Source organism: Nocardia pseudovaccinii (assembly GCF_050942345.1).
In the GTDB taxonomy this organism is placed as follows: domain Bacteria; phylum Actinomycetota; class Actinomycetes; order Mycobacteriales; family Mycobacteriaceae; genus Nocardia; species Nocardia pseudovaccinii.
In genome coordinates this window covers 3439027-3494718 of record NZ_CP192074.1, presented here as the reverse complement: position 1 = coordinate 3494718, position 55692 = coordinate 3439027, and the positions used below count along the sequence as shown (strand labels likewise).

The following is a 55692-nucleotide window of genomic DNA, read 5'->3' as shown; positions in this document are numbered from 1 at the left end:
GGCTGAAGGCGATCAGGGCCGAGGGCTGGTTGCCGCGAGACTCGGGAGCGCATCGACGATCTCCTGTCGGCGCAGGCGAGTCTGCTTGGGCATATTCCAGCCGAGGACTCCGGTGACGACACCCGCTTCGCGGTACCGCGCGACGAACCGTCCGGTCGCCGGGTCACCGTCCACGATGTCGACCTCGGCGCCGATGGGGAGCCTGCCGTGCACCTGGATCTTCACGTCGAATTGATCGGTCCAGAAGTAGGGCACCGGCACATAGGGGTGGTCCTCCCCCATGATCACACCGGCGACGGCCGCGGCCTGCTCGGTGGCATTGGTCCGGTTCTCCAGGCGGATCAGCCCGCCCAACTGCTCGTGATGCCACCGGGCCAGATCGCCGACGGCGTAGATTCCCTCGGCGGCGCGGCAGCGGGAATCGCAGACCACACCGTTGTCGAGCTGCAGCCCACTGTCTTTCAGCCACTCGGTCGCCGGGGCCGCGCCGATCGCGACGACCACCACATCAGCGGGCAGCACCTCGCCGGTGCCGAGCCGCACGCCGGTAACCCGACCGTCCGCGCCGTCCAGGCCGACGACACCGGTGCCGAGTCGCAGCCGCACACCGCGCTCGGCGTGCAAGTCCGCCAACAGTTTCGACACCATCGGGCCGACCTGCAAAGCCATGGGGGCCGGCTGCGGACCGGTCATCGTCACGTCCAGCCCGAGCGTGGTTGCGGTGGCGGCGATTTCGGCACCGAGGACGCCCTCGCCGACGACGACCAACCGCGAGCTGATCAGCAGGTCCGCCCGTAGCGCCAACGCGTCGTCGAGGGTGCGCAATACGTGCACACCGATCAGGTCATCGTGTCCGGGCAATGTCCGCGCCCGCACCCCCGTGGCGAGCACGACCGCATCCGCCCGCAATTCGTGTCCGGCCGCAGTGCGCACGGTTCGGGTCGCCGGATCCAACCCCGTCGCCGCGGCCCCGAGTACGAAGTCGGCATCCAATGCCGCCAGCATCTCCTGCTTGCGCAGCGCGGCCCGATCCGGCTCCCACGCGCCCGAAAGCACCTGCTTGGACAGCGGCGGCCGATCGTAAGGCGCATGCGGCTCATCGCCGAGCACCGTGATCGGGCCTTGAAAGCCCTTGCGCCGCAGCGATTCCACCGTCGACAGTCCGGCCGCCGACGCACCGACCACCAGCACCTGTTCCGGCGCGGTCATGCGACTGCCTCGCGAACAAACCTCATCTGCGACTCCTGTTCGACTGCCTGGTGCCCGGCGACAATCGAATGTTAGACCTATCGGTCGGTACAATCAAGGTTAGCCGCCGGACCCGGGACAAAAGAGTGAACCTATTTCCCGGCCGCCACCTGCACGGCGGCATACGCGCCGCCATCGACGAGCAGGTCGATGCCATTGAGGAAACTCGCCTGATCCGACAGCGCGAAGGCGACCACGGCGGCAACCTCACCCGATTTGCCCATCCGCCGCAACGGCGTGCCCTCGACCAGCTTGCCCATGATCGGATGCGCTTCGGCTTCCTGTCTGCCCTGGGGCGTTGCGATGACGCCGGGCGATACCGAGCAGATGCGCGCGCCGGCCGGGCCGAGGCGCATTGCCTCATGCCGCACGAACCGGTGCACGCCGCGCTTGGCCCAGCTGTACGCGATGCCCGTGTTCTCGACGGATACGCCGAGCGTCTCGCGCATGCGCTCCAGGAACTTCTCGTCGAGCGGATCGTCCAGAATCGCCAACGCCGCCGGATCGGGCACTGAGGGATCGAGCATCGGCGACATCGATGCGAAGCACACCAGCGCCGTCCCCGTCGTGGCCAGCGGCCGCAGCGCCTCGGCCAGCCGAGCCGTACCGATCAGGTCGACCTCGAAGATCCGGCGCCAGTCCGCCATGGTCGGCGATATGCCCGCCGCATGCGCGACCGCGCGCAGTGTGCCGAGTTCGCCTGTGCGAGCAGCGAGTCGAGCCAACCCGTCGACATCGGTGATATCGAGGACGAACGGTTCGACGCTCGCGCGCCCGGCCTGGTCCAGTTCCTCGGCAGCCACGGTCACCGTCGCCTCGTCCCGGTCGACGAGCAGCAGCACGTCCACCGAATCGACCATGCGCTGCGCACACGAATTGCCCATGCCCCGGCCCGCGCCGGTCGCGATACCTACTGTCGTCATGCCATCCTCCTGTTGTCGGCTGCGGGACCCGGCCCGACAGCCCTCGAATTCCGAAGTTCGTCAACTCGACGATGCCGAGGACGACGCGCCGGGGCGAGGGAGCGCGGTCCCGGATGGACGGTGTACCTGGCTACACCATTACGGCGGTGACGGTCGCCAGATGCTGTTCGGTGCGCACGATGACGAATGCCAAAGCCGCACAGTGGGTATCGGCCGCACCATCGCACCGGCGCAACAGGATTCGTGGGCGGCGCCTTCGTGCTCGAATTCCTACGGCGCACCGAGGACGCGGTGGTATGCCTGCCGCACGACGCCGCCGGTGATCCGGCGGCGCGCTCATGAGCTCGCTGCGGCACGCCGCCAGCGCTTTACGGCATATCGGCGATTCCGGGCGGGCGGACGGGGGTGGCGCGACGGCCGTGTGAGCGAATCAGGCTGTACCGTCGCGCAATACGCGCTTGAGCACCTTTCCGGAAGGGGTTCTCGGCAAGGTGTCGATGCATTCGATCTCCGCGGGCACTTTGTATTTGGCCAAGCGGGTGCGACAGAAATCCTTCAGCGCCTCGGGGTCGAAGTGACTACCCGCACGCAGCACGACGAATGCCTTCGGCACCTCGCCCCAGCGCGGATGAGGCATGCCGACGACCGCCGCCTCGATGATGTCCGGGTTCTCGTACAGCACCCGCTCGACCTCCGGGGTGGCGATATTCTCCCCGCCCGAGACGATCATGTCCTTCTTGCGGTCCTCGATGTAGAGGTACCCGTCTTCGTCGAGACGGCCGATATCGCCGGTGTGGAACCACCCGTTGCGCAGGGCCGAGCGGGTCGCCGCCTCGTCCCGCCAGTAGCCGGAAGTCACCTTGGGCCCGCGGATGACGATCTCACCGAGTTGTCCGGCCGGAACATGGGTATCGCGCTCGTCGAAAATGGCGACCTCGACATCGGCCACCGGCCGCCCTACCGAGCCGACCTTCGATCGCATGTGCTCGGCGTCGTTGACGGTGTCGCCGGAGACGGTTTCGGTGAGCCCGTACGCGTCGGCGAACCAGACACCCGGGAAGGCATCGGCGATCCGGTCGAGCAGCGGAATGGGCATCTTCTCGCCACCGCCGGTGATGAAGCGGATCGACGAGGTGTCGCGATCGGCGATATCAGGCAGTTGCAGCAGGCCGTTCATCATCGACGGCGCCAGCCAGACATTGGTCGGGCGCAGTTGTTCGATCGCGTCCATCACCGCGGCGGCGTCGAACCGGCGGATCAGGCTCAGTCGGCCACCGGCGTGGAAGGTGGCCAGACCCGGCAGATCCATCCCGCCCACGTGGTAGAGGGGGCCGCACACCAGAGTGTTGTCCGCGGCGGTCAGCGAGAACTCGATGATGTGCGCGAGGTTCTTCCAGGTCAGATTCTGATGCGAGATCATCACGCCCTTCGGGCGCGAGGTCGTGCCCGAGGTGTACATAAGTCGTTGCAGCGCATCGGGTTCCACATCGACGACCTCGGTCGTGCGGCCGATATTCGGTCCGACCAGCGCGTCGTATTCCAGCCACGACGGATCCGGCGCGGCATCCAGCGTCACGCGGTGTCGCAACAGCGGCAGCGACGGCGCCAACGCATCGATCCCCGCCGTGAACTCCGACTCCGTCACGATGGCGCCGGCGTTCGAATGCTCGAGAATGTACTGCCATTCCGCCGGGGACAACCGATAGTTGAGCGGCATGATCGCGGCGCCGATGTGATTGGCCGCGAGCATGGTTTCCACGAATTCGACCCGGTTGTACAACAGCACGGCGACGATATCGCCCGCGTCGACACCCAGTTCACGCAGCACGAGGGCCAGCGCATGCACGCGGGTGCGCAGCTCGGCGTAGGTCAGGGCCCGATCGCCTTCGGACAATGCGATGTCGGCTGCGTATTGTTGCGCGTTCCGGTCGAACACGGCGGCGAAGTTGAACATTCACGGGCCTTCGCTGTGAAGAGGAAGCTGTAAGTTTTCTGTACCGGTCAGACTAATCAACCGTCGCGCGGCAGACAACCATCGACGACGGTTCCGCCACATCACGGCAATGAGTAGCCGCCGTCGACGACCAGGGAATGCCCGGTGACCCAACGGGATTCATCGCTGGCGAGATAGACGACCGCGCCGGTGATGTCGGCCGGTGCGCCGAATCCGAGCGGATGCTTGGCCTCGATCGCATTCATCGCCTCGGCGGGCAGGCCGTCGTGCACGGCCGTCGGAAAGGTGCCGGGACATACGGCATTGACCCGAATTCCCTCCTTGGCGTATTCGAGTGCGGCGACCCGGGTCAGGTGGATCACTCCGGCCTTCGACGCGCAATAGGGCGCGGCATACGCCCAAGCGGTCAGCCCGCTGACGGAGGCGATATTGACGATGGAGACATTCGCCTTCTTGCGCAGTGCGCGGGCGACGGCGCGGATGCCATGGAAGGTGCCGGTCAAGTTGACCGACATCGTGCGCTGCCAGTCCGCGGTGGACAGATGGTGGATACGGGCGTTCGGCGACACGATGCCCGCGGTATTCACCAGCACATCGACGGTGCCGCTGCGTTCGACGGCGGACCGGATGAGTGCGTCGAACTCGTCACCGTCGGCGACGTCCAGCCGTTCGGTCACCACGGCAATTCCCTTGTCGCGCAATGTATCCGCCAGCGATGCCATGGCATCGACAACGAGATCGGCGAGGACGAGATCACGAACCCCCTCCTCGGCGCAGCGCAGGGCGACCGCCGAGCCGAGCGCGCCACCCGCGCCGGTCACCACCGCGGTCTTGCCTTCGAGCCTCGAACCCATGTCGGCCTCCCATGTCGGGACAGTGAATTAATTAGAACACTCGGTATACAAAACCAAAACCACAAATCTGTCAAGGTCCGGCGTGCCGACCCCGGAAACGCCGAACGCCGCGTCCGACAGCACGTGGCTGTCGAACGCGGCGTTCCGATCGGTCAGGTACTAGGCGGTACTCGCTGCCGTCTGTGCCTCGACCTGCGCCTCCAGCGCCTCGAGATCACATTTGCCGTCGGCGAAGCCATTGAAGAGCGTGTGGCAGTAGGACTTCGACAGGAATTTCGCATCCCAGCGCTTATCCGGATCCAGCCACTGATAGGTGCGGTTGTGCATATTGAGGAACTGCAGCATGGCCAGGGTCGGATCGGCCTTGCGCAGCGATCCGTCGTCCATCGCGTCGACCAGCAGCGACCGCACGACATGCTCCACTTCTTTGCGCTTCTCGAGCATGCGGGACAGATTCTCGCCGGTCAGTTGGCGATAGTCGTGTTCGTACACCCAGATGTGATCCAAGCGCTCGAAGATGACGTTCAGCAATTCCTCGGACAACAACCGAAGTTTGACCAGTGGCCGCGCATCCAACTCCTGGATACGCGCGGCGACGACCAGCAACGGGTCGAGAACCCGGCCCTGGATTTCGACGAGCAGATTCTCCTTGGAGCCGATGTAGTAGTACAGCGCGCCCTTGGCCAAGCCGACCGTGTCACCGATCTCGATGATCCCGGTCGCCGCATAACCCTTTTTGGCGAACAGCGCCGCTGCCGTATCGATGATTTCCTGTCGCTTGACCTCGTAGGCGGGTCCGTGTCCTGGTGGTCGAGCCATCTCATCCCTCCCGCGGTCGCGTGCGAACCGAGTATACGCAGAGTGAACGGTCGGTAGAAACTACCGTGTCGGCGTCTGTCCCGGGTGGGCGTCCAGCGATTCGCGAATCGCGGCCTCGATGCGCGCCTCGTCGGGCAGCCAGATCTGCTCCAGCGCCGGAGTGTACGGCGCGGGTGTCGCTCCGGCGGTCACCCGGATCACCGGCGCGTCCAGGTACCAGAATCCCTCGCGGACAGCGCGAGCGGCCAGTTCGGCGCCGACACCGAATTCACCGACGGCCTGGTGGACGACCACCAGACGATTCGTCTTTTGCAGGGAGGTCAGGACAGTATCGAAGTCCAGGGGGCTGATGGTCCGCAGGTCGATGACCTCGACCTCGATGCCCTCGGCGGACAGGCGATCGGCGACGGCGAGGCAGTCGTACATCATCTTCGAGTACGACACCACGGTCGCATCCACGCCCGGACGCCGCACGATCGCCTTGCCGAGTGGCACAAGGTGATCCGCCGACGGCTCGGGCCCCTTCTTGCCGTACAGCAGGCGGTTCTCGATGAAGATCACCGGATTGGGATCCTGGATCGCGGCCCGCAGCAAGCCGTAGGTGTCGGCCGGAGTCGACGGCATCACCACCGTCAACCCGGGGATATGCGCGAGCAGACCCTCCAGGCTCTGGGAATGCTGACTGCCGGAGGATTTGCCCGCGCCGAATTGGGTGCGCACGACCAGGGGCATGGTCACCGCGCCGCCGGTCATGAAGCGCAATTTGGCCGCCTGGTTCATCAATTGATCCAGGCACACGCCGATGAAGTCGAAGTACATCAATTCGACGACCGGGCGGTAGCCCGCCATCGCCGCACCCACCGCGGTCCCCATGATCGCGCTCTCGGAAATCGGGGTGTCGCGGACGCGGCCCGGGAATTTCTCGGCAAGACCGCGAGTCAGACCGTAGACATTGCCGCCCTTTCCGACATCGATACCCGCCAGGAAGACGGTGGGATCGTCCTCGAGCTCGCGGGTCAGCGCATTGGTGATCGCATGCATGATCTTCAGCGTTCCGCCGGTCGGGGTCGCCGGTTCCGGTATTTCGGCACGCGGCGTGGTGACGAAATCGCCGACCGTCTCGGCGGCGGGATACGGTGCGGCGGTGGCCTGCTCGATCGCGTGCGCGATCACGGCATCGACCTCGCGCTCGACGACAGCCAGTTGCTCGGCCAGCCCGCGCCCGCGCAGGGTGTCGCCGAGCAGGATCAGCGGATCGCGCTTCTTCCATTCGGCGAGTTCTTCGGCATCCCGGTAGCTTTCGGGATCGCCCTCGTAGTGCCCGTGCCAGCGGTAGGTGGTGGCCTCGACGATCATCGGGCCCGCCCCGGCGCGCAGCCGCGCGACCAGCTCGCGCTGTAGCGCCGCGACCTGCACGACATCGTTGCCGTCCACCCCGTGGTATTCGACGCCGTAGCCCGCCGCGCGCTCGCGCAGGGTCGCCCGGTGCTGGTCGGCCGCCGCGGAGAATTCGGAGTAGCCGTTGTTCTCACAGAAGAAGATGACGGGCAGGTCCCACACCGCGGCCAAGTTGACCGATTCATGGAACACGCCCTGTGCGATGGCGCCGTCGCCGAAGAAGGCGACGACCACGCCGCCGCCTCGGCGCAGCTGGGCCGCGGTACCGGCACCCACCGCGATCGGGAGCCCCGCGCCCACAATGCCGTTCGCACCGAAGATCCCCTTGCGCGGATCCGCGATGTGCATGGATCCGCCGCGCCCCTTACAGGTTCCGGTCTCCTTGCCCATCAGCTCGGCGAACATGCCGTCGACATCGAGGCCCTTGGCGATGCAGTGGCCGTGGCCGCGATGGGTCGAGGTCACCACATCCCGGTCGTCCAGTGGCCAGCAGGCGCCGACCGCGGATGCCTCCTGACCGATGGAAAGGTGCAGGAATCCGGGTATCCGGCTGTCGCGGTAGAGCCGGGCGGCGTGCTCTTCGAACCGCCGAATCGTCAGCATTCTCCGGTAGATCTCGGTCAGCGTCGCCGCATTCCCCAAGTCCGTTGTCCGCAAGTTGGATTCAGTCATTGTCATGGATTTCTCACCGATCGCTCGACGGCCTCGCACTCGGTGCGACTGTTGACGTGCGGCACCGACAGTCAATATTATACCGAGTGTTCGAAAAAACAAGAGTCGCTGTTGGCGACCAGATGACAGGACGGACTCGCCATGGATCTAGACCTGCCCGCCGAGGCGATCGAGCTACAGAAGCTGTGCCGTGACTTCGCCGAACGGGAGATCGAGCCGCACGCCGAGTCCTGGTCGGAGCAGGAACGATTCCCGTCCGAGGTCTTCTTGAAAATGGGCGAGTTGGACCTCACCGGGCTGCTCGTCGCGCCGGAGTACGGCGGCACCGATGCCGGGTTCGTCTCCTACGTGGCCGCCATGGAAATGATCGGCGCGGCGGATCAGTCGCTGGCCGCCTGCTGGAACGCCCACTCCACCATCGCCTCACTCCCCCTGGCCACCTTCGGCACCGCGGAACAGAAGGCCAAATGGCTGACGCCGCTCGCGAGCGGAACCCATATCGGCGCCTTCGGGCTGACGGAACCGACCGCGGGCTCGGATGCGGCCGGTATCCGGACCACCGCAAAGTGTGACGGTGACGGATGGCTCATCAACGGCACCAAAATGTTCATCACCAATGCGGGCACCGAGATCAGTCTCGGTGTCACGATTCTCGCGGTGACCGGTACCGACGATGACGGAACCAGAAGGTACGGAACGTTTTTCGTGCCGACCGGCACACCGGGCTACACCGTTGGGCATCCGATGAAGAAGCTCGGCTGGCATGCGATGGATTCGCGGGAGCTGATCTTCGACGATTGCTGGATCCCGGGCGAGAACCTGATCGGCGACGAGGGCAACGGGCTGCGGCAGTTCCTCGATGTGCTCGACGGCGGCCGCATCAGCGTCGCCGCATTGGCACTGTCGCTGGCCCAAGAGGCGCTCGATCTCGCGGCCACCCACGCATCCCAGCGCGAGCAGTTCGGCAAGACGCTCTCGGCGTTCCAGGCGGTACAGCACAAGCTCGCCGATATGGCCACCGAGGTCGAAGCGGCCCGCGCCCTCGTCTATCGCGCCGCGTGGCTCGCCGACCAGGGCAGGCCGTTCGGCCAAGCGGCGGCCATGGCCAAGTTGTACGCCTCCGAGGTGGCCAATCGCGCGGCCAGCGCCAGCGTCCAGATCCACGGCGGGTACGGCTATATGCGCGAGTCGAAGATCTCGCGCTTCTATGCCGATGCCAAGATCCTCGAAATCGGCGAGGGCACCAACGAGATTCAGCGCAATGTGATCGCGCGATATGTGGCGCGCTCGGCCCGAGCCTGAAAGCGGCGGGTGGGCAGCCGACCACTGCCCACCCACCCGGTCAGAAAGTCGGCAGCTGGGGGCGCTTCTTGACATAACCTCCCGCGTCGACGCGCATCTGCATGCCGGTGACCCAGCGGGATTCCTCGGAAATCAGAAACAGCACGGCGTCGGCGATGTCCTCCGGCTCGACGTAGGGGTTACCCATGCCGGTGGTCGCGGGGAAGGAAACCAAGGCGTCCTCGCGCGTCGGATTCTCCAGATCGGGCCGGAACGAGCGGTACATCAGCTCGTTGTTGAGCATGTCGGTGTTGACGTTCGTCGGGTGCACCGCATTGGCTCTGATCTGCCGGGATGCCAGCACGGTCGCGAGATCGTGGATGAAGGCGGCGACGGTGCGCTTGGCGAAGGAGTAACCGAGACCCCCGGGACCGTTGGCCGGGTTGTCGACGCTCGCGGGAATCAGTGCCGCGATCGATCCGGTCGCGACGATCGAGGCACCGGCCTTCAGATGCGGCAGGGCCGCCTCGACGGCATGGACCACTCCGTTGAAGTCGACGGTGATGGCATCGATGAAGGCCAGCGCACTGTCCTGCGGCCCCAGCGGAGCGATACCGGCTTGTGCGACCACGCCGTCGAGCCGACCGAACTCGGCCACGCCCTCGGCCACTACCGCCTTCAACGCGGCCGGGTCGCGCACATCGGCCTTGCGGGCGACGATGCGCCGCCCGAGCTTGTCCACCAGGCGGGCGGTTTCATCGAGATCGTCCTGAGTCGCCAATGCATAGCCGTTGGTGGCGATGTTCTCGCACAGATCCACGGCGATGATGTCGGCGCCCTCTTCCGCAAGCCGCAGCGCGTGTGCGCGCCCCTGGCCGCGGGCGGCTCCGGTAATGAAGACGACTTTGTCCTGTACTCGACCCATCGTGGGTTTTCCTTCCATCGACTCTCGCGGCGCGGCGGGACTCCTCGAGTGCGGGCGCGGCTCTACTCCGGCGCTGGGCGTGGACACAGCGCGGCCGCACGATCCCAGCGAGCCGGTGCCATGAGCATAGTGAGTGCAGCTGGAAATGGGTAGACTGAATATTGGCTGATTAGTTGACGAAGGCACAGTTTCCGCTGAGTGAGAAGTAATCAGGTGTACACAATAAACCGAGTGATATAGAGTTTGTGGGCCAGCACACAGCTGGCTTTCGGCTCTGCACTGCGTGTGTCGAGGGCGGAGCAAGCCTCCTGCGGGAGGCGGTTCCCCCGGCGCGCCGCGATCTGGACGAGGGAGCACAACGATGCCATTGCAGCCATGGATGAAGCTGCTGTCGACCGATGACCACCTGATCGAGCCCCCGCGGCTGTGGGTGGACCGGTTGCCCGCGAAGTACCGGGAGGCCGGTCCGCGGATCGTGGAGCAGACTCGAGAGGGCAATGCCGCACCGGCGGAGGTGTGGACCTATGAGGGTCGCATCTACCCGTATATCGGCCTGAATGCCGTTTCGGGCAAGAAGCCCGAGGAATTCGGCACCGAGCCGACTCGCTACGACGAGATGATCCCGGGCTGCTACGACCCGAAGGCCCGGCTGCGCGATATGGACCTCGACGGCGTCTGGGGCGCGCTGTGCTTCCCGTCGTTCCCGCGCTTCGCGGGCACGGTATTCCTGGAGGGCCAGGACAAGGAACTCGCGCTGCTGTGTGTGCGGGCGTGGAACGACTTTGTGCTCGACGAGTGGTGCACCGCCGGTCCGGCCGACCGCCTGATCCCGCTGAGCATTCTGCCGCTGTGGGATGTGCAGGCGTGCGTCGCGGAGATCCACCGGGTCGCGGCCAAGGGCTCGAAGGCGATCTCCTTCCCGGAAAATCCGGCGCCATTGGGATTGCCGTCGTTCTACAGCGATTACTGGGATCCGATGTTCTCCGCGCTCGAGGAGACCGGCATGCCGCTGTGCCTGCACTTCGGCACCTCGGGCAAACCGCCGAAGACCTCCGAGGATGCCCCGTTCGCGGTGACCATCTCGCTGTTCGGCTGCAACTCCATGTTCGCCACCGCGGACCTGTTGTTCTCGCCGGTGTTCCACCGGCACCCCAAGCTGAAGGTCGGTTTATCCGAAGGCGGCATCGGCTGGATGCCGTACATGTTGGAGCGGATGGACGGAACGTGGGAGCGACACCGCTTCTACCAGAACATCAATCAGGATGTGCGGCCGTCGGACCTGTTCAAGAAGCATTTCCACGGCTGCTTCATCGACGACCGGTTCGGCATCGAGGTGCGCCACCACATCGGCGTCGAGCGCATCACCTGGGAATGCGACTACCCGCACTCGGACTCGTACTGGCCCAAGAGCCGTGCCTACGCGGCCGAAGTGCTCGCCGACGTACCGGATGACGAAGTGCACGCGATGGTCGAGCTCAACACCCGTCGTCTGTACAACCTCCCGGCATGAGCGAGCACAGCGAGCGAACAATCAACACAGCCGGGCGACCGCTCGTGACGCCGCCGAGCGCTAGCGAGGTGGCGGCATGAGCGAGCACAGCGAGCGAACAATCAACACAGCCGGGCGACCGCTCGTGACGCCGCCGAGCGCTAGCGAGGTGGCGGCATGAGCGAGCACAGCGAGCGAACAATCAACACAGCCGGGCGACCGCTCGTGACGCCGCCGAGCGCTAGCGAGGTGGCGGCATGAGCGAGCACAGCGAGCGAACAATCAACACAGCCGGGCGACCGCTCGTGACGCCGCCGAGCGCTAGCGAGGTGGCGGCATGAGCGGTCAGGCCCGGAGGCGGCAGCGCAGCGTAACCACGCAGGGCCCCGATCATGCCGCAGGAGGTACAACATGAGTCGCAAGCCCGAGTCGGAGCGCTCCGACTGGACGGAACTGGACCTGCTGACCCGCGAGGAGGCCTACGGCCGCCTGCAGGAGGAGATCGGCGAGGTGGAGGCGCGGCTGCCCGAACTCGGTCCGGCCGACACTGCCGAGCGGGAGCTGCTCGAAACCCGGCTGCGCGCGCTGCGCGAGGCCGCCGCCGATCTGCTCGGCTCCTGACCGGACACGTCGGTCAGGTACGCGGAAAGCATTGCACAACAAAGGAACTGAGGTTGGTATGGGGCGTGTAGAGGGCAAGGTCGCACTCATCACCGGAGCTGGGCGCGGCCAGGGCCGCTCGCATGCGGTGCGGCTGGCGGAAGAGGGGGCCGCCGTCGTGATCACCGATGTCTGCCAGGAGATCAGCCAGGCGCTGCCCTATCCGCTGGCGACGAAGGAACAGCTCGAGGAGACCGCGAAGCTGGTCGAGGCCGTCGGCGGCCGGTGCGTCACCCTCCAGGCCGACGTGCGCTCGCTCAGCGATATGCGGGCCGCGGTCGACGCGGCGACCGCGGAATTCGGTCACCTCGACACGATTGTCGCCAACGCCGGGGTGATGAGTGCCGGTCGCGCGTGGGAATTGTCCGAGGAGGAATGGGACGTCACCATGGACGTCAACCTCAAGGGCGTGTGGAATACCGTGCGTGCCGCGGTGCCCGGCATGATCGCCGCCGATGCGGGCGGATCGATCATCATCACCAGCTCGGCCGCGGGTATCCGGGGCCACGTGCCCTACGCCCATTACGTGGCGAGCAAGCACGGTGTGGTCGGCCTGATGAAGGCGCTGTCCAATGAGCTTGCCAAACACCGGATCCGGGTGAACACCGTGCATCCGACCGGCGTCAGCGACACCGGCATCACGGTGGGCGTGCCGATGGACGAGCTGAAGGAACGCGAGCCGCTGTTCGCGCTGGCCGCGATGAATACGCTGCACACGCACGTCGAGCCGCGGGATATCTCGAATGCCGTGCTGTTCCTCGCTTCCGACGAGGCGCGGTACGTGACGGGACTGCAGTTCACCGTCGACGCGGGGTCGACCACCAAGCCATGAGCGTGCTCCCGACGATCGGATTCCTGGGGGCGGGCCGTATCGGTGAACCGATGGCGCAGCACTTGCTCGCGGCTGGTCACCGGGTCCGCCTGTATACCCGGCGCGCGGAGGTCGGCGACCGGCTCGCCGCTGCCGGAGCCGAACTCGTCGACCGGGTTCGTGATATCGCGGACGCCGACGTCGTCGTCAGCTGTCTGTTCAGTGATGCCCAGGTGCTCGAGGTGCTGCCCGAAATCGTGGGAGCCATGCGCGCGGACGCGATTCTCATATCGCACACCACCGGGACGCCGACGACGCTGCGTCGCCTCGACGAGTTCGCCCCCACCGGCAAGGCCGCGATCGTGGACGGACCGTTCAGTGGGACAGCGGATTCGGCGCGCGCCGGACGGCTCGTGGTCTACCTCGGCGGCGAGCCCGAACATGTGGCGACGGCACGTCAGGTGGTGCGCGCCTATGCCGACCCCGTCATAACGACGGGCGCGCGCGGTACGGCGATGCTGATGAAGCTGCTCAACAATCTGCTGTTCGCGACGATCTCGCAGGTGACATTGCGCGGTCTCGCGGCAGGCCGCGCGGTGGGTATCGAGGACAGCGCCTTGCTCGAAGCCCTCGCGGTCAGCGCCGGTGGCAGCAACGCGGGGCGTCATATCGCGGCAGTCGGCAGTCCTGATCAGTACACCGAAACCGTCAGTCCTTTCCTGCGCAAGGATCTGGCGGCCTGCCGGGAGGTCGCGGCCGAAGTGGGCGTCGACCTCTCGGAACTGCTGGCCATCGCCTACGCCGGGCCGATGGATCTCGGCGAAATCTCTACTCTCGAGAACGGAGTTGTTCGATGAAGATCACGATCGACAGTTCGCTGTGTTCCGGACATGCCCGGTGCGCGGCCGCGGCACCGGAGTTGTTCGAACTCGATGACGACGGTTACGCCCTGCCCTTTGCAGGGGAAGTGCCCGCGCATCTGGAGAATGCGGCACGCGAGGGCGAGATGGCCTGTCCGGAGCGCGCCATCACCATCGAGTAACACCTTTCATCCCCAGCAGCCCATACTCATCGCCTCGTCGAGAACCTGCCGCAGGTCTCTGGACGGGGCGCTTGTACTCGATCACCCCGCCGCCCGCGAGCCTCTAGGCGTTGTTGAGGTACGCGAGCACCGCCAGCACCCGGCGATGTCCGCTGTCTGTCGTCGGCAGGCCGAGCTTCTGGAAGACATTGCCGATGTGCTTGCTCACCGCACGTTCGGTGACGACGAGTGTCTCGGCGATGGTCGCGTTGTCGTGCCCGGCCGCCATCAATTCGAGTACTTCGCGCTCCCGCGGCGTCAGCGAGTCCAGCGGTGAATTCCGTCGGCGGGTGAGCAGTTGGCTCACCACCTCGGGATCGAGCGCGGTGCCACCGGCCGCGACCCGGTCCAGTGCCTCCAGGAATTCGTCGACGCGCCCCACCCGATCCTTGAGCAGATAGCCGACCCCGCTGGCCCCGCCGCCGAGCAATTCGGCTGCATAGGACTCCTCGACGTACTGCGAGAGCACGAGCACCGGCAATCCGGGCAATTCCTTGCGCGCGGCCAGCGCGGCGCGCAGACCCTCGTCCCGGAAGGCCGGTGGCAGCCGGACATCGAGTACCGCGATATCCGGGTGGTGGGTGAGCAATGCGGGCAGGATCTCCGGTCCGCTACCCGCCACGGCCACGACCTCGTGTCCGGCCGAGGTCAGCAATAGGACGAGTCCTTCCCGTAGCAGGGCATTGTCCTCGGCCATCACCACGCGCACGGCAATTCCACCTCGATTTCGGTTGGGCCCCCGACGGGGCTGGTCACAGTAAAGGTTCCGTCGAGCGCGGCGACCCGGCGCTGCATGCCGAGGACACCGGACCCCGCCGCCTCGGAACCGTTGCCCCGCAACATATCCTCGACTCCGCCCCGGCCCTCGTCGCGCACCGACACGCGTAAACCGTTGTGTATCCGGATGATTCGGACCTCGGCCCGCTCGGACCCGCTGTGTTTGGCCACATTGGTCAATGCCTCGGCGACGACGAAATATGCCGCCGCCTCTACCGCCGCCGGGGCGCGCGGCCCCTGCGACATCTGGTCCACGTCAACGGTGACGTCGAGACCGCTGTCGGTCGCGAGTGCCAGGATGGCTCCGGCGAGGCCGCGGTCGGTGAGGATCGGCGGGTGGATCACCCGCACGATGTGGCGCAGTTCGGTCAGCGCTTCCTCGGTCAGTTGCTGCGCCTCGTCGAGCAGCTTGCGCGCGTTCGCGGGATCGCGGTCCAACGCGCGTTTCGCCAGACCGATCCGCATGGACAGCGACACCAGCCGTGCCTGCGTGCCGTCGTGCAGATCGCGTTCGATCCGGCGCAGTTCGGCGCCGTGCGCGGCGATCGCACTGGCGCGCGTCTGCGTCAGCTCGTCGACCCGTGCCGCGAGCCATGCCTTGGGCGGGGGTCGCAACAGCGACCGCGACCATTCGGCGTCCAGATCGGCCAGTCGACCGATCAGGGGGAGTACCAACGCTTTTCGGCCGAGCAGACCGCACCACACGCCGTCGACGGGCAAGCCGATCAACCACAGCGGTATCGCCAGGTAGGCCAGGGCGCCGTAGAAGTAGTAGGCCAGCATCCAGCGCAGGTCGGCGAGCGTGGTCGGATCACGCACGACCGCGCGCAGGCTCTGCCGTAGCAGGCCGTTGATCGGCGAGTACGCCTCAGGGACGGGGCGGCCCGTCCAATCGGCCACCTGGCGCCGCTTGGTGCCCGCGAACTGGCGCACCAACTGGACCGTCACCGGCACCATCCCGATACCGACCAGCGCCAGCGCACCGGCCAGCGTCAGCAACAGCATCGCGATGAACAGGTACGAGCCGAAGGCCAACGCCGCAACTCTGGCCAGCTGCACGGTTGCCCGCGCCGCCTGTCGCACCGTTTTCCGCATGTGACCAGGCTATGCGACGCGGTGCCCGCTGACGGTGTAGTGCAGTACCGCCGAGGGGTGTAGCCAGGTACACCCCGACTTCGGGACCGCGCTCCCTGTTTGCGACGAGCCGCAGCCGGAATCGTTTATGCCAGACGTTAACCGGCTCCGATCTCGAAGGAATCGCCATGAAGTCCGTACAGACGCTGCTCTCCGCGAAGCCCACCCTCTGGTTCCTGTTCCTGTTCAACCTCGCCATCGCGCTGGCGGTCGGCTTCGAACCGGTCGCCGACAGCCTCGGCCTCGCGGGTGTCCAGCAGATAGTCACCTGCGTCGGCATGGGTCTGGTCTCGCTGGGTGCGGGCGCCGCTCTGCTGCGCAGGCGCCTGCAGCTCGTCTGACCCGAACCACGAGAACTACGAAAGAGAGTCAGCCATGCATGCACCCGAGAGCGTACTGGTAGTCGGCGCCTCCGCAGCCGGACTGTCCACAGCGGAAGCCTTGCTGCGCAACGGATATCAGGGCAGCATCACCATCCTAGGAGCCGAACCCGAACTCCCCTACGACCGGCCGCCGCTGTCGAAGCAGATCCTGGCCGGAGCCTGGGAACCCGAGAAGGCGCAACTGCGCCCCACCACGCATCTGGCCGCGATGCCGATGGACCTGGTGCTCGGCGAGACCGCGGTCGCCCTCGACCCGGTGAACCACATCGTGCACGCCGAATCCGGGCTGTCCGTGCAGGCCGACGCCGTCGTGATCGCCACCGGGGTGCGCGCCCGCACCCTGCCCGGCGCGGACGCCCTGGCCGGTGTGCACGTGCTGCGCACCCTCGAAGACGCGATCGCCTTGCGTGCGGACCTGCTGCGCGCCACTCGGCTCGTGGTCGTCGGTGAAGGCGTGCTCGGCTCCGAAATCGCCGCCACCGCAAGGACTATGGGCCTGGATGTCACGGTGGTCGGCCCCCTGTTGGCCCCCATGGCCGGACAGCTCGGCCCGGTGATCGCACCGCTGCTCGGCGACCTGCACACCGAACGCGGGGTGCGGTTGCGGCTCGGCACCGGAGTCAGCGAGTTCATCCACGACGGCGACCGGGTCGGTGGCGTGCGGCTGGATACCGGTGCGGAACTGCCCGCCGATGTCGTGGTGGTCGCGGTCGGCGCGGTCCCGGCGACCGATTGGCTGACCGACAGCGGACTGATACTGGACAACGGCGTGGTGTGCGATTCCTATTGCCGTGCGGCCCAGGGCGTTTACGCCGCGGGTGACGTCGCCCGCTGGCACGACGACCACGTGGGCGGGCTGGTCCGGATGGAGAACCGCACCAACGCCACCGAACAGGCCGCCGCGGTCGCCGCCAATCTGCTCGGCGCCGAACAGCGCTACACCCCGGTCCCCTACTTCTGGACCGATCAGTTCGACACCAAGATCCAGGTCCACGGCACCCTTCCGACCGGAGCGGACGTGGAGATCGTGGACGGTTCCACCGACGCGCGCAGATTCGTCGCCCGCTACACCCTCGACGGCCGGGTCACCGGCGTCGTCGGCTGGAACATGCCCAAACAGACCCGCCTGCGCAGGCAGGAAATCATCGACGCCCGGTCGGTCGCGGCCAGTCGGCACTGACAGCGAGGAGTATCCCATGAAAGTCACCATCGACGAAGACAAGTGCGTCGCCTGCGGGCAGTGCGTCGCCGTCGCCCCCGATGTCTTCGACCAGCGCGACGAGGACGGCATCGTCATCCTGCTCGACGCGAACCCGCCCGAGGACCAGGCCGCCGATGTCCGGGAGGCTGCCGCGGTCTGCCCGGCACTGGTCATCACCATCCAGGAATAACCGTCCGCGAAAGGAAAACCCATGTCCGAGTCCATAATTGCCGCGGACCTGCCCGAATTCCCGATGGCACGGACCGCGGGCTGCCCATTCGGGCCGCCGCAGCGGCAGCGCGAACTGCGGGCCGCGAAACCGCTGTGCCGGGTGCGGATCTGGGACGGGAGCACGCACTGGTTCGTCACCGGCCACGCCGAACAGCGAGTGGTCCTGTCCGACCCGCGGTTCAGCGCCGACGAGCGACGTCCCGGCTTCCCGCATCAGAACCAGGGCATGGCCGAAACCGTCGACCATCGCCCGCTGACCATCTTCAATTCCGATGCCCCGGAACACAGCCGGTTCCGCAGGCTGATGACGTTCCCGTTCACCGTGAAGCGGGTCGAGGCGCTGCGTCCGGTGATCCAGCAGATCACCGATGACCTGATCGACGATATGTTGGCGGGCCCCAACCCCACCGACCTGGTCACCGCGCTGGCGCTGCCCCTGCCGTCGCTGATGATCTGCGAATTGCTCGGTGTCCCTTATGAAGACAAGGAATTCTTCCACCGGCACGCGGGCGTCGCCGTCGACCGCAATGCCACGCCGGAAGAGAACGCACGCTCGTCCACGGAAATTCTGGAATACCTCGCCGCGCTCATCACGGCCCGTATGGATTCCCCTGGCGAAGGCTGGATCTCCGAGCTCGCCGAGCGGGTGGCAGCCGGGGAGGTCACCGTGCACGAGGCCGCGCAGATGGGCGTCGTACTGCTCATCGCCGGACACGACACCAGCGCGAATATGATCGCCCTCGGCACCCTGGCACTACTGCGGAATCCGGAGCAGCTCGCGGTATTCCGCGACAGCGACGATCCGAAGGTCATCGCGGGCGGCGTCGAGGAGATGCTGCGCTATCTGTCCATCGCCCAGCACGGACTGCGCCGAATCGCGGTGGAAGATATCGAGGTCGGCGGCGAGATCATCCGCGCAGGCGACGGCATTGTCGTGCCGCTGCCGGTAGCCAACTGGGATCCGGATGTCTTCCCCGAACCCGAATCGCTCGACCTGCACCGACAGGCGCGCCAGCATCACGCCTTCGGGTTCGGCATCCACCAGTGCGTCGGCCAACAGCTGGCCCGGGTGGAACTGCAGGTCGTGTACGGCACGCTCTATCGCCGCATTCCCACCCTCCGGCTGGCCACCGCCTTCGACGACATCGAATTCAAGGAAGACCACTTCGCCCACGGCGTCCACGCACTACCGGTCACCTGGTAGCTCACGAAAGGTATTGATCACCATGACAAAGGAACTGATCGGCAAGGTTGCGATCGTCACCGGCGGCGCATCGGGAATCGGGCGCACGACCGTCGGCAAATTCGTCGAAGAGGGCGCTCGCGTCGTCATCGCCGATATCAACTCCGAACAGGGTGCCGCCGTGGCCGCCGAGTACGGTCCCGAGGTGCTGTTCAAGCAGACCGACGTCGCGGATTCCGCGCAGATCGAAGAGCTGATCGCCTATACGGTGGAGCAATTCGGCGGACTGCATATCATGTTGAACAATGCGGGTATTCCGACCGTGATGTACCCTCACTTCCTCGACGATCCGCTCGACGACTTCCAGCGGGTGATGGCCGTCGATCTGCTCGGCGTCATGCTCGGCACCCAGCACGCGGCCCGGTATATGGCCGCCAACGGCGGCGGCTCGATCATCAACACGACTTCCATCGGCGGCATCCAGGCTGGCGCGGGCGAGGCGACCTATCGCGCGGCGAAGGCCGGGGTCATCCACTTCACCAAATGTGCCGCCATCGACCTCGCCGCGCACGGCATCCGGGTCAATTGCATTGCGCCGGGCGCGATTCCGACCCCGATCATGGGCAGCACCCTCGCCCATCTGGCAGACGCCGAGGAGATGACCCAGCAGTTACGCGAGGCCATCAAGACCATCCGGCCGCTGCGGCGCGAGGGCTCGGCCACCGATATCGCCGAGGCGACCGTGTTCCTCGCCGGTGATCGGTCCGGCTACATCACCGGGACCGTCTTGCCGGTCGACGGCGGCATCGTCGCGGGCCAGGCGATGAATGCCCTCGCCGATATCGTGGAAACCCGCGCCGACGCCCTCACGGCGTGACCGCATCGACAGGGGCGGCACCACCGTGGTGGCGCCGCCCCTGTGCATGTCCGAACGGCGATTGTGGTTCAGCCAGCGGTCATATCGAGAACGATCTTTCCGGTGGTGCGGCGTTCGGCCACGTCGGTCAACGCGGTGGCGATATCGGCCAGTGGATGGACGTGCGAGACGAGTGGACGCATCCCGTCGCGAACCATCGCGGCGAGCGCGCGATCACCCGCTGCCACAGCATCTTTGGCGTACTGCCGCAACATCCGGATCTCGAAGCCCCGCACGGTCGCTTCTTTGAGCAGTACGAGATTCAGCGGAATGCTGGGAATTTTCCCGTCGGCGTAACCGACCGTGACGAACCGGCCACCGCGCCGCAGTCCGCGCAGGGCGGCCTCCGAGTAGTCACCGCCCACCGGATCGATCACCAGGTGGATACCTTCGCCATCGGTCACTTCGCGCAACCGCTTCTTCAGATCCTCACGGACATAATCGATTCCGGCCTCGGCGCCGAGCTTGCGCGCGACCACGAGCCGATCCTCGCTCGACGCGGCCGCGATCATATGCAACCCCAGCCGGGTGCCGACATCAACGGTGGCCGAGCCGACCCCGCCCGCGGCGCCGAGCACCAGTGCCCACTCCCCCGCCTTTCCCTGGCCGATGGTGACCAGCGAGTGGTAGGCGGTGGCATAAGTGACGTGGAACGCAGCGCCATGGACCATGTCGAGACCGTCCGGAATCGGGCGCAAACCCGCGGCGGGCGCCACGACCTGTTCTGCGAACGCACCGCCCATCACCGCTCCGGCCACCGGTGAACCCACCGGCGGGCCGGACACCCCTGGACCCAAAGCTGTTACAACACCGGCGAATTCACTGCCGGGAGTGAAGGGCAGCGGCAGGGATACCTGATATTTGTTCGCGATGAGCAGTACATCCGGGTAGTTGACCGCAGCGGCATGTACCTGGATCAGCACTTCGCCGGGACCGGGCTGGGGATCGTCGAGCTCGACGACCGAGAGTCCGCCGGGCGCACCGTATTCGGTGCAGCGCGCCGCCCTCATCGGGTCCGCCCAACCGACGGCATCGCCGGATCGCGCGGCAGTCCGAGCACCTGTTCGGCGATGGTATTGCGTTGGATCTCCGCGGTTCCCGCACCGATCGTCGAGGCCCGGGTGCGCAGAAAACCCCACACCCAGCGGCCGCGCTGCACGGCGTGCGGATCGCGCCGACCGAGCACACCGTAGGCGCCGAGCATATCGACGGCGAATTCGTGCAGGTCCTGTTCGAAGGTCACGATGAACAACCGCGATGTGGACGACGCGGGCCCGGGCTCCCCCTTGGCCATGATGTCGGCGATCGTGCGCATGCCCGTCAGCCGCATGATCGACACCCGGATCTCGAAGTCCGCCAAGCGATCACGCACCAGTGGATCCGCGGTCGCACCGCGCTCGTGCGCCAGCTCGATCAGCTCGTCGAGTACGCGGCGGTACATCGCGGCCTGGTTCATCGCCCCGGCCGCGCGCTCATGGCCCAGGCTGGTGCGCACCAGCGGCCACCCGCCGTTTTCCGTGCCGATCCGATCGGCGACCGGCACCCGCACATCGCTGAAGAAGATCTCGCAGAAGTGCGCGTCGCCGGTCAGGTCGCGCAGCGGCCGCACGCTCACGCCGGGCGCGTGCGCATCGATCAGCAGATAGCTGATCCCCTCCTGCCGTGATCCCGGCGGGCCGGTGCGGACCAGGGTGAAGATGATGTCGGCGATATCGGCCGCACTGTTCCACACCTTCTGCCCGTTGACCACATACTCCGCGCCGGGATCATCGGGACCGCCGCCCTCGAGCCGCGCCGAGGTGCGCAGCGCGGGCAGATCCGATCCGGCGCCCGGCTCGGAATAGCCCTGCGCCCAAACCATATCGCCGCGCAACATCGGAGCCAGGAAGCGCTGCTTCTGCTCGACCGTGCCATATTTGATGATCGTCGGCGCGGCGATGCCGAGCCCGGTCCCCAGCGGACCCGGGACCCGGGCCCGCGCGTACTCCTCCTGGTAGATCACCTGACGGCCGAAGCTCAGGCCCATCCCACCGTATTCCCGCGGCCAGCTCGGACCGGCGTATCCGGCGTCGAAAAGCGTTGCCAGCCAAGCCTTCTGCCAAGCCAGCCGCTCGGCCGGATCCTTGGGCCGACGGCCGGGGTGATGGTCGGTCAGGAACGCCCGCAGGCGCGCCCGGAACTGCTCATCGGTCTCGACCTGCTCCTCGGTGAACGTGAGAGTCACCTGGCTCCTCCATGGTTGCGATCGATGCGGCGGTCAGCGCGGGGCCATGCGGATGGCACCGTCGAGCCGGATGGTCTGGCCGTTGAGGTAGGGGTTCTCCAGCATTTCGACGGCGAGGCGGGCGTAGTCGTCACCGTCACCGAGACGCTTGGGATGCGGCACGGTGGCGGCCAGGCCCTCGCGGATGTCGTCGCGCAGCCGGGCGAGCATCGGGGTGTCCATGATGCCCGGCGCGATGGTGTTGACCCGAATCTGCCAGCTGGCCAGATCCCTGGCCCCGACCAGGGTGATGCCGTGCACGCCCGCCTTGGAGGCGGTGTAGGAGGTCTGCCCGATCTGGCCGTCGAACGCGGCGACCGATGCGGTGAGGACGATGGCACCGCGGTCGCCGTCGACGATTTCGTTCGCCGCCATGCGGGCGGCAGCCAGGCGCAGCACGTTGTAGGTGCCGATCAGATTGATCCGCACGACCTCGGCGAAGGTCGCCAGGTCACCGGGGTTGCGATCGCGGTCGATGATCCGGACCCGGTCGCCGCCGCGGCCCGCGCAGTGCACGACGAAACGCAGCGGACCGCTCTTTTCGGCGGCATCGAGGGCGGCGGAGATCTCGGCCTCGTCGGTCACATCCGCGCGCACGAACTGTGCCGCGTCGCCGAGTTCGGCGACGGCCTTGGCGCCCTGCTCCTCGGAGATGTCGGCGAGGACGACGCGGCCGCCGCGGTCGATGATCCGACGCGCGGTGGCCAGGCCGAGCCCGGAGGCGCCACCGGTGACCAGTGCCGAGGAACCGTCGATGTGCATACCAAACTCCTTATAAGCCAAGGGATTTACTGATGATGGTCTTCATGACCTCGCTGGTGCCGCCGTAGATGCGGCTCACCCGGGCGTCGGCGTAGAGCCGCGCGATCGGAGATTCGAGGATGTAGCCGTAGCCGCCGTGCAGTTGCAGGCAGCGGTCGACCACACGGCCCTGCATCTCGGTGCAGAACAGCTTGGTCTTGGCCGCGTCGACGGGACTCAACTCGCCCGCGACCAATGCCGTGATGGCCGCGTCGAGCATGGTCTGAGCGGCCTCGACCTCGGCGGCGATGGCCGCGAGTTCGAATTTGGTGTTCTGGAAGTGCGCGACCGGTTTGCCGAATACCGTCCGGTCCCGGACGTAGGTGATGGTCATCTCGAGCGCGGCCCGCGCCTGCGCGACCGCGCCGACCGAAATGGCCAGCCGCTCCTGCGCCAGATTGCGGCCGAGGTAGGAGAACGCCTCGCCTTCCGCGCCCAGCAGATTGGCGACGGGGACGCGCACATCGGCGAAGGACAGCTCGACGGTGTCCTGCACGGTGAGACCGAGTTTGTCGAGTTTGCGTCCGACGGTGAAGCCCGGCATCCCCTTCTGCACCACCAGCAGGGAGAGGCCCGCGCGACGATTGTCCGGATCGGTGCTGGTCCGTGCGACCACGATGACCAGGTCGGCGTGATAGCCACCGGTGATGAAGGTCTTGGCTCCATTGAGCACGTAGTGGTCGCCGTCGCGAACCGCCTTGGTCGCGACGCCCGCCAGATCCGAGCCGGTTCCCGGTTCGCTCATCGCGATCGCGGTGTAGAGCTCACCCGAGGCCAGACCCGGGAACCAGCGGGACCGCTGGGCGTCGTCGGCCAAGCCGAGGAAGTATGGGACGACGATGTCGAGGTGAGTGCGCAGCCCGCCGAGCGTCACGCCCGCCCGCGCGCACTCCTCTTGAAGCACCACGTTGTAGCGGTAGTCGTCCTGACCGCCGCCGCCGTACTCCTCCGCGATCGCCGTGCCGATGATGCCGAGCTTGCCCAGCGAGGTGAACAGTTCACGGGGAACAAGGCCCGCCTCGCGCCACTGCTCGTACTCCGGGACCACCTCGCGGGCGAGGTAGTCCCGGACCAGGAGGCGGAAGTCCTCATGGTCCTGGGTGAACAGCGTCCGGCGCATCCGGTTACCTCCTCGTAGCGAGCGCGTCGCGATGGACCGCCAAGGGCCGTCGCGCCGAATTCAGTATACGCATTCATTCGGAAAATTAGCCAAATTAAGTATACTGTTCTGAATCGAACGGCCCGGGAGCGGCGCCGATCGACGGCCAGTGCGAAGGAGAAGATGTGTCGGACGAAGTGCTTGTGGAGCGCCGTGGCGCGGTCCAGGTCATAACGATCAACCGCCCGACGGCGAAGAACGCCCTCAATGCCGGAGTCGCGGCCGGGGTGGCCGCCGCGGTCGACGAGCTCGACCAGTCGGACGAGTTATGGGCGGGCGTGCTCACCGGCGCAGGCGGGACGTTCTCGTCCGGAATGGATTTGAAGGCGTGGCTGCGCGGTGAGAGCCCCGCGATCGAAGGCCGCGGCCTGTGCGGAATCACGATGACGCCGCCGCGCAAACCGCTGATCGCCGCGGTCGAGGGGTGGGCCGTCGCGGGCGGCTTCGAACTGCTGCTGGCCTGCGATCTCGTGGTCGCGGCCCGCTCCGCGCGCGTCGGTGTGCCCGAGGTGAAGCGGTCGCTGGTCGCGCGTGGCGGCGCCGCGCTGCTACTGCCGCGGCGGGTGCCGTACGCGATCGCATTGGAGTTGCTGCTGACCGGCGATCCGATAGGCGCCGAGCGGGCGGCCGAGATCGGCTTGGTCAATCGGCTCACCGAGGAGGGCGGCGCGCTCGAAGGCGCCCTGGCGCTCGCCGAAACGATCACGGCGAACGGACCTTTGGCCATCGCGGCGACCAAAGAGATCGCCCGTTCCAGCTCCGACTGGACCCTGGAGGAGGGCTGGGCCAAGCAGGTCGACATCGCACAGCCGGTGTTCTCCTCCGACGATGCCCGCGAAGGCGCCACCGCCTTCGCAGAAAAGAGGGCACCGATCTGGAAAGGTCGCTGATGACCGGCGGACCGCTGGCCGGGTGCCGGGTGGTCGAGCTCGGCGGCATCGGCCCCGGTCCCTTCGCCGGGATGTTCCTCGCCGATCTCGGGGCCGAGGTCGTCCGGGTGGATCGACCGGAGCGCGCCGATGAGCCGGACGCGAGCGGCCCGACCAATGTGACCGACCGCGGAAAGCGATCGGTGGTGCTCGATCTCAAGCACCCGTCGGGTCCGGCCGCACTGCTCGACCTGATCGAGCGTGCCGACGTATTGATCGAAGGATTTCGTCCCGGCGTCACCGAGCGTCTCGGTATCGGGCCGCACGAATGCCTGGCTCGCAACCCCCGGCTGGTCTACGGCCGGATGACCGGATGGGGCCAGGACGGCCCGCTGGCCGCCGCGGCCGGGCACGATATCGGATATATCGCCCTCACGGGGGCGCTGGGTGCGATCGGGTCCGCGGGCGGACCACCGCAGATCCCACTCAATCTGGTCGGCGATTTCGGAGGCGGCGGTTGCTATCTGGTGATCGGGGTGCTCGCCGCGCTGTACGCCGTCGAGCGGACCGGCCGCGGCCAGGTCGTCGACGCGGCCATCGTGGACGGCACCGCGCATCTGCTCGCGAGCACCTTCGCCAAACTCGCGCGTGGCGCGTGGACCGACGAGCGCGGGGTCAATCAACTGGACGGCGGCTGGCCGTTCTATTCCGTCTACGAGACCAAAGACGGTCGGCACATGGCGGTCGGTGCGCTGGAGGCGAAGTTCTACCGGCAGCTGATCGAACTGCTCGACCTCGACATCGACCCGGAACAACAGCACGACCGGTCGACCTGGCCGAAGCTGCGAAATATGTTGGCCGAACGATTCGCCGAGCGGACCCGCGACGAATGGGCTCAGTTGTTCGAAGGGACCGACGCCTGCGTCGCCCCCATCCTCGGCCTCACCGAGGCGGCCGCCCATCCGCATCTGGCCGCACGCGGCAGTGTCATCACCCGGGACGGTGTGGTCCAACCCGCCGCGGCGCCGCGATTTTCGGCCACCCCGGCACAACCGGGCGCGACCGCACCGGCCGTCGGCGCGGACACCCGCGCGGTATTCCAGGATTGGGGAATCGGCAGCGGCGACGAACTCGTCCACAGCGGCGCCGCCAGGCAGGCGAGCCAAGAGGCAACCAACACCAGACCGGGTCGCCACCGTGCTGACCCGCAGGACTGAGGAGGTCCATATGAGAGACGCTGTCATCGTCGATGCGGTCCGCACCCCGATCGGTAAGCGCAACGGGACGCTCGGGCCGGTGCACGCGGCCGATCTGTCCGCGAAGGTGCTCAATGCGCTGGTGGAGCGCAACGGGATCGATCCCGCCGTCGTGGACGACGTGATGTGGGGCTGTGTCACTCAGATCGGCGACCAGTCGAGCAATATCGGCCGGTTCGCCGTACTCGCGGCCGGATGGCCGGAACATGTGCCGGGCGTGACGATCAACCGGGCCTGTGGCTCCAGCCAGCAGGCCATCGACTCCGCGGCGCACGCGGTCATGGCCGGGCAATACGACCTCGTGGTCGCCGGTGGTGTGGAAACGATGACCCGCGTTCCGCTCGGGTCGCACCGGACCACGGGGCAGCCGTACGGCCCCGCCGTGCTGGCCCGCTATGACAACTTCGACTTCAACCAGGGCATCAGCGCCGAGTTGATGGTCGAACGGTGGGGCTTCACCCGCCCCCAGCTCGACGAGTTCGCGGCGAGCTCGCACGCCAAGGCGGCCGCGGCGATCGACGAAGGCGTCTTCGACGATCACATCGTGCCGATCGAGGTCGACGGGACCAAGTTCACCGTGGACGAGGGACTGCGCCGAGGCACCACGGCGGAGAAACTGGCCGGGCTGAAGCCGTCGTTCAAGCCCGACGGCGCAATCCACGCGGGCAATTCGTCCCAGATCGCCGATGGTGCGGCCGCACTGCTCATCACGACCACCGAACGGGCACGCGAACTCGGTCTCACGCCGATCGCGCGCTATCACTCCGGTGCGGTGAGCGGCGCGGACCCGATCCTGATGCTGACCGGGCCGATCCCGGCGACGGAGAAGGTGCTGCGCAAGGCCGGACTGTCCATCGACGATATCGGTGCGTTCGAGGTCAACGAGGCGTTCGCGCCGGTACCGCTGGCCTGGCTGGCCGAAACCGGTGCCGATGCCGAAAAGCTCAATCCGCTCGGCGGGGCGATCGGTGTCGGCCACCCGCTCGGCGGTTCGGGTGCCATTCTGATGACGCGCCTGCTGGCACAGCTGCGGCGCGAGAATCTGCGGTACGGACTGCAGACCATGTGCGAGGGCGGCGGCACCGCCAACGCGACCATTATCGAACTGCTGCACTGAAATTCGAGGAATCCCACATCATGACGTCGTCCGCCCCGGATCGCCCGCTTCCGCAACCGACACTCGCGAGCGCCGAGTTCTGGCGATCCGGTGCCGACGGCGTGCTCAGGATTTCGCACTGCGCCGACTGCGGGCGGTTCTTCCATCCGCCGATGCCGGTGTGCCCGTCCTGCCGCGGGCGGGCGGTGTCGCTCGCGCCGACTTCCGGGAAAGCCGTGGTCGTCGGGTTCAGCGTGAACCATCAGGCGTGGTTGCCGAAGTTCCCGCCGCCGTACGTAGTGGCGGTGGTTGCGCTCGCCGAGGACGATCGGGCGCGACTGACCACCAATATCGTCGGATGTGAGCCGGACGATGTGCGCGTCGGGATGCGGGTGCGGGTGCGCTTCGAACAGGTCGATGATCTGTACCTTCCCCTGTTCGAGCCGGACCCGGAGACCGAGGGGCCCGGGCCGTTACCTGAGCCGCGCGAGGTCCGAAATGCGCTGCGGCCCATGGCTTCCCCGCGCAAGTACGAGGACAAGGTGGCACTCACCGGGGTCGGGCAGTCGCAGGTGGGCCGACGGCTCATGGTCGACCCGATCTCGCTGACCGTCGACGCCTGCCTGGCCGCGGTGGCGGACGCCGGGCTCGACCTGAGCGAGATCGACGGGCTGTCCACCTATCCGGGAGCGGTCCCCGGCGGTTTGAGCGAAGGCGGCATCACAGCTCTCACCGAGGCGCTCCAGCTGACTCCGACCTGGGTCAACGGTGCACGCGAGGTGCCGGGGCAGATCGGCTCGATTACCGCCGCCATGCTCGCGGTCGCGGCCGGGCTGTGCCGACATGTGCTGTGCTTCCGCACGGTCTGGGAGGCGTCGCACAGCGCGCTGCTGCGGTCCGGCGAATGGCATCCCGACGGTGGCCGCGCGAACGGAATGATGGAGTTCCGGGCTCCCTTCGGTGCCATGTCCGCCGCACAGTGGATCGGCTGCAATGCCTCGCACTACATGCACCGCTACGGCGTCGGGCGCGAAGCGCTCGGTGCCATCGCGGTCACCGCACGCGCGGGCGCGGTCCGCAACCCGGAAGCCCTCTACCGCGACCCGCTCACCATCGACGACTACTTCAACGCCCGCATGGTGACCACCCCCTTCGGGCTCTACGACTGCGATGTGCCGTGCGACGGCGCGATCGCCGTCGTGGTCTCGGCCATCGAGACCGCCGATGACCGCCCGCACCCACCGGTGCTGGTCGAGGCCGTCGGCACCGCGATCCTGGAACGGCTCAGCTGGGACCAGGACACCCTGACCCACACCCCGCAGTCCCGCGGCCCATCGGCCCACCTCTGGACCCGCACCGATCTCGCCCCCGCCGACGTAGACCTCGCCCTTCTCTACGACGGCTTCACCTTCAACGCCCTGTCCTGGATCGAGGGTCTCGGCTTCTGCGGCCCCGGCGAGGCAACAGATTTCATCGCAGGCGGCAAAACCATCACCCTCGACGGCCCCCTCCCCCTCAACCCGCACGGCGGACAACTCTCAGCGGGTCGCCTACACGGCTACGGCTTCGTCCGCGAGGCAATGCTGCAATTGCGTGGGGATGCGCATGGGCGTCAGGTCGATGACGCTCAGCTTGCGGTGGTCACCGCAGGCGGCGGCGTCCCTTCCGGCGCAATGCTTTTGAAGAGGGCATAGCAGTCAGAGCTGGGACTCCTCGTAGGCTTTCATCAGTTCGCGCCGCAGGATCTTGCCGCTGGGCAGGCGGGGCACCGCTTCGAAGGAGACCGATTTCGGGCATTTGTAGTGGCCGAGGTGTTCGCGGCAGTAGGCGATCAGTGCTGCGGCGAGGTCTGGGCCTGGGGTGGCTGGGGCGGCGGGCTGGATGACGGCGTGCACGCGTTGGCCGAATTCCGGGTCAGGGATGCCGATTACGGCTACATCGTCGACTGCGGGGTGCAGTGTCAGAGTGTCCTCGATTTCTCGGGGGTAGATGTTGACTCCGCCGGAGAGGATCAGGTCGGTGCGGCGGCCCGATAGGTAGATGTAGCCCTCCTCGTCGACGTAGCCCAGGTCGCCGAGGGTGTTCCAGCCTTTGTCGTTGTATGCACTGGCCGTCTTGTCGGGGTCACGGTGGTAGGAGAATTGCCCGGCCTCACCGAACCAGATGGTTCCGATTTCGCCCGGCTTCAGTTCGTTGCCTTCGTCGTCGCAGATGTGCGGGATGCCGCGCAGCGGTTTGCCCACCGAGCCCTTGTGGGTCAGCCAGGTCGGGGTGTCGATCATGCAGAATCCGGTGCCCTCGGTGCCGCCGTAGAACTCCACCAGCTTCGGGCCGAACCAGTCGATCATCTGCTCTTTCACCTCGACCGGGCACTGGGCGGCGGAGTGTACGACGGCGCGCAGACCGGATACGTCGTAGCGCGCCCGCACCACCTCGGGGAGTTTGAGCATGCGCACGAACATGGTCGGCACGAACTGGCCGTGGGTTACGCCATGCAGTTCGATCAATCGCAATGCTTGTTCGGCATCGAATTTCTCCATCACCACGGCTGTTCCGCCATTGCGAATCGTGCCGATGGTCCAGGCGAGCGGCGCGGCGTGATAGAGCGGGCCGGGACTGAGATAGACGGTGTCGCGGTCGAAGCCGAAGGCGGCTGCCATCCGGTGGTCGATCGGCAGTCCCGCGCCGAACGGCAGACCGGAGATCTCGGGCAGAATCCCCTTCGGTCGGCCGGTCGTGCCGGACGAGTAGAACATGTAGTAACCCTCGGACTCGTCCTCGATCGGATCGGTCGAACAGCCCGCGATTGCGTCGTCGAGGCTTTCCACCCCGGAAACATCGCTGGTGACGATCCGCTCGATGCCGGGCAGGGTACGGCCGATTGCCGCGGCCGAATCCTCCAGGGCAGGCGCGGAAAACAGTACGCGGGCTTCGCAGTTCTCGACGATGTAGATCGCCTCGGACTCGGACAGATGCCAATTCACCGGCGTGTAGAACAGGCCCGACCGCTGAGCGGCGAACACGATCGGGAACATGTCGATCGTGTTGTCGAACAACAACGCAATGTGGTCACCCGTGCGCAACCCCCGCGCCCGCAGCATCCGCGCGATCCGGTTCGACCTCGCCTCGAGCTCGCGGTAGGTGAGTGTGTCACCCGAACCACCCATGATGATCGCGGGCTTGTCCGCCAGCTCCGCCGCCAGTGTTGTGAGCTGCATCGCTCGCTCCTGATGGTTCGATTCCGTTGTCCCGGTCCAGCTTTGCGTCACGTAGTCGTCGCGGTCATAGCCCATGTCGAAATTAGAGTATCCCGTATCAACACCTTGGTCGAGGACAGTCAGGATTCGTCAGTTCATCCGGCGACAATCTCCTGACATGCGGGAACGGGTCGTTGAAAGGCGGAGCGCCCACGCGGCAGGTATAGCCGACCGCACGCGCCGGGTCGGCTATCGAATCACCTTGTTGTCCACGGGATTCGGAGTAGCAATTCGTTCCACCAGGCGCTGCCAACCATCAGCTAATTGCTGTCGCGCGTCAGCGGTATCCGCTGCGGTCGTGGTGTGCAGGTAGAGCAGGACCGGGGCTTCCAGGGCCGCGGTCAGCTGAACGGCGAGGGTGTCGGTGCCGGGGAAATCGACGTGCGCCCGGTTCAGCAGCATGCGGATGTGGAATTGGGAGATGGTGGCCGCACCGACGGGGATCGGCTGGTTGGTGTCCAGGGCTGCGCGGGCGATCGCGATGTGGTCGAACAGGAAATCCAGGCGAGCTCGGCCGAAGGCGATCAATCGCTGGATCGGGTCGGCACCCGGGCCCAGTGGTGGCGGGCCCGACAGTACCGACTGCTGGAAGGCTTTTTCGTCCTCGTCCATCAGAGCGTGGAAGATGCCCGCCCTGGTCCGGAATCGGCGGAACACCGTGCCCTTGCCGAGTCCGGCACGTTCGGCCAGTCCGTCCATGGTGACCTTTTCGACGCCGCGTTCGTCGACCAACTGGCGAGCCACATCCAGCAGATGTCGTCGATTACGTGCGGCATCGCCGCGTTCGTTACGCGGCAGGCCAAGGTGTAGCGCGGTCGGTTCCACGAGTTCCAAGTTACCGCCGGGAATGAAAGCGGGGTAAAGTCCGTTTTCGATTCTGTTCGTGTTCGCCCGCTCACCGCCCTCCGGTCGAGCGATTGACTAGGAGTTCTCGATGAACGTCTTCCTCTGGATCCTCCAGAGCCTGTTGGCCGTGGTCTTGGTGGCCGCCGGCGCTACGAAACTCGCCCAGCCGCGCGAAAAACTCGCCGCCAAAATGTCCTGGGTCGAAAGCTTCACCGACCAGCAGGTGAAGGCGATCGGCGCGATCGAGGTGGTGGGCGGACTCGGCCTCGTACTGCCCGCGCTCACCGGAATCGTCCCGGTGCTCACCCCGATCGCCGCGGTCGGCGTCGCGATCATCATGATCGGCGCTGCTCTGACACACGCACGCCGCAGCGAATGGGGCGAAATCGCGCCCAGCGTTGTGCTGTTCGTACTTGCCGCCGTGATCGCGTGGGGCCGGTTCGGCCCCTACTCGTTCTGACGCAGCCAGCTGATCGCGGACGGATGGGCGGCTACCGCTGGCCGCGCATCCGCTCGCGCAGCACGAACTTCTGCACCTTGCCCGCGGACGTTCGGGGCAGTTCGTCGACGATGACGAGCCGCTCGGGCGTCTTCTGCCGTGCCGAACCGGTTCGGGCGAAGTGCCTTCCGATTTCGTCGAGATCCAGCGCGCAGTCCGCGCGCAGCACGACCACGGCACAGACGCGCTCGCCGTAGCGCTCATCGGGCAAGCCCACCGCGGCCGCCTCGGCCACCGCGGGGTGCTGCGCGAGGACGTCCTCGACCTCCTTCGCGGAGATGTTCTCCCCGCCGCGAACGATGATGTCCTTCTTGCGGTCGGTGATCGTCAGACAGCCGTCGGCGTCGAGGCGGCCGATATCGCCGGTGCGAAACCAGCCGCCCGGCAGAAACGCCGCGGCGTCCAGTTCCGGGTCGGTATAGCCGAGGAACAGCTCGCCACCCTTGGTGACGATCTCACCCTCCGGCACATCCATGCCGTTGTCGTCCACGATGCGCACCTGGTTGCCATGGGTCACGCGGCCGTCGGTGTTGGCCCGCTCGAGCAGCGGATCAGACGGTCGCCCCGAACTGATGGTCGGATGCTCGCTGGAGCCGTAGGAGCGGAATGCGGCGATACCGGCGCGATCGGCACGGTTGATGAGCGCGGGCGCTACCCCGGCGGCGCCGACGAGGAACTCGCGCAATGTCGCGAGGGAGGCGGTGCCGCGGTCGCGTTCGTCCAGCAATCCGGCCAGGTATATCGGCGCGCCGACACCGGATGTCAGGCCGTATTCGTCGACCAGCGCGGCGGCCCGAGCGGCCTGCCAGGCGTCGAGTACAACGGTCTCGTCGCCGTGGATCAGGATGCGCAGCAGCCCGAGCAGTCCGGCGACGTGTCCGGAGGGGAACAACGCCAGATGCCTTGCCGCGTGCGCACTTTCGCGCAGTTTCAGTTGGGAATCCAGCTCGGCCAGTAGTGACGCGTGCGAATGTTGTACGCCTTTCGGATCAGCCGTAGTCCCCGATGTGTAGACGAGTAACGCACGATCCGATGGGCGAACCTTGGGCCGCAGGTAGCGGTGGTCGGTGAGATCGCCGAACGGAATCATCCTCGCCGGGCCTCGCTCATCCACCACGACAACACGTAGCTCAGGAAGATCGCCGAGGCTCGCGATCATTGCCGCATGGTCGTGACCGCGACCGACACCGGGCACCACGAGTACGCGCGCCCCGGACCGCCGGAGCATGAAGCCGAGTTCCCTCGGGCCGTAGCTCAATACGATCGGAAGCAGCACCGCGCCGCACAACGCCACGGCGGTCTGCGCGACCGCGCCCTCGTACCAGTTCGGCAGCCGCACGGCGACGACATCGCCCGGCCCCACCCCGAGCCCCTGCAGCGCACCCGCCACCCGCGTCGCGTCGGACACCAACTCACCGAGCGTCGCCGAAACCGTCCGCTCGGTTCCGGCGAAAACCACCGGCGCTCCCCCGTGCTCGGCTGCGCCGCGCTCGATCTCCGAAATCAGCGTCCGGATCTCGCCGGTTGTCACCGGGATTCCCGGGGTAGTCCCAGCCCCCGCTCCGCGACCTGAGTCCGCAGGATCTCGTTCGCACCACCGGCGATCGTGTAGGCGCGCGAATACAGGTGCGCGTCCTGCCACCAGCCCGCCGCCACCGCATCCTGATCGGCCTCGGTCAGCAGCCCGTCCGTGCCCTGCAGCCGCATCCCGAATTCGACCAGGTCGTAATTGAGTTCGCTGAAGAAGATCTTCCCGATCGGCGCGTCGGCGGGCTGTTCGGTGTGGTGCAGCATCCGGGACTGGGCGAGGCCGACCATTGCCGCGTTGACATACACCCGCGTGGCGAGCTCACCGATCACCTGCCGCGTGGCGGAATCCTCCAGCGCGGGCCTGCCGCCGACCGATGTCGCACCGGCCAGCCGCAACAGATCGTCGAGCGCGGCGAACAACTCCACCCCGCGCGCGGCCACGCCGGAGCGCTCGTGTCCGAGGCTGCTCATCGCCACCCGCCAGCCGTCGTCCACCCGACCGATCACATTCGCGACCGGAATCCGGACACCGTCGAGGAATACCTCGTTGAAGTCGGTGGTCCCGGTGATCTCGCGCAGCGGCCTGATATCGACGCCCGGGGTGCGCATATCGAGCGCAAATGCCGTGATGCCCTTGTGTTTCGGCGCATCGCGGTCGGTGCGCGCGAGCAGATATCCCATATCGGCGTGCTGCCCGTTGGTGGTCCAGACCTTCTGGCCGTCGATGACGAATACCGCGTCATCGCCTTCGCCCTCGAGCCGCGCCCGCGTCTGCAAGGCCGCCAGGTCGCTGCCCGCACCCGGCTCACTGAACAGCTGGCACCACACGTCTTCGCAGGTGCGGATGCGAGGCAGGAAGCGCGCCCGCTGCTCGTCGGTGCCGAAGTCGATCACCGCGGCCGAGGCGAGCGCGGCCGCACCGATGGGCTGCCAGGTGCGGGCGCGGGTGATCTCTTCGACGACGATGAACGGTTCGAGCGGATGCGCGTCGGGCCGCCCACCGTATTCGGCGGGCCAGTTGATGCCGAGGAAGCCTGCGTCGAACAGCTTCGCGGTCCACTCGCGGATCGCGGGCATCAGTTCGGGCTCGGGCGCGCGCACACCGGTGTGGGTCTTGATTCCCGGCGCGTGCTCGGCGACGAATGCCCGCACCTTCTTCCGGAACGCCTCGAGTTCCGGCGTGGACTCCAGCTGCATCGCTATCTACTCCTCATCGTCGGGCACCACGACCTCGCGATGGGGCCACTCTAACCCACTGTTCAACCAAGGATTCGCGCCATTCTCCGCGATACATCTTGATCTAACACTCAAAAGAGTATACTCCTTATCAAATGAAAGGATCCGCGATGAGTACGCCCCTCGAGCCCGAGCAGGTATCGGCGGGCCGCCCACTCACCGGCCGTCGCGCCGTGGTGACCGGTGCGGCCACCGGACTCGGCGCCGCGGCCGTTGCCGCATTCCTGGACGCCGGCGCCAGTGTCGTCGGCCTCTTCCATCACACGCCGCCGCCGGACGAGTTGAAGGGGCGCTGCGATTGGTTGTCCTGCGATGCCCGCGACCGCGCTTCCGTCGCCGCCGCCTTCGAATCGGCAACCGCGATCCTCGGCGGACTCGACATCCTCCTGAACGCCGCGGGCGTCTGGCAGCCAAGCACCCCGGAGACGCTGACCGACGACGAGTTCGATTTCGTCCTCGACGCCAATCTCCGGACCACGATCGTCACCAACCAGGCGGCGTTCGAGCGTATGCGCGACACCGGCGGGCGAATCATCAATCTCGGTTCGGGCGAGGCGATTCGCGGAAATCCGCTCGCGCCGCACTACGCGGCCGCGAAGGCCGGTGTGCAGGCATGGACGAGATCCGCGGCCGCGGCGTGGGGAAGGTTCGACGTCACGGTGAACGCACTCGCACCAGCGGTCGAGACACCAGGCACCGAACGGTTTCGCGAGCATCTCGGCCCGGCGGCTTCGGCCGCGTTCGCCGAACGCCTACGGGAGACCATCCCGCTGCGTGGCGAACTCGGTGACCCGTACGCGGACCTCGGGCCCGTCATGGTATTCCTGGCCGGTCCGGGATCGCGCTATATGACCGGCCAGTTGATCGCGGTCAGCGGAGGATTGCAGATGCTGGGCGCTTGACGCCCGGTGAGTGAGTGACAAACAGTGGCCCTAATCTCGTCACTCACCACTTTCCCCCGCACGTCGCACGCACTTTTGGCCAACCGGCCAGTAGACTGAGGATCCGCAAAGCCCGCATTGAGGAGTTGGCCCATAGTGACTGCCGTCGACGTCGAGCCCGCCGACAGCGAGCAGGACTCCGACCTCACCACCGTCGAGACCGACGCACCGGTCGGCAAGCTCGCGGCCCAGATCGCCCATCGTATCGAGGCGGATGTGATGCGCCGCGGCTGGCCGGTCGGCGAGTCCCTGGGATCCGAGGTGGATCTGCGCGAGCGCTTCGGGGTCAGCCGCGCGGTGCTGCGCGAGGCGGTGCGGCTGGTCGAACATCACCAGGTCGCCAAGATGCGGCGCGGTCCCAATGGCGGCCTGTTCGTGTGCGCTCCCGATGCGGGCCCGGCCACGCGCGCCATGGTGATCTACCTCGAGTACGTCGGCACGAGTGTGTCGGATCTGCTGCAGGCCCGGCTCTTGCTCGAGCCGATCGCCGCGGGTCTGGCCGCCGAGCGGATCACCGAGGAGGGTATCGATACCCTGCGCACCGCCCTCGAATACGAGGCCAGGCACGCCGACGAACCCGGGGTTCAGTCGCAGGATCCGCTGCACCCGATGCTGGGTGAATTATCCGGAAATCCGGTGCTGCACTTGTTCATCGACGTGCTGACCCGCCTCACCGCACGATATGCGAACACCTCGCGTAGGCTCTCGAAGGCCGAGATTCTCAGCTCCAAGGAGACCTCGCGCATCGCGCATCGGGCCATCATCGATGCCGTCATCGATGGCGACGGCGCGCGGGCGCAAACGGATCTGACCGCACATCTGGAGTCGGTGGCGGCATGGATCGAAAAGCACCGGGTGCGTCGCGGGCCGCGGGTCGCGGGCAATGTGATCGAGCCCGAAATGGTCGAGGGGCCGCGGGCAAAGCTGGCCGAGGTGGTCGCCGCCAGGATCCACGACGATATCGCCGCGCGCGGCTGGCAGGTCGGCATGGTGCTCGGCTCGGAGACCGATATGCTCGCCCGCTACGGGATCAGCCGGGCGGTGCTGCGCGAGGCCGTCCGCCTGCTCGAATACCACGCGGTCGCCCAGATGCGCCGCGGACCGGGCGGCGGGCTGGTCGTCACCGAACCCGAACCGCAGGCCAGTATCGACACGATGGCGCTGTTCCTGGAATACGAGGGCGTCACCGCCGACGATCTGCGAATCGTCCGCAATGCCATCGAACTCGGCATCGTCGCCCGGGTGACCGCCCGCTACGCCGACGGCGACAACGAAGTGGCGCAACGCCTCGCGGCGGCGGTCCGGTGGCCGACCGAGGGTCCGGCCGACGACCCGCGCAAGGCCGACCTCTTCCACACCGAATTGGCCGATTTGGCAGGCAATCCGGTGCTTTCGCTGTTCCTGTCGATCATCACCGAACTTTTCCGCCGCCACGCGGCCGGACACGATCAGCCGCTGCCCGGTGACACCGCCGCCGAGGAGGTCGAGCACGTGCACCAGCTCATCCTCGACGCGATCGTCCAGGGCGATGCCGGAATCGCCAGGCACCGGATGCGCCGCCACCTCGACGCACTCGCCCCTTGGTGGCACTGACCCTCCCGCCGGACCGAATTCCGCAGCGCCACTGAAGTTTCGACGACCGGGACGCCGACCGCTGGCGTGGTCCGCGTCCCGGCCGCCGGGTCCGGATCAGCCGCTGACGCTGAACCGGGCCAGTTCGTGGGCCACCATGCCGTCCAGATCCGGGGCGGGTGGTGCGGGCAGTTCGACGACGCCGTCCCGGGTCGGCAACAGTACGACGGCGGTACCGGGTGTGGTGATCTCACCCCGCTGGTTCTCGCAGCGCACCTCGAGGTGAATCTCGTTGCGCCCGTCCACCTGTCGCTTGTCGACGACCGTGCCGCGCACCCAGGTGGTGTCACCGATGTAATTGAATTTGCGGTGCTCGCAGCGCAGTTTCCACAGCCAGCCGTCGTCGCCGACCCAGTCGGTGAGCAGATGGCACAGCCAGGTCTCGCGCATGCCGCCGTAGTCGTAGGAGTTCGGCAGCCCGAGTTCCTGCGCCCGCGCGGGTTCCCAGTGCAGGCGCTGCACGGTATCCGGAATGTTCAATCCGTTGGCCGGATACAGGCCCGGAGCTTTACGCCGGATATTCGCGGCGATCTTGAACGCGCCCGGCGGGGTGAGCTGCATACCCCAGCCCAGATGCCAGACGACCACATCGGTGGTGGTCAGCGGCCCTTTCACCTTGGGCTGCAGCACCTCGCCGACCGCCACGTCCTCCCAGTAGCGCGGTTCCGCGCCGCGCCTGGTCTCGGCCGCGTACGCCGCGTCGATCTCGGCGAGTTGTGCTGGCGTATAAGGGGTTTGCTCCAGTTTCTCTTTTGCCCGCTTACTGGAGGTGTGCCGCTCGGCATTGATCCAGGTGCCGCGCCGCACGGCGTGCATCTCGCCGGATCCGTTGGTGTACAGGTAATCCTGGGTGACGTGCGCGGTGCGTCCGCCGAAGCTGCTGCGCTTGGGCTGCACGCCGACCTGAGTCTGCAGCACGCGGCTGCGGTCACCGAGGCGCAGCGGCTGCCACCACTCGAATTCCATTACCGCCTGATAGGAGCCGAGCCCGGCGAAGGGGTCGCCCTTGAGCAGCGCCTTGGTTTCGGCGTCGGGCTTCGGTGCGGCATCCTCGCCCATTGTGTAGAGGAAGGTGGGCGGCGCGATCAGGGAACCCCAGCGGGTCCGCGCCGCGTAGTCCGGATCGCAGTACAGCGGATTGTCGTCGCCGTAGCCGAATGCGAAGTGGCGCACGCCATCCCAGGTCACCTGGTAGTTGTGCGGCGGGTTGCGCTGCGGATTCGGTATGCCGAGACGGCGGCGGGACCGCTCGATCGCCTGGTCGGTCAGCACGCCGAACTGTTCGGCGGGCTTGTCCTCGGTGCTCGTCACAGATCCTCCTCGATCTTTGCGGTCAGGCCGTCGTGCGTTCGGCGAGCCGGGCTCGCACGATGTCCAGTAGCTCCACGCGGCTCACCTTGCTCGACGGTGTGCGCGGCAATGCGTCGAGCACGAGGATGTGCGCGGGCACTTCGTAGGGCATCAGCTGAGTACGGCAGAGCGCGACCAGTTCGGCAACGGCGGGGGGCGTGCGTCCGGGTTCGACTTCGACCGCCGCCACCGGCACCGCGCCGAGGCGCGGATCGGGCAGACCGGCGACCGCCGCCTCCCGCACCGCGTCGTGCGCTTCGAGCACGCGCTGAACCGTCTCCGGCTGCACCTTGAAGCCGCCGCGAATGATGGCGTCATCGGCGCGGCCCTCGATCCACAAGAAGCCGTCCGCGTCGATCCTCGCCAGATCGCTGGTGCGCACCCACACCGTGCCACCCTGCGCGGTCTGCTCGGTGCGGACCTCGAGCCGTCCGGTCTTCCCGGTCGGCAGTTCGGCACCGTTCTCGTCGGTCACCCGGAGCTCGACGCCGTCCAGGGCGCGCCCGGTACTGCCGACCTTGCGATCCCACCACTGCTCGTGCATCGGCAGCGTCCAACCGGCGACCGCACCGGCGAATTCCGTTGCGCCATAGGTCATCAGGACGCGCAGACCGTATTTCTGAAAGAACGCGTCGGCGAGTTCGGGCGGGCACGGCGCGGTGCCGGAGGTAACCACCTGCAGGCTCGCCAACCTCTCCTTCGGCACATCCGCCTCCAGCACGGTGCGCAGGGCCGCGGGCACCAAGCTCACCGCTCGCAGTTCGTGGCGTTCCACCGCGCGCAGCCACGGCTCCAGGGCGAATTTGGACATCAGGATCATGCGACGCCCGGTGGCCAGGCAGGCAAGCGCCCGCCACAGTCCGCCGATATGCACCAACGGCGCGGATACGAGTGCCGCCGACCGCGTCAGCAGCCGTCCCGGCTTCGGCGTCTGCCCGCCCGAGACAAGGGCGTGGTCGAGCTGTCCGACCCGTAGGTGCACCCGCTTCGGCGGACCGGTCGTGCCGGAGGTGAGCATTTCGACGGCAACACCCGGATTGGTCGGCGCGTCGAATGCGGCGGCGCCACCCGCCGGACGCAGTGCACCGTCGGTACCGAGTTCCACGGCGAGACCGTGCGCGGTCACCGCGGCGAGTACGCCCGCACGGGCCAGCGCCTCCGACCCGGCGATGACGATCGGAAGCTCGCAGCGGGCGATATCGGCAGCGAGCCGGGCCGCGGGCTGCAGCGGGCTGAGCATCACTACACAGCGCCCGGAGGCGATCACGGCGGCGACCACCGCGACGTGTTCGGGCCGGTTCTCCAGCACCACGCCCACGCGCGCGTCGGCATGCAGACCCGCGGCATCGAGCGCACCGTTCACCGCCCGCGCCGTCTCCTGGACCATGCCCCAGGTCCACCAGCGCTCCTCGTGCTCGATGGCCTCGGCATCGACGGGCGCCTCGGCGAGCAACAGGGACAGTCGGTCGCGAATTCCCATGTGATCAGCCTTTCGGAAGGCCGAGCACCTGCTCGGCGAGAACGTTGGTCACGGTGTTCGACTCCGTGCGATAACGCCGCATCGGGTGCGTTGCTCGGACCACTCCGTGTGCGCGGAGATCGAGTCCACGAGCTCACCGTCGAGATAAGAGTACACTGATTTATTGGATCGAATAGACAACTGGGGAGCCTGATAGATCACATCCGCTGTGCGACGTGCAGATGTCGGCTACAGAATTCCCCTCTGCCACATGATTCAAGCATCGTTCATGCATAGTGACGCAAGTGGCAGACTGATGCGCTGCACCAACGCGCTATCGCTCAGCGATCTATTTCAGGGCACCGATATGACAGGCTATCGATCAAAGCACCGATGATCTACCTGCAGTCGCTACGAGAAGACCTGGCGCAGTGCGGATTCCAGGCCGGGCGAACGCCGTCGACGTCCCCGGCCCGGACCGCTCAGATTCCGACGAGGTCGGCCAGCCGCGCGCGATGCGAAGCGGGGCCGCCGAACAGCTGCTCGGACGACTTCGCACGCTTCAGATACAGGTGCGCATCATGCTCCCAGGTGTATCCGATGCCGCCGTGAATCTGGATGTTCTCCTTGGCCGCATGGGTGCCGACCCGCGAGCAGTACGCCGCCGCCAACGCCGCGGCCGTCGGCAGCTCGGTCGAACCGGCGGCCGCCACGGTCGCGGCATGGTAGGCGGCCGAGCGTGCGGCCTCGACCTCGAGCAGCATGTCCGCGCACTTGTGTTTGACGGCCTGGAACGAGCCGATCGGCCGGTCGAACTGAACCCGGATCTTGGCGTATTCGACCGCGGCGTCCAGACATGCCTGCGCCACGCCGACCTGCTCGGCGGCCAGCGCGACGACCGCGAGATCGAGCACGCCCTGCAGGTACGCCGACGCATCAGCAGGTGGGCTGATCCGTTGCGCCACAGCGTCGTTCAGGTCGATTCTGGCCAGCCGACGGGTCGGATCGAGCGTCTCCAACCGGGTTCTGGTCACCCCGGCCGCGGTTCCGTCCACGGCGAACAGTCCGACTCCGGCCTCGCCCTTCGCCGCCACCAGCAGCAGGTCGGCGGTCTCGCCGTCGACGACGAACATTTTGGTGCCGGACAGGGTCCATGCCTCGCCCACCCGCGTCGCCACGGTGGTGACGTCCGCGAGCCGCCACGAGCCGCTCTCCTCGGCCAGCGCCAGTGTCGCGGTGAGCGACCCGTCGGCGAGCGCGGGCAGCCAGCGCGCCTTGGCCGCCTCGTCACCGCAAGTGGCGAGCGCCTGACCGGCGAGTGCGACCGTCCCGAAATACGGCGACGGCAGCAGCGCTCGCCCCATCTCCTCTAGCACGATGCCCAGTTCGACGGGTCCGCCGCCGGAACCGCCGTACTCCTCCGGCAGCGCCAGGCCGTGCAGGCCGAGTTGCTCGGCCATCTGCTGCCACACCGCTGGATCGTGGCCCGGTTCGGTTTCCATCCAGTGCCGCACCGCCGCACTCGGCGATTTCTCCGCAAGGAACCGGCGCACGGTAGCGCGGAGTTCTTCCTGCTCCGCTGTGAAAGAGAAAGCCATCACTGCAGCTTCGAGCGCAGGTAGACGTCGAAATCCGGCATCCGCGACCGGTCCACGATCTCGAGCCGTACACCCGAAGGCGACAGGTGATAGGCGAAGATCGACGGCTCGCCGTCGACCACCGCGCAGGCCTCCAGGGCGAAACCCGCCGCCGCCAACCGCTTCGATGTGGTCGCGACGTCATCGCAGAAGTAGCCCAGATGGTGCGTCGCGACGTGCGGCGGCGCCGCCGTCCACGGTGTTCCCGGAATCTCCTGCACCAGTTCGATGTGCGGGGCGTCGAGGGAATGCGTGAAGGTCAGCTGCATCACCCGCTCGCCGTCGGCCAGCCGGACCGGCACTTCGGCGGTTTGAGTCGCGGTCCACCGGTAACCCGCGAGCTCGGTCATCCGTGCTTTCCATTCCTCGATATCCGGCACCACGATCCCGGTGTGGTAGAGATCCTCAGCCCGAAGTATTTGTGTCACAGGGGAATTCGTCATGGCGGTCACCACTCCAATCGCAGCGACCGGATGCCGTACATGTTGCCGTGCTGCGACAGCTCCTGTCCGTCCACGATCCGATACTCCGGAATCCGCTTGTGCCACTCCTCGACCGCGACGTTCAGCTCCAGGCGCGCCAGATGCGAGCCGAGGCAACGGTGTGGGCCGGAGCCGAAGGCGATGTGGTTGGTCGCGGTGCGGTGCAGATCCACTTCCAGCGGATTCTCGAACCGCTCGGGATCGCGATTGGTGACCGCCAGCGGCAGCATCACCATCTCGCCCGCCTTGACCGGGCAGCCGCCGATCTCGGTGTCCTGCATAGCTTTCCGCGCGGGTACCACGAACGAGTAGACGCGCAGGATCTCCTCGACGCTCGTCGCGATCAGCGACGGGTCGGCGATGATCGCTTCGCGCTGCTCCGGATGGGTTGCGAAGTGATAGAGGGCCCATCCGATGGAGATCGGGACCGTATCGAAGCCCGCCTGGAACAGCAGAATGCAGAATGCGTGCATATCCGCATCGCTGATCGGTTCGCCATCGATCTCGTAATCCAGTGCACGCGAGAGCAGATCGTCGCGCGGGGTCTCGCGCCGCAGTGCGATCTGCTCGTCGAAGTAGTCCGAAACGGCCCGCATCGCGGCGAGCTGTCGGATTCCCTCCGGATCCTCGTCATAGGGCAGATGCAGCATCTCGTGCACCCAGTCCAGGAAGATGGGCAGATCCGCCTCGGGCAGGCCGACCAGCCGCATGAAGATGATGGTCGGGAACCTGCGGGCGAATTCGTCCAGGATATCGGCACTGCCGCTGTCCTTCAGCTGATCGATCAGCTCGATCGCGACCTGCCGGATCTCCTCCTCGCGGGCGGCGATGGTCTTCGGGGAGAAGTCGTTGCCGAGCAGTCGCCGCCATTTCGTGTGCACGGGCGGATCGAGCATCTCCGGAATCCACAGGAAGCGGGGATTCGGCTCGAGCGCGGTCACCGAGGTATTCGAGAAGGTTCGCCAGTCCTGCAGCGCCTCCTGCACCGCCCGGCCGTCCGTGACGACCCAGTACCCGCGCGCGATGGTGCTGCGGAATCCGGAATGGGTGCGGGCGATTTCATCCCATCGCAGCTGATGACTCAGGACCGGACCGCCGAGCCGGTTGTCGAAGTGATACGCGGGGACACCCTCATAGGTGCCCTCGGGCTCGAGCGCAATGCTCATCGCTGATCCTCTCTGGAAGGCCGCCGCGCTGGGCGCTGTATTCGCGTCTCCGCGGGCCGGTGGGCGTTGCGGCCGCACCCGTGCCGCGTCGCAGCCTCGTAGTACGTCATGCGCACGCCATGACCTGGCATGCCTCGACTCGTCGTGCTGGTCCAATATACCGGCCAGCCCTTATTTCGTAACCTCTTTTGCCTACGGGCGACGAAATCTTGCTCGTCACTCTCTGGAACAACTCGCAATTAGCAGCCTATTTGATGCCGAATGCGGGTCGGGGCGCCATCCCATGGGATGGACGTTCGGCTTGAAAGAGGACACTTTCCTTCCGCATGCCAGCGATCAGGTGGCCGCGCCGTCGATCTTCAGCGCGATCAGCTCCTCCTCGGTGAGACCGATCTCGAGCAGGACCTCGTCGGTGTGTTCGGCGAATTGCGGTGCCCGCGTGAGAGTTACCGGCGTCTCGTCGAACTGGACCGGGTTGGCGACCAGTTCACGGTCGACGCCGTCGGCATCGACGACCGAGGCGATCAGATCGTTGGCACGCAGCGACGGATCCTGACCGACCTCCCACGCGTTCTGCACCGCCGCCCACTGCCCCTCGCCGCTGCCGAGGATCTCGACCCACTCGGCGAACGGACGCGCCGCGATGATCTCGGCGACGAGCTCGGCGGCCTGCGCCGCATTGGCCATCAGCTTCTCGGTGTTGTCGAAGCGTTCGTCCGCGGCCAATTCCTCGCGACCGGCCAGCCTGCAGAACTCGGGCCAGTAGCGACCGGGCTGCAGCATCGACAATTCGAGCCACCGCTGGTCCGAGGTGCGGTACGCCCCGATGAGCGGATTCGTGGCCGAACCGTGCCGCGGCGGCGGATTGACCGGCAGCGGACCACCGTTCATCAATGCCAGATTGACCGTGAACTGCGTGGCCCAGGCGCCGACGCCGAGCAGCGAGACGTCCACCACCGACGGCTCCCCCGTCATTTTTCGCGAGTAGAGCGCAGCCGCGATACCACCGGCAATGGTCATGCCACCGATCGAATCGCCGTAGGCACCCGCGGGCATCCGGGTCATCCGGTCGGCGCCGGGCGGGGTCACCCCGGCCGCGCTGCCGCCGCGCGCCCAGAATGCCGTGCTGTCGTAGCCGCCCTTGGTCGCCTCGGCGCCGCGCACACCGAAGCCGCTGCCCCGCACGTAGATGATGTCCGGATTGATCGCGCGCACGTCCTCGAGATCGATTCGCAGTTTCGCTCGCGCCTCCGGCAGGAAGTTCGTGAGGAATACGTCGCTGCTGCGGATCAACTCCTCCAGCACCCGGCGCGCCGACGGCTTCTCCAGTGCGAGACCGACACTGCGTTTGCCTCGGTTCGGCCCCTCCATGATCGGGAAGAACGACGACCCGGCGCTGTTCGCCTCGTAACCGAGCACCCGGACCAGTCCGCGCTGGGCATCACCGCGTTCCGCGTGCTCGATCTTGATCACGTCGGCGCCCCAGTCCGCGAGCACCGCGCCCGCCGCCGGGACGAAGGTGAATTGCGCGACCTCGAGTACGCGCACGCCCTGCATCGGTTTGTGCATCGAACCAGCTCCTCTTAGCGTCGGTATTTGAAGAAGAGTATCCGCTATTCAACGGACACCACAAGGTTGTGCAGGGTCAGATCGCATCGGTCAGCCCTGGTTTCGGTGGCACGATCCAGGCCACGAGATGCTCGACATCCGCGGCCGTCGGCACCTGTTCGGCCCACAGGAATTGCTCCATCACGGCGAAGATCGCACAGGCGGCGACCATGGCGTCACGGTCCGGATCGGGGCTCCCACCCGCACCGAGCGGCACCGCGAGCAGTTCGGCGATCCGGCGGCGCAGCTCGACGCCCCCGAAGGCCGACCGGCCGTCGCGGGAGGTATTCCGCAGCACCGCGCGGGTCGTCGCGGCCACCTCGGGATCGGCCGCCTGCTTGAAAACCACCTGAACACAGGCCCTGACCTGGTCGACCGGGTCGGTGTGCCGCGCGCAGCGGCGACGGATATGGCCGAGCAACCGCCGGGCACCGTCGTCGGCGATCGCGGCCATGAGATCGTCCTTGCTCCGGAATGCCCGGTAGAAGGCGTCGTTGGAAACCCTTGCCCGGCGGACGATCTCGACGATTCGCGGATTCCCGTTCGGATCGTCGCGCATCAGTTCCATGCCCGCGTCGAGCAGGCGGCGCACTTCGTCCCGCGCAATCGCGTACCGATCCCCCGTACGCCGCCGCACCGCGCGGGCCACCAGGGATTCACCACCGACCGGGTCGTCCTCGACGTGTGGACTCGTCATGTAAAAGAGTGTACTGTTCGAATACCGATTCACCAGAATCAATTTCTTGCACGGTGGTATGGCGTTCTGTCGAACGGAGTGGGTATGGCCGACGGGTCACAGGTGGTAGGACCGACGGTCGGCATTGCCGATCCCGCCGATATCGCGCATCGCGCGGCCGCGGCGATCGGCCGTCCACTGCACGACCTGACGCAGCTGACCGGCGGCACCTCCAGCCTCACCTATTCGGCGGTGACCGACGAGCGGGTTCGCGTCGTGGTCAAGGTCGCCCCGCCGGGCCTCGAGCCCGTCCGGAACCGGGATGTACTGCGCCAAGCCCGCGCACTAACCGCACTCGCCGAGGTACCCGATGTGGCCGTGCCGAAGGTGCTCGGTTCCGACGTCGGCGCACCGCCGGAGATCCCGCCGCTGTTCGTCATGTCCTTCGCGGACGGCGAAGGTTACGAACCCCGCCATATCGCGCTCGAACGTCGTCCCGCTCCGAACGAGGTGCGCGCACGGGCCGCGGCGGCCGCCCGCATGCTGGCGGCCCTGCACACCGTCGGTCCCGCCGAGTTGGGCATCGATGAACCAGCGGTCACCCTCGGCGCCGAGGTCGAGCGGTGGCAGCGGGCATTCGCCACCTGTGCCCTCGAACCGGACGCCGAGCTCGACGAACTCAAGTGCCGGGCTCTGCTCACTGCGGCGATTCCGAAACCGCTGCCCCCCGCGCTCCTGCACGGCGACTGGCGGCTGGGCAATATGCAGTGCGTCGGAACCGAGATCCGGGCGGTGATCGACTGGGAGATCTGGTCGGTCGGCGATCCGCGCCTGGACCTGGCGTGGCTGCGACTGATGTCCGATCCCGCGCATCCGACGGCCGTCGCGCCCGCCACCCCGACGCTCGAACCCGACGAACTGCTCGCCGTATACGAGACAGCGAGCGGCGCACCGGTCGCGGATCTCGGCTGGTTCGACGCCCTGGTCCGCTACAAACAGGCCGCCGCATCCGCGCTGCTGGTCAAGAACGCCGAGCGCCGCGGCCAGGTCACCGAGCGGGTGGAACGGATGCGCCAGGGCATCCCGCCGTTGCTCATGGCCGCCCGCACCTATCTCACCCACTGATCCCTTTCGGAGGACCGATGCTGGATTTCACGATCGAACCCGAGTTCCAGGCCAAGCTGGACTGGGCCGCGGAGTTCGTGCGCAAGGAGGTCGAGCCGCTCGACCTGCTGTTCCCGCACGGCGGCGACCCGTACGACACCGGTAACGAGAAGGCCCGTGCGATCCTGCGGCCGTTGCAGGAGCAGGTCCGGGCGCAGGGCCTGTGGGCCTGTCACCTCGGGCCCGAATTGGGCGGGCCGGGCTACGGTCAGGTCAAGCTCGCCTACCTCAACGAGATCCTCGGCCGGTCCTATTGGGCGCCAACGGTTTTCGGCACCGCCGCACCCGACACCGGCAATGCGGAGATCCTGGCCATGTTCGGCACCGAGGAGCAGAAGGCCCGCTACCTGCAGCCACTGCTCGACGGCGAGATCGTCTCCACCTTCTCGATGACCGAACCGCAGGCGGGCGCCGATCCGAAAGAGTTCGTCTGCCGCGCATGGCGCGACGGGGACGAATGGGTGATCGACGGTGAGAAGTGGTTCTCCTCCAACGCCCGGTACGCGTCGTTCCTCATCGTCATGGCCGTCACCGATCCGGACGCGCCGCCGCACGCCCGGATGTCGATGCTGATCGTGCCCGCCGAGACGCCCGGCATCGAGATCAAGCGCAATGTCGGCACCATGGACGAACGCGACTCCCTCGACGAGGGCATCCACGGCTACATCCGCTACCACCAGGTCCGGGTCCCGCTCGACGCCATGCTCGGCGCACCCGGCGAGGGTTTCAAGGTCGCCCAGGCCCGCCTCGGCGGCGGCCGCGTCCACCACGCCATGCGCACCGTTGGCAAATGCACCCGTGCCTTCGACATGATGTGCGAGCGCGCGATCTCCCGCCGCACCCAAGGCACCCTGCTCGCCGATAAGCAAGCCGTCCAGCAGTTCATCGCGGACTCCTGGATCGAATTGCAGCAGTACCGATTGCTGGTGCTCAACACCGCCTGGATCATCGACACCCAGCCGCACGGCGCCGCCCGCACGCAGATCGCGATGTGCAAGGTCGCCATGGCCAAGGTGCTGCACGACATCATCCAGCGCGCGCTGCACTTGCACGGCTCGCTCGGCACCACCAATGAACTGCCACTGGCGAAGTGGTGGATGGCCGCCCCGAATCTCGCCTTGGCCGATGGCCCGACCGAGGTGCACCGCACCACGGTCGCCAAGCAGATGTTGAAGAAATACCGGCCCGCCGAGGGCCTGTTCCCCAGCGAGCACATTCCGCCGAAGCTCGAGGATGCGCGAAAGCGCTACGCGCACATCATCAATGACGACAGCCTCAGCGGCGGGGTGAACGCATGACGGCGCAGCTTTTCGATCTGACCGGCAAGGTCGCGCTGGTCACCGGCGGCAGCCGGGGCCTCGGCCTGGAAATGGTGCGCGCCTTCGCCGCCGCGGGCGCGGACGTGGTGATCACCAGCCGCAAGCTCGACGCCTGTGAGGTCGCCGCCAAGGAGGTTCGCGAACTGGGCAGGCGTGCCCTGCCGTTCGCCGCGCACGTCGGCCACTGGGACGACCTCGGCCGACTCACCGACGCGGCCTACGAGGAGTTCGGCAAGGTCGACATCCTGGTCAACAATGCGGGTATGTCGCCGCTGGCACCGTCTTCGGAGGAGACCAGCGAAGAGCTGTTCGACAAGGTGATCGGGGTCAATTTCAAGGGCCCGTTCCGGCTCGCGGCGCTGATCGGGCGGCGGATGGCCGACGGCGACGGCGGCTCGATCATCAATATCTCCTCCTCGGGGGCACTGCTGCCGCAACCACGATTCGGCCCTTACGCCGGAGCGAAGGCCGCCCTGAATGTGCTGACCACCGTCTTCGCTCAGGAGTACGGGCCGAAGGTGCGGGTCAACACCATCTCGGCGGGGCCGTTCCTCACCGATATCTCCAAAGCCTGGGCGGAGGAGAAGCGACACATCACCCGCAGTGCGCTCGGCAGGCCGGGTAAGCCGGAGGAGATCATCAGCACCGCGCTGTACCTCGCCAGCGACGCCTCCAGCTACACCACCGACGCACTGATCCGGGTGGACGGCGGGTTGTACTGAGGGCTGGCCCGATTGCCGAAAAGCGCAATTGGCATTCTCAGTGGAGAATAATGTCGATCTTGGACCGAAAGGCGATCTCATGCCATTGACCGAAATAGATGCGCACACCGCGCTGGTCGTCGTCGACCTGCAGGATGCGGTGGTAGCGCTGCCGACCGTGCACTCCGCGAAGTCGATTGTCGAGCAGTCGATCCGGCTGGCCGACGCGTTCCGGGAACGCAACCTCCCGGTCGTGATCGTGACGGCGGCCGGTGTCGCGCCCGGTCGCACCGAGGCGAGCCGTGCTCGCGCGGCGGGCGGACAGTCCAGCTCGGCGGCCGCGAGTTCGGCGGCCGAGGCCGTCGCGCTGCTGTCCGAGTTGGGGCCGCGACCGGGTGACCACACCGTGGTCAAACGGGTCTGGGGCGCGTTCCACGATCCCACGCTCGCGGGGTGGCTGCGCGAGCGCGAGGTCACCCAGGTCGTCGTGACCGGGATCGCCACCAGCATGGGCGTCGAATCGACCGCGCGCGGTGCGCACGAATACGGCTTCAACGTCACCATCGCCACCGATGCGGTAACCGATCTGGATCAGGAAGATCACGACTACGCGCTGCGCAAGGTGTTCCCCAAAATCGCGGAAACCGGTACCACCGACGAGATACTCGCCCTATTGGACAGGTCGACGATCAACGCATGAACCTCGCCGAGACCGCGGCCTGGACCAAACTCCGGACGCATGAGCACAACCTGCGCGAAATCCGGCTGCGCGATCTGTTCGATCAGGAGCCCGGCCGCGGACCGGCGATGACCATCGAGCACAGTGGCCTGGTATTGGACTACTCCAAGAACCTGCTCACCGCCGAAACCCTCGACCTGCTTGTCGAATTGGCCGATGAGCGCGAACTCGGGACCGGTATCCGCGCCATGTTCACCGGCGAGCCGATCAACACCACCGAATCGCGTCCCGCACTGCACACCGCGCTGCGCGCACCCGCCGCGCGCAGCATCGAGGTCGGCGGACGCAATGTCGTCACCGACGTACGGACCGTGCTGGACCGGATGAGCGCATTCGCCAAGCGGGTGCGCTCCGGGCAGTGGCGCGGTGCGACCGGTGCGCCGATCCGCGCGGTGGTCAATATCGGCATCGGCGGGTCCGATCTCGGGCCCGCCATGGCCTACCAGGCCTTGCGCGAATTCGCCTCCGAGACATTGGATATCCGGTTCGTCGCCAATATCGACGGCCACGACATCACCCGCACCCTGCACCACCTCGATCCGGCCACCACCCTGTTCGTGGTGTCGTCGAAAACCTTCACCACGATCGAGACCCTGACCAATGCCCGCACGGCCCGCGAATGGCTACTGGCCGCGTTCGACGACCCGACCGCTATCGCCCGGCATTTCGTCGCGGTATCGACCAATGCCCGTGAGGTCGCCGCGTTCGGTATCGACCCGGCCAATATGTTCGAGTTCTGGGACTGGGTCGGCGGCCGGTATTCGCTGCATTCGGCGATCGGTCTATCGCTCATGCTCGCCATCGGCCCGGACAACTTCCGCGGCATGCTCGCCGGAGCGCATTCGATCGATGAGCACTTCCGCACCGCCCCACCGCGACAGAACATTCCGATCCTGCTCGGGCTCATCGGGATCTGGTACCGCAACTTCTGGCACGCCCATACCCACGCCGTTCTCCCCTATGATCAGCGGCTGTCTCGACTGCCCGCCTACCTGCAACAGCTCGATATGGAGAGCAACGGCAAATCCGTCGACCGCCAAGGCCTTCCGCTCGGCTACGACACCGCGCCGATCGTATGGGGCGAACCGGGTACCAACGGCCAGCACGCCTTCTATCAACTACTGCACCAGGGCACGACGACCGTGCCCGCGGACTTCATCGGAGTGCTGCACCCGCGGCACGATCTGACCGAGCACCACGACCTGCTCATGGCCAACCTGTTCGCACAGACCGAAGCCCTGGCCTTCGGCAGTGTCGATGACGCGGGTCCACTGCAAGGCCATCGTGACTTCCCGGGAAACCGGCCGAGCAACACCCTTCTGCTACGCCACCTGACGCCGTACACGCTCGGCCAACTCATCGCTGTCTATGAGCACAAGATCTTCACCCAGGGCTGGATCTGGGGCATCAATTCCTTCGATCAATGGGGCGTCGAACTCGGAAAGGTCCTCGCCACAAAGATTTACGTCGAGCTCACCACGGATCAGTCGGGTGCACACGACAGCTCGACCACGGCGCTCGTCAATCGGTACCGGCACGCTCGAAAGTAGTCGACGGATCCACCCGTGCCGGCAGCGATCGCCGCTGCGTCCGTCGCAGAGCCGACGGTATCACGGCGAGGGCGGCGCTGGCAGATGCCATCGCGACACGGAATGCGCTGTCGCCGATAATGTTTCGGGGCACCGACTCGCAGTGCGAACGCGGCAGCCGCGATGCCATTCGAATCGACGTTCCGATGGTGCGCATCACCGCGTTCGAGCTGGCGCGCCCGATCCATGTCGCCCCCGTCTACATCGGCATCAGCCCAGCAATTCCATTGCCTCGTCAAGCAACACCGGTAATGCGGGCAGCATGCGTTGGTGCATGTCGTTCCACTGGCCGGACTTGCGGCCGCGTTTGATCAGCAATGCGGTCGCGGCGGACTCCTTGTATTTGGTCAGCGCCTCGAACCAGGGCAGGTCACGCAGTGCGGCGCCGCGCGCCTCCTGGTAGGCGTCGACCAGTTCCGCCTTGCCCGGCATGCCGGTCGGCTCATCGGATACCGATGCTGGATGCGCGGCATCGTCGGTGAAGAAGGTCAGCCAGCTGACATCGATCCGAGGGTCCCCGAGGGACCAGATCTCCCAGTCGATGATCGAGGTGATGTGGCCTGCTTCGCACAGTGTGTTGCCGAGCCGGTAGTCACCGTGGGTGAAGACCGGTGTCAAGGGGGCGGGCACGGTGGCGTGCAGGCGGTCCGCGACCTTCTCGTAGCCGGTGCGCAGATCGTCCGATACGGTGGTGAAAGCCCTTGTCCAGCGGTCGATCTCAGCGCCGAGGGAAACCACCGGCTCGGTCGCGAGCGCGGTGTGCTCCGGTTTTACTCGATGCAGATCGGCGAGCATTCCGGCCGCGTCGAAGGCTCGGGTCCGAACCTGGTCGGCGGGCACGGTGCCGCGCGGGACGAGCACTGGTTCGACGCAGGTGCCGGGCACCAGGTCCATGGCGACGAACGGCGGGACCGTCGGCGGTGCGCCCGCATCGTGGAACAGGACCTTCGGCACCCGCACCCCGGGTCGATCCGCCAGCGCTTCCATGACTCGGGCCTGGCGCAGGACATCTCGGTTGCGGACCGGCGCCAGACCGGGCGGCGCCACCTTCAGCACGACGCGCTCGTATCCGGCTGGGGCACCAGATAATCCGGCCACATACGTCAGGCTCGAGGTTCCGCCGGTGAGTGGTTCGACACCCACTACGGTCGCGCCGGGTGCCCAGTCGCGGACCGCGACAGCGGTGCGCGCGGTCAGCTCCTGCACCAACTCCGAACTATTCGCGACAACGCTCATGCTCACTCACCCTTGTCATTTCGTCGGTACGATCGGCGAACCATATGTGCCGGTCCGAGTTTCAGCGCCACTGCTCGCGACGATGTCGATACGCCACCTGCAATGCTCTGGGCGAGAAGGCATTTCGCGACCGGTACGGTGGCGATCAGATCGCAGGTGCCCTCCGAAGGGATGCGCATTCTGGTCATCTCGGCGATACCTTCGACCGATCGTTTCCGCACTGCTCAGTCCGGAACCGCGGCAAGCGCTACCCTCACGACTCATGCACCCGATCGCCCTGCACGCGCAACGCCTTGGCGGTCTGCGCCCGCTGCTCTCCGGTGAAGAATCCGTGGTGCCGTTCGCTTTCCACCGCGATGTAGTCCGCCAGCTCGGTGCGTTCGGCCAGCAGGAAATTCGCCTTCAGGGTCCGCAGGGCGGCGGGCCTGCGCGCCGCGAGTTCGCGCACCAGATCGGCGACCTCGTGGTCGAATTCGTCATCGGGAAACACCCGGGAGACGAATCCGATGGCACGGACCTCGTCCGCGGTCAGCTTGCGCGGCAGGAAGCACAGGTCCCGCGCCGACGCCGCACCGAGTGCCCGCGACAATGTCCACGGCAGGCCGAGTTCACCGGACACACCGGCCTGCAGGAACGCCGTCGCGAATCGGGCACGGGCCGCGGCGACGCGCAGGTCGCACGCCGCGGCCCAGGCGAATCCCGGGCCCGCGCAGGCTCCGTTCACCGCGGCGAGAGTCAACTGCGGCATCTCGTGCAGCAGGGTCGCCGACTGGTACACCTCGGGCGGCGGCAGCGCGGCCGACCCGCCCGCCCCGGCGCGGTGCAGATCCGCACCGGGACAGAACGTCGCGCCGTTTCCGGTCAGCACCACCACGGCGAGTGCATCGTCGCGGCTCAATTCGGTCAGCACGGAATGCATCTCGACGAGAAGCTCTGGAATCACCGTGTTGCGCGCGTCCGGCCGATCGAAGCGCACCCATGCGACGGGCCCCTCGATCGTGACGTCGAGGGTGCTCACCCTGCGGTCGGCTGACGATCGGCCGTCAGCGCCGCGACGATATCCCGGCGCACCAGCTTGCCGGTCGCGGTGCGCGGCAGTTCCGGCCAGTAGGTGATGCGATCGGGAGTCTTGGAGCCGCGCAATGTCTTTCGCACCTCCGCGCGCAGTTGTTCGGCATCGACATCCACCCCGCCGCGAGGAACGACGACGGCCTCGATCCGCTGCCCCCACTCCTCGTCGACCACACCGACGACGACCGCGTCGAGCACATCCGGATGCCGCAGCAGGACGTCCTCGATCTCGGCGGGCGCGATATTCTCCGCGCCGCGGATGATGGTGTCGTCGACCCGGCCCTCGATGTAGAGATAGCCGTCGGCATCCATGCGGCCGTGGTCACGGGTATTGAAGAAACCCCGTTCGTCGACCGAGGCACCGTGCCCGGCGTATTCACCGGAGACCTGTTCGCCACGCACCCAGATCTGGCCCGGCTCCCCCGCCGCGGCGAGACCACCGGATTCGGCACGCACCTCGAGCTCGATACCGGGCACCGGCCGACCGGCCGAGCCGATGCGAGCGCGCACCGCGGGATCCTCGCTGGCGACGGCCGCGCGATGCTCCTCGGGCCCGAGCACCGAGATCGTGGACGAGGTCTCGGTCAACCCGTAGGCATTGACGAAATCGACATGCGGCCACTCCCGCAGCGCGGTCTCGATCACCCGCACCGGCATCTTGGCGCCGCCGTAGGCGAGCGAACGCAATGACGGGACCGAGCGGTCGAGCCCGTCGCCGTCGATGATGCGGGCGAGCATGGTCGGAACGACCATCGCATTCGAAATCCGCTGCTCGCGTACGAGTTCGAGCCACTGCTGCGGTGTGAACTGTTCGAGAGTGAGCACCCGACGCCCGGCATACAGGTTCGTCAAAACGTTGGATACGGCCGCGATGTGGTACGGCGGCACACTCATCAGCGCGGCCTCGTCGGCGTCCGCACCCGCGAATTCCACCGTGCCGAGCACATACGACACCAAGTTGTGGTGCCGCAGGACCACACCCTTCGGCGCGGAGGTCGTGCCGCTGGTGTAGATCAACACCGCTGGTGTTTCGGGAGCGGCCGGAATCTCGTCACCATCGTCGACACCGGCATCCGCCGCGGTGGCCAACCACTCTTGCGGGTTCCGTACCGACAGCCCCGCCCGGCGCAATGCCTCGGCCTGTTCGGGATCGGCGATACCGAGTGCGCGTGGATGATTCGCCAATAACGCGTCCAGTTGCTCCGCGCCGAGGCGGTAGTTCACCGGTACCAGCGGCACACCCGCCTGGGCCGCCGCGAACAGCGCGACCGGGAAGGCCCGACCGTTGACGGCGAGGTACACGATCGCGTCGGCTCCGGCCGCACGGACCACCCGCGCACCACCGGCGGCCAACTCGCGCAGCCGCACCGGCGTGAATCCATCGGCCGTCCGCCCGACCACGATTCGGTCGCCGAAACCGTCGGCGGCCATATCCAACAGCATCGCTACGTTCATCGATGCGCTCTCAGTCCGAGGCCGGCAGCGGCTTGGCGTTCTTGAGCGGCAACGCGACTCCGTTCACCGCCAGCGTGCCCTGACCCGCCTTGGTGCAGAGCAGTTCCACACCGAGTTCCTCATCGGCGTAGCGCTTGCCGAGCTGCGAACCACCGAGTTGTTCGGGATCGGCGGTGCCGACGGGAATGCCGCCGGGACCCTTCGGATCGACCATCGCCGCCCCGCCACAGGTGATCTCCAGATCGGCCTGTGGAGCGCGCACGACGATGACCGTCGTCGTGTCGACCGTGCTGGCGAGCGTCTGCCCCACGCGTGGCTTCATCGCAACTTCCTCCGTGGATCTCGTCGTGCCATCTCGCCCCGACCGCCGTCGTCACGAACACATCCGGACGACCGAGACCAGAGAAGAGTATACGACTTATCTAGAATCTGCAGCAGCCCAAGGGTCGGGCCGCGCGGCACTATTGCTTGTCTACCACATATTAAGCGGTTCGAATCGGACCACGACCAGCGCAGAGTCACATGTCGTCGGTAGAACAATTTGTTACACTCTAATACGGCCGCTCTCCGGAGGGCCGCGTTCAGCCGACCCACGAACATCGGAGTTTCCGGATGGAGCTGAAAACCGTCCTGTTCGACGTGACCGACCACGTCGCGACGATCACCCTGAACCGACCGGAAGCCATGAACAGCTTCAACCAGGAGATGCTCGAGG

General features: G+C 66.8%; 53 protein-coding genes (1 of these 53 only partly in view). 25 read left to right on the top strand and 28 right to left on the bottom strand.

The features are described from left to right. Positions 1-12: 12 nt before the first annotated feature. Positions 13-1209, bottom strand: a complete 1197-nt coding sequence (locus ACQPZ2_RS15620) for an NAD(P)/FAD-dependent oxidoreductase (RefSeq protein ID WP_433526212.1) — start codon at positions 1207-1209, stop codon at positions 13-15. A gap of 131 nt (positions 1210-1340) precedes the next feature. Beyond that, positions 1341-2171, bottom strand: a complete 831-nt coding sequence (locus ACQPZ2_RS15615) for an SDR family oxidoreductase (protein WP_433526211.1) — start codon at positions 2169-2171, stop codon at positions 1341-1343. 186 nt (positions 2172-2357) lie between these two features. Between ACQPZ2_RS15615 and ACQPZ2_RS15610 the strand changes: the two genes are divergently transcribed. Further along, on the top strand, positions 2358-2513 hold the full coding sequence (locus ACQPZ2_RS15610; protein WP_433526210.1) for an SDR family oxidoreductase: 156 nt from the start codon (positions 2358-2360) through the stop codon (positions 2511-2513). Positions 2514-2601: 88 nt separating this feature from the next. Here the strand turns inward: ACQPZ2_RS15610 and ACQPZ2_RS15605 are convergent, their stop codons facing one another. The 4 genes from ACQPZ2_RS15605 to ACQPZ2_RS15590 all read right to left on the bottom strand — a co-directional run bounded on the left by ACQPZ2_RS15605 (position 2602) and on the right by ACQPZ2_RS15590 (position 7868). Next, positions 2602-4125, bottom strand: coding sequence for an acyl-CoA synthetase (locus ACQPZ2_RS15605; protein ID WP_433526209.1), 1524 nt, complete (start codon positions 4123-4125; stop codon positions 2602-2604). Positions 4126-4226: 101 nt separating this feature from the next. Beyond that, positions 4227-4979, bottom strand: coding sequence for an SDR family NAD(P)-dependent oxidoreductase (locus tag ACQPZ2_RS15600; protein WP_433526208.1), 753 nt, complete (start codon positions 4977-4979; stop codon positions 4227-4229). Positions 4980-5138: 159 nt separating this feature from the next. Next, entirely contained in the window at positions 5139-5798 is a 660-nt protein-coding gene (locus ACQPZ2_RS15595; protein WP_433526207.1) for a TetR family transcriptional regulator, read from the bottom strand. 60 nt (positions 5799-5858) lie between these two features. Beyond that, positions 5859-7868: an alpha-ketoacid dehydrogenase subunit alpha/beta gene (locus tag ACQPZ2_RS15590; protein WP_433526206.1), complete on the bottom strand. Its 2010-nt coding sequence runs from the start codon at positions 7866-7868 to the stop codon at positions 5859-5861. A 141-nt stretch (positions 7869-8009) separates the two neighbouring features. On the opposite strand from ACQPZ2_RS15590, the gene ACQPZ2_RS15585 reads away from it, so the two are divergent. Further along, entirely contained in the window at positions 8010-9170 is a 1161-nt protein-coding gene (locus tag ACQPZ2_RS15585) for an acyl-CoA dehydrogenase family protein (RefSeq protein ID WP_433526205.1), read from the top strand. A gap of 40 nt (positions 9171-9210) precedes the next feature. On the opposite strand, the gene ACQPZ2_RS15580 is transcribed toward ACQPZ2_RS15585, so the two are convergent. After that, positions 9211-10074: a mycofactocin-coupled SDR family oxidoreductase gene (locus ACQPZ2_RS15580; RefSeq protein ID WP_433526204.1), complete on the bottom strand. Its 864-nt coding sequence runs from the start codon at positions 10072-10074 to the stop codon at positions 9211-9213. Between the two features lie 361 nt (positions 10075-10435). Between ACQPZ2_RS15580 and ACQPZ2_RS15575 the strand changes: the two genes are divergently transcribed. The 5 genes from ACQPZ2_RS15575 (at position 10436) to ACQPZ2_RS15555 (ending at position 14076) form a co-directional block, all read left to right on the top strand. Continuing rightward, entirely contained in the window at positions 10436-11584 is a 1149-nt protein-coding gene (locus ACQPZ2_RS15575; protein WP_433526203.1) for an amidohydrolase family protein, read from the top strand. A gap of 390 nt (positions 11585-11974) precedes the next feature. Continuing rightward, entirely contained in the window at positions 11975-12184 is a 210-nt protein-coding gene (locus tag ACQPZ2_RS15570; RefSeq protein WP_433526202.1) for a hypothetical protein, read from the top strand. 58 nt (positions 12185-12242) lie between these two features. Beyond that, positions 12243-13055 (top strand): mycofactocin-coupled SDR family oxidoreductase, encoded by an 813-nt coding sequence (locus ACQPZ2_RS15565; RefSeq protein ID WP_433526201.1) that lies wholly within the window; start codon positions 12243-12245, stop codon positions 13053-13055. After that, a complete protein-coding gene (locus ACQPZ2_RS15560; protein WP_433526200.1) occupies positions 13052-13891 on the top strand; it encodes an NAD(P)-dependent oxidoreductase in 840 nt (279 codons plus the stop codon). Before ACQPZ2_RS15565 ends, ACQPZ2_RS15560 begins: the two co-directional genes overlap by 4 nt. After that, a complete protein-coding gene (locus ACQPZ2_RS15555; RefSeq protein WP_433526199.1) occupies positions 13888-14076 on the top strand; it encodes a ferredoxin in 189 nt (62 codons plus the stop codon). Before ACQPZ2_RS15560 ends, ACQPZ2_RS15555 begins: the two co-directional genes overlap by 4 nt. A gap of 103 nt (positions 14077-14179) precedes the next feature. Here ACQPZ2_RS15555 and ACQPZ2_RS15550 read toward each other — a convergent pair whose 3' ends face one another. After that, the gene (locus ACQPZ2_RS15550) at positions 14180-14824 is read right to left on the bottom strand and encodes a LuxR C-terminal-related transcriptional regulator (RefSeq protein ID WP_433526198.1); all 645 of its coding nucleotides are present in this window, start codon (positions 14822-14824) and stop codon (positions 14180-14182) included. Beyond that, positions 14812-15987, bottom strand: coding sequence for a histidine kinase (locus ACQPZ2_RS15545; RefSeq protein WP_433526197.1), 1176 nt, complete (start codon positions 15985-15987; stop codon positions 14812-14814). The genes ACQPZ2_RS15550 and ACQPZ2_RS15545 overlap by 13 nt, the downstream gene beginning before the upstream one ends. Positions 15988-16154: 167 nt before the next feature. Here ACQPZ2_RS15545 and ACQPZ2_RS15540 point away from each other — a divergent pair, with 167 nt between their 5' ends. From ACQPZ2_RS15540 to ACQPZ2_RS15520, 5 genes are read left to right on the top strand one after another with little or no spacing between them, the layout of a single operon-like run. Next, positions 16155-16367 (top strand): hypothetical protein, encoded by a 213-nt coding sequence (locus tag ACQPZ2_RS15540; RefSeq protein ID WP_433526196.1) that lies wholly within the window; start codon positions 16155-16157, stop codon positions 16365-16367. 34 nt (positions 16368-16401) lie between these two features. Beyond that, entirely contained in the window at positions 16402-17589 is a 1188-nt protein-coding gene (locus ACQPZ2_RS15535; RefSeq protein WP_433526195.1) for an NAD(P)/FAD-dependent oxidoreductase, read from the top strand. A 16-nt stretch (positions 17590-17605) separates the two neighbouring features. Next, positions 17606-17800, top strand: coding sequence for a ferredoxin (locus ACQPZ2_RS15530; RefSeq protein ID WP_063038717.1), 195 nt, complete (start codon positions 17606-17608; stop codon positions 17798-17800). Positions 17801-17821: 21 nt separating this feature from the next. Next, positions 17822-19045 carry a cytochrome P450 gene (locus tag ACQPZ2_RS15525; protein WP_433526194.1) on the top strand — a complete coding sequence of 408 codons (1224 nt, stop codon included), beginning with the start codon at positions 17822-17824 and terminating at the stop codon, positions 19043-19045. Positions 19046-19067: 22 nt separating this feature from the next. Continuing rightward, positions 19068-19901: an SDR family NAD(P)-dependent oxidoreductase gene (locus tag ACQPZ2_RS15520; RefSeq protein ID WP_433526193.1), complete on the top strand. Its 834-nt coding sequence runs from the start codon at positions 19068-19070 to the stop codon at positions 19899-19901. A 68-nt stretch (positions 19902-19969) separates the two neighbouring features. Here ACQPZ2_RS15520 and ACQPZ2_RS15515 read toward each other — a convergent pair whose 3' ends face one another. Genes ACQPZ2_RS15515 through ACQPZ2_RS15500 form a run of 4 tightly spaced genes read right to left on the bottom strand, consistent with a single transcriptional unit; the run spans position 19970 to position 24124 of the window. Beyond that, a complete protein-coding gene (locus tag ACQPZ2_RS15515; RefSeq protein WP_433526192.1) occupies positions 19970-20950 on the bottom strand; it encodes an NADPH:quinone oxidoreductase family protein in 981 nt (326 codons plus the stop codon). After that, positions 20947-22164 carry an acyl-CoA dehydrogenase family protein gene (locus ACQPZ2_RS15510; protein WP_433526191.1) on the bottom strand — a complete coding sequence of 406 codons (1218 nt, stop codon included), beginning with the start codon at positions 22162-22164 and terminating at the stop codon, positions 20947-20949. The genes ACQPZ2_RS15515 and ACQPZ2_RS15510 overlap by 4 nt, the downstream gene beginning before the upstream one ends. 33 nt (positions 22165-22197) lie before the next feature. Then, on the bottom strand, positions 22198-22965 hold the full coding sequence (locus ACQPZ2_RS15505; protein WP_063039153.1) for an SDR family NAD(P)-dependent oxidoreductase: 768 nt from the start codon (positions 22963-22965) through the stop codon (positions 22198-22200). Between the two features lie 10 nt (positions 22966-22975). Then, entirely contained in the window at positions 22976-24124 is a 1149-nt protein-coding gene (locus ACQPZ2_RS15500) for an acyl-CoA dehydrogenase family protein (RefSeq protein WP_433526190.1), read from the bottom strand. 164 nt (positions 24125-24288) lie between these two features. On the opposite strand from ACQPZ2_RS15500, the gene ACQPZ2_RS15495 reads away from it, so the two are divergent. Genes ACQPZ2_RS15495 through ACQPZ2_RS15480 form a run of 4 tightly spaced genes read left to right on the top strand, consistent with a single transcriptional unit; the run spans position 24289 to position 29078 of the window. Beyond that, complete coding sequence (locus tag ACQPZ2_RS15495; RefSeq protein WP_433526189.1) at positions 24289-25053, top strand: crotonase/enoyl-CoA hydratase family protein; 765 nt, start codon at positions 24289-24291, stop codon at positions 25051-25053. Next, entirely contained in the window at positions 25053-26249 is a 1197-nt protein-coding gene (locus tag ACQPZ2_RS15490; protein WP_433526188.1) for a CaiB/BaiF CoA transferase family protein, read from the top strand. Before ACQPZ2_RS15495 ends, ACQPZ2_RS15490 begins: the two co-directional genes overlap by 1 nt. A gap of 10 nt (positions 26250-26259) precedes the next feature. Beyond that, on the top strand, positions 26260-27405 hold the full coding sequence (locus tag ACQPZ2_RS15485; protein ID WP_433526187.1) for a thiolase family protein: 1146 nt from the start codon (positions 26260-26262) through the stop codon (positions 27403-27405). A 20-nt stretch (positions 27406-27425) separates the two neighbouring features. Beyond that, complete coding sequence (locus tag ACQPZ2_RS15480) at positions 27426-29078, top strand: thiolase C-terminal domain-containing protein (RefSeq protein ID WP_433526186.1); 1653 nt, start codon at positions 27426-27428, stop codon at positions 29076-29078. Between the two features lie 3 nt (positions 29079-29081). On the opposite strand, the gene ACQPZ2_RS15475 is transcribed toward ACQPZ2_RS15480, so the two are convergent. Then, positions 29082-30602, bottom strand: a complete 1521-nt coding sequence (locus ACQPZ2_RS15475; protein WP_433526185.1) for an acyl-CoA synthetase — start codon at positions 30600-30602, stop codon at positions 29082-29084. 228 nt (positions 30603-30830) lie between these two features. Beyond that, positions 30831-31466, bottom strand: coding sequence for a TetR/AcrR family transcriptional regulator (locus ACQPZ2_RS15470; RefSeq protein ID WP_433526184.1), 636 nt, complete (start codon positions 31464-31466; stop codon positions 30831-30833). Between the two features lie 109 nt (positions 31467-31575). Between ACQPZ2_RS15470 and ACQPZ2_RS15465 the strand changes: the two genes are divergently transcribed. Further along, positions 31576-31947, top strand: a complete 372-nt coding sequence (locus ACQPZ2_RS15465; protein WP_433526183.1) for a DoxX family protein — start codon at positions 31576-31578, stop codon at positions 31945-31947. Positions 31948-31978: 31 nt separating this feature from the next. On the opposite strand, the gene ACQPZ2_RS15460 is transcribed toward ACQPZ2_RS15465, so the two are convergent. Both ACQPZ2_RS15460 and ACQPZ2_RS15455 read right to left on the bottom strand, forming a co-directional pair. Next, positions 31979-33517 carry an AMP-binding protein gene (locus ACQPZ2_RS15460; RefSeq protein WP_433526182.1) on the bottom strand — a complete coding sequence of 513 codons (1539 nt, stop codon included), beginning with the start codon at positions 33515-33517 and terminating at the stop codon, positions 31979-31981. Then, positions 33514-34713 (bottom strand): acyl-CoA dehydrogenase family protein, encoded by a 1200-nt coding sequence (locus ACQPZ2_RS15455; protein ID WP_433526181.1) that lies wholly within the window; start codon positions 34711-34713, stop codon positions 33514-33516. Before ACQPZ2_RS15455 ends, ACQPZ2_RS15460 begins: the two co-directional genes overlap by 4 nt. A gap of 149 nt (positions 34714-34862) precedes the next feature. Between ACQPZ2_RS15455 and ACQPZ2_RS15450 the strand changes: the two genes are divergently transcribed. Both ACQPZ2_RS15450 and ACQPZ2_RS15445 read left to right on the top strand, forming a co-directional pair. Then, complete coding sequence (locus tag ACQPZ2_RS15450) at positions 34863-35654, top strand: SDR family NAD(P)-dependent oxidoreductase (RefSeq protein ID WP_433526180.1); 792 nt, start codon at positions 34863-34865, stop codon at positions 35652-35654. Between the two features lie 132 nt (positions 35655-35786). After that, complete coding sequence (locus tag ACQPZ2_RS15445) at positions 35787-37286, top strand: FCD domain-containing protein (protein ID WP_063039258.1); 1500 nt, start codon at positions 35787-35789, stop codon at positions 37284-37286. A gap of 96 nt (positions 37287-37382) precedes the next feature. On the opposite strand, the gene ACQPZ2_RS15440 is transcribed toward ACQPZ2_RS15445, so the two are convergent. From ACQPZ2_RS15440 to ACQPZ2_RS15410, 7 genes are all read right to left on the bottom strand, one after another. Then, on the bottom strand, positions 37383-38636 hold the full coding sequence (locus tag ACQPZ2_RS15440) for an FAS1-like dehydratase domain-containing protein (RefSeq protein WP_433526179.1): 1254 nt from the start codon (positions 38634-38636) through the stop codon (positions 37383-37385). 22 nt (positions 38637-38658) lie between these two features. Further along, positions 38659-40155 (bottom strand): class I adenylate-forming enzyme family protein, encoded by a 1497-nt coding sequence (locus tag ACQPZ2_RS15435; protein ID WP_433526178.1) that lies wholly within the window; start codon positions 40153-40155, stop codon positions 38659-38661. 461 nt (positions 40156-40616) lie between these two features. Further along, positions 40617-41732 carry an acyl-CoA dehydrogenase family protein gene (locus tag ACQPZ2_RS15430; protein ID WP_433526177.1) on the bottom strand — a complete coding sequence of 372 codons (1116 nt, stop codon included), beginning with the start codon at positions 41730-41732 and terminating at the stop codon, positions 40617-40619. Further along, positions 41732-42214: a VOC family protein gene (locus ACQPZ2_RS15425; protein WP_433526176.1), complete on the bottom strand. Its 483-nt coding sequence runs from the start codon at positions 42212-42214 to the stop codon at positions 41732-41734. The genes ACQPZ2_RS15430 and ACQPZ2_RS15425 overlap by 1 nt, the downstream gene beginning before the upstream one ends. A 5-nt stretch (positions 42215-42219) precedes the next feature. Beyond that, entirely contained in the window at positions 42220-43419 is a 1200-nt protein-coding gene (locus ACQPZ2_RS15420) for a cytochrome P450 (RefSeq protein WP_433526175.1), read from the bottom strand. Between the two features lie 336 nt (positions 43420-43755). Further along, a complete protein-coding gene (locus tag ACQPZ2_RS15415) occupies positions 43756-44988 on the bottom strand; it encodes a CaiB/BaiF CoA transferase family protein (protein WP_433526174.1) in 1233 nt (410 codons plus the stop codon). A 76-nt stretch (positions 44989-45064) separates the two neighbouring features. Further along, positions 45065-45724, bottom strand: a complete 660-nt coding sequence (locus ACQPZ2_RS15410) for a TetR/AcrR family transcriptional regulator (protein WP_433526173.1) — start codon at positions 45722-45724, stop codon at positions 45065-45067. A gap of 84 nt (positions 45725-45808) precedes the next feature. Between ACQPZ2_RS15410 and ACQPZ2_RS15405 the strand changes: the two genes are divergently transcribed. The 5 genes from ACQPZ2_RS15405 (at position 45809) to pgi (ending at position 51176) form a co-directional block, all read left to right on the top strand. Continuing rightward, entirely contained in the window at positions 45809-46828 is a 1020-nt protein-coding gene (locus ACQPZ2_RS15405) for a phosphotransferase family protein (RefSeq protein WP_433526172.1), read from the top strand. Positions 46829-46845: 17 nt separating this feature from the next. After that, a complete protein-coding gene (locus ACQPZ2_RS15400) occupies positions 46846-48165 on the top strand; it encodes an acyl-CoA dehydrogenase family protein (protein WP_433526171.1) in 1320 nt (439 codons plus the stop codon). Next, on the top strand, positions 48162-48908 hold the full coding sequence (locus tag ACQPZ2_RS15395; RefSeq protein WP_433526170.1) for an SDR family NAD(P)-dependent oxidoreductase: 747 nt from the start codon (positions 48162-48164) through the stop codon (positions 48906-48908). Before ACQPZ2_RS15400 ends, ACQPZ2_RS15395 begins: the two co-directional genes overlap by 4 nt. A 79-nt stretch (positions 48909-48987) precedes the next feature. After that, positions 48988-49587 carry a cysteine hydrolase family protein gene (locus ACQPZ2_RS15390; RefSeq protein ID WP_433526169.1) on the top strand — a complete coding sequence of 200 codons (600 nt, stop codon included), beginning with the start codon at positions 48988-48990 and terminating at the stop codon, positions 49585-49587. Then, positions 49584-51176 carry a glucose-6-phosphate isomerase gene (pgi, locus tag ACQPZ2_RS15385; protein WP_433526168.1) on the top strand — a complete coding sequence of 531 codons (1593 nt, stop codon included), beginning with the start codon at positions 49584-49586 and terminating at the stop codon, positions 51174-51176. The genes ACQPZ2_RS15390 and pgi overlap by 4 nt, the downstream gene beginning before the upstream one ends. Before the next feature lie 249 nt (positions 51177-51425). Here pgi and ACQPZ2_RS15380 read toward each other — a convergent pair whose 3' ends face one another. The 4 genes from ACQPZ2_RS15380 to ACQPZ2_RS15365 all read right to left on the bottom strand — a co-directional run bounded on the left by ACQPZ2_RS15380 (position 51426) and on the right by ACQPZ2_RS15365 (position 55299). Beyond that, the gene (locus ACQPZ2_RS15380) at positions 51426-52451 is read right to left on the bottom strand and encodes a phosphotransferase family protein (RefSeq protein WP_433526167.1); all 1026 of its coding nucleotides are present in this window, start codon (positions 52449-52451) and stop codon (positions 51426-51428) included. 253 nt (positions 52452-52704) lie between these two features. Beyond that, complete coding sequence (locus ACQPZ2_RS15375) at positions 52705-53469, bottom strand: enoyl-CoA hydratase/isomerase family protein (RefSeq protein WP_433526166.1); 765 nt, start codon at positions 53467-53469, stop codon at positions 52705-52707. Continuing rightward, complete coding sequence (locus ACQPZ2_RS15370) at positions 53466-54977, bottom strand: class I adenylate-forming enzyme family protein (RefSeq protein ID WP_433526165.1); 1512 nt, start codon at positions 54975-54977, stop codon at positions 53466-53468. The genes ACQPZ2_RS15375 and ACQPZ2_RS15370 overlap by 4 nt, the downstream gene beginning before the upstream one ends. A 10-nt stretch (positions 54978-54987) precedes the next feature. Beyond that, positions 54988-55299 carry a hypothetical protein gene (locus ACQPZ2_RS15365; RefSeq protein ID WP_433526164.1) on the bottom strand — a complete coding sequence of 104 codons (312 nt, stop codon included), beginning with the start codon at positions 55297-55299 and terminating at the stop codon, positions 54988-54990. Between the two features lie 290 nt (positions 55300-55589). Between ACQPZ2_RS15365 and ACQPZ2_RS15360 the strand changes: the two genes are divergently transcribed. Continuing rightward, on the top strand, positions 55590-55692 hold the beginning of the coding sequence (locus ACQPZ2_RS15360; protein ID WP_433526163.1) for an enoyl-CoA hydratase/isomerase family protein. 671 nt of this gene lie beyond the right edge of the window; the window shows 103 of its 774 coding nt (coding positions 1-103); it begins with the start codon at positions 55590-55592; its stop codon lies off the right edge, out of view.

Excerpts from the sequence above, each read along its gene's own strand:
- ACQPZ2_RS15450 (WP_433526180.1), top strand. The coding sequence starts at position 34,863 with ATGAGTACGCCCCTCGAGCCCGAGCAGGTATCGGCGGGCCGCCCACTC.
- ACQPZ2_RS15620 (WP_433526212.1), bottom strand. The coding sequence starts at position 1,209 with ATGACCGCGCCGGAACAGGTGCTGGTGGTCGGTGCGTCGGCGGCCGGA.
- ACQPZ2_RS15475 (WP_433526185.1), bottom strand. The coding sequence starts at position 30,602 with ATGCAGCTCACAACACTGGCGGCGGAGCTGGCGGACAAGCCCGCGATC.
- ACQPZ2_RS15465 (WP_433526183.1), top strand. The coding sequence starts at position 31,576 with ATGAACGTCTTCCTCTGGATCCTCCAGAGCCTGTTGGCCGTGGTCTTG.
- ACQPZ2_RS15490 (WP_433526188.1), top strand. The coding sequence starts at position 25,053 with ATGACCGGCGGACCGCTGGCCGGGTGCCGGGTGGTCGAGCTCGGCGGC.
- ACQPZ2_RS15605 (WP_433526209.1), bottom strand. The coding sequence starts at position 4,125 with ATGTTCAACTTCGCCGCCGTGTTCGACCGGAACGCGCAACAATACGCA.
- ACQPZ2_RS15535 (WP_433526195.1), top strand. The coding sequence starts at position 16,402 with ATGCATGCACCCGAGAGCGTACTGGTAGTCGGCGCCTCCGCAGCCGGA.
- pgi (WP_433526168.1), top strand. The coding sequence starts at position 49,584 with ATGAACCTCGCCGAGACCGCGGCCTGGACCAAACTCCGGACGCATGAG.
- ACQPZ2_RS15370 (WP_433526165.1), bottom strand. The coding sequence starts at position 54,977 with ATGAACGTAGCGATGCTGTTGGATATGGCCGCCGACGGTTTCGGCGAC.
- ACQPZ2_RS15560 (WP_433526200.1), top strand. The coding sequence starts at position 13,052 with ATGAGCGTGCTCCCGACGATCGGATTCCTGGGGGCGGGCCGTATCGGT.
- ACQPZ2_RS15585 (WP_433526205.1), top strand. The coding sequence starts at position 8,010 with ATGGATCTAGACCTGCCCGCCGAGGCGATCGAGCTACAGAAGCTGTGC.
- ACQPZ2_RS15430 (WP_433526177.1), bottom strand. The coding sequence starts at position 41,732 with ATGGCTTTCTCTTTCACAGCGGAGCAGGAAGAACTCCGCGCTACCGTG.
- ACQPZ2_RS15435 (WP_433526178.1), bottom strand. The coding sequence starts at position 40,155 with ATGGGAATTCGCGACCGACTGTCCCTGTTGCTCGCCGAGGCGCCCGTC.
- ACQPZ2_RS15410 (WP_433526173.1), bottom strand. The coding sequence starts at position 45,724 with ATGACGAGTCCACACGTCGAGGACGACCCGGTCGGTGGTGAATCCCTG.
- ACQPZ2_RS15390 (WP_433526169.1), top strand. The coding sequence starts at position 48,988 with ATGCCATTGACCGAAATAGATGCGCACACCGCGCTGGTCGTCGTCGAC.
- ACQPZ2_RS15400 (WP_433526171.1), top strand. The coding sequence starts at position 46,846 with ATGCTGGATTTCACGATCGAACCCGAGTTCCAGGCCAAGCTGGACTGG.
- ACQPZ2_RS15455 (WP_433526181.1), bottom strand. The coding sequence starts at position 34,713 with ATGCAGCTGGAGTCCACGCCGGAACTCGAGGCGTTCCGGAAGAAGGTG.
- ACQPZ2_RS15545 (WP_433526197.1), bottom strand. The coding sequence starts at position 15,987 with ATGCGGAAAACGGTGCGACAGGCGGCGCGGGCAACCGTGCAGCTGGCC.
- ACQPZ2_RS15595 (WP_433526207.1), bottom strand. The coding sequence starts at position 5,798 with ATGGCTCGACCACCAGGACACGGACCCGCCTACGAGGTCAAGCGACAG.
- ACQPZ2_RS15615 (WP_433526211.1), bottom strand. The coding sequence starts at position 2,171 with ATGACGACAGTAGGTATCGCGACCGGCGCGGGCCGGGGCATGGGCAAT.
- ACQPZ2_RS15505 (WP_063039153.1), bottom strand. The coding sequence starts at position 22,965 with ATGCACATCGACGGTTCCTCGGCACTGGTCACCGGTGGCGCCTCCGGG.
- ACQPZ2_RS15480 (WP_433526186.1), top strand. The coding sequence starts at position 27,426 with ATGACGTCGTCCGCCCCGGATCGCCCGCTTCCGCAACCGACACTCGCG.
- ACQPZ2_RS15570 (WP_433526202.1), top strand. The coding sequence starts at position 11,975 with ATGAGTCGCAAGCCCGAGTCGGAGCGCTCCGACTGGACGGAACTGGAC.
- ACQPZ2_RS15565 (WP_433526201.1), top strand. The coding sequence starts at position 12,243 with ATGGGGCGTGTAGAGGGCAAGGTCGCACTCATCACCGGAGCTGGGCGC.
- ACQPZ2_RS15525 (WP_433526194.1), top strand. The coding sequence starts at position 17,822 with ATGTCCGAGTCCATAATTGCCGCGGACCTGCCCGAATTCCCGATGGCA.
- ACQPZ2_RS15610 (WP_433526210.1), top strand. The coding sequence starts at position 2,358 with ATGCCAAAGCCGCACAGTGGGTATCGGCCGCACCATCGCACCGGCGCA.
- ACQPZ2_RS15405 (WP_433526172.1), top strand. The coding sequence starts at position 45,809 with ATGGCCGACGGGTCACAGGTGGTAGGACCGACGGTCGGCATTGCCGAT.
- ACQPZ2_RS15395 (WP_433526170.1), top strand. The coding sequence starts at position 48,162 with ATGACGGCGCAGCTTTTCGATCTGACCGGCAAGGTCGCGCTGGTCACC.
- ACQPZ2_RS15575 (WP_433526203.1), top strand. The coding sequence starts at position 10,436 with ATGCCATTGCAGCCATGGATGAAGCTGCTGTCGACCGATGACCACCTG.
- ACQPZ2_RS15415 (WP_433526174.1), bottom strand. The coding sequence starts at position 44,988 with ATGCACAAACCGATGCAGGGCGTGCGCGTACTCGAGGTCGCGCAATTC.
- ACQPZ2_RS15540 (WP_433526196.1), top strand. The coding sequence starts at position 16,155 with ATGAAGTCCGTACAGACGCTGCTCTCCGCGAAGCCCACCCTCTGGTTC.
- ACQPZ2_RS15520 (WP_433526193.1), top strand. The coding sequence starts at position 19,068 with ATGACAAAGGAACTGATCGGCAAGGTTGCGATCGTCACCGGCGGCGCA.
- ACQPZ2_RS15555 (WP_433526199.1), top strand. The coding sequence starts at position 13,888 with ATGAAGATCACGATCGACAGTTCGCTGTGTTCCGGACATGCCCGGTGC.
- ACQPZ2_RS15380 (WP_433526167.1), bottom strand. The coding sequence starts at position 52,451 with ATGAGCGTTGTCGCGAATAGTTCGGAGTTGGTGCAGGAGCTGACCGCG.
- ACQPZ2_RS15365 (WP_433526164.1), bottom strand. The coding sequence starts at position 55,299 with ATGAAGCCACGCGTGGGGCAGACGCTCGCCAGCACGGTCGACACGACG.
- ACQPZ2_RS15590 (WP_433526206.1), bottom strand. The coding sequence starts at position 7,868 with ATGACTGAATCCAACTTGCGGACAACGGACTTGGGGAATGCGGCGACG.
- ACQPZ2_RS15485 (WP_433526187.1), top strand. The coding sequence starts at position 26,260 with ATGAGAGACGCTGTCATCGTCGATGCGGTCCGCACCCCGATCGGTAAG.
- ACQPZ2_RS15580 (WP_433526204.1), bottom strand. The coding sequence starts at position 10,074 with ATGGGTCGAGTACAGGACAAAGTCGTCTTCATTACCGGAGCCGCCCGC.
- ACQPZ2_RS15500 (WP_433526190.1), bottom strand. The coding sequence starts at position 24,124 with ATGCGCCGGACGCTGTTCACCCAGGACCATGAGGACTTCCGCCTCCTG.
- ACQPZ2_RS15420 (WP_433526175.1), bottom strand. The coding sequence starts at position 43,419 with ATGAGCATTGCGCTCGAGCCCGAGGGCACCTATGAGGGTGTCCCCGCG.
- ACQPZ2_RS15425 (WP_433526176.1), bottom strand. The coding sequence starts at position 42,214 with ATGACGAATTCCCCTGTGACACAAATACTTCGGGCTGAGGATCTCTAC.
- ACQPZ2_RS15600 (WP_433526208.1), bottom strand. The coding sequence starts at position 4,979 with ATGGGTTCGAGGCTCGAAGGCAAGACCGCGGTGGTGACCGGCGCGGGT.
- ACQPZ2_RS15515 (WP_433526192.1), bottom strand. The coding sequence starts at position 20,950 with ATGAGGGCGGCGCGCTGCACCGAATACGGTGCGCCCGGCGGACTCTCG.
- ACQPZ2_RS15530 (WP_063038717.1), top strand. The coding sequence starts at position 17,606 with ATGAAAGTCACCATCGACGAAGACAAGTGCGTCGCCTGCGGGCAGTGC.